The organism is Arthrobacter sp. B2a2-09 (genome assembly GCF_027587375.1).
In the GTDB taxonomy this organism is placed as follows: Bacteria; Actinomycetota; Actinomycetes; order Actinomycetales; family Micrococcaceae; genus Arthrobacter.
In genome coordinates this window covers 56,755-112,632 of record NZ_JAMXIC010000010.1, presented here as the reverse complement: position 1 = coordinate 112,632, position 55,878 = coordinate 56,755, and the positions used below count along the sequence as shown (strand labels likewise).

The following is a 55,878-nucleotide window of genomic DNA, read 5'->3' as shown; positions in this document are numbered from 1 at the left end:
GTTCCATTGAACGAGCGGCACGGCAAGGTCTCACACATCGGACCACTGTGGTTCGTCAGCAATGCCCAGATCGCCACCCTGGCAGTGGGGTTGATCAGCATCACCACCGGCGGCAACTTGATCTGGTCGCTACTCGCGATCGCCATCGGGGTCCTCGTCGGCACACTGTTCATGGCTGCGCACTCCTCCCAAGGTCCCCAACTCGGGCTGCCGCAGATGATCCAGTCCCGGCCCCAATTCGGCTATATCGGTGCCCTGCTGGTTTGGCTCTTTGCCTATCTTCAGTACGCCGGCTTCAACATCTTCAACACCATCCTGGCCGGCCAAGCCATCTCGGAGTCGGTGAACTTCGGGTCCCAAAACTTGTGGTTCTGGGTGGTCACCATTGTCGCCGTCGTCATCGCCCTGTTCGGCTACGACCTCATCCATGCCTTTGAGCGCTACCTGACGTACCTGACCATCGTCATGCTGGCACTGCTCACCATTGCAGCCGTGAAGCTGGCCATACCTGCCGGCGCATACAACCTGGCTGACTTCCATTTGGTGCCGTTCCTGGGCCAGCTGGGGGTCGCGGCCGGCTACCAGATTTCCTGGGCCATTTACGTCTCGGACTACTCGCGCTACCTTCCGCCGTCCAGTGGGCGGGGCACTTTCCGGTGGACGTTCTGGGGCAGCGCCCTCGGCGGTATTTGGGTGATGTTCCTGGGCGCGTACATTGGCGCTGCGGCCGGTGAAAACTTCGAAACCATCGGCTCGATCAAATCCACCGCCGAGCAGCTCTTCGGCGGATTCGGTGGCATCGCGTTGTTCGTCGCTGCCCTGGGCTTGCTGTCCGTGACTGCCCTGAACATGTACGGCGGTTCGCTGACCTTGATATCGTCCATCGACAGCGTGCGGCAGATTCGGCCGACGCTGAGGCTCCGGATCATCACGATCTCCATCACCGCCCTCATTTCCGTGGTCCTGGCGAACCTTGCCTCGGCCGACTTCCTGGCCAACTTCAACGACTTCCTGCTGTTGGTGCTGTACTTCTTCATTCCGTGGACGGCGGTCAACCTCACCGACTACTTCATCGTCCGCAAGGGCCACTACGCCATCGCAGAGATCTTCAAGCCGGATGGGATCTACGGACGCTGGGGCTGGCCCGGTATCATCTCCTACCTCGTCGGCTTTGTCCTGATGATTCCGTTCTTCTCCGCCGGTAAGCTCTTCGTCGGGTTCATAGCCCAGGCCCTTGACGGCGCCGACATCTCGCTGTTTATTGGACTCCCCGTCTCCGCCGGGCTGTACTGGCTGATGACCCGGCGTATCGACGTCGACTCCGAAACCCGCTTGGCCAAGGCAGAGGCCGACGCCCTGGAGGCAGCCGCGCACGAACACATCCTGCCGTAACTGCGCGGGAGGCGGAAATGCGGGGAGTCAGGCAGTGGCGATGACCGTGGACGTCGCCAAAACGTTGCCGGACTTGTCCAAGGCTTCGACGGCGGCCCTCGGCGCGGCGGCCACCGCCGTCGACGTTTCAAAGCCGCGACGCGGAACCGTCACTGCCTCGGACATCGAACCGGGGCCGGTTCCGGTCAGGAACCTCCACTTGGCAACCTCGGTTGCGCCATTCCAGCTGGAGTAGAGCTGCATCGTGGACCCGTTGCCCGGAACCGCGGCCAGGTCGGGGACAGTGTCCGGCCGGCCTGTCCACAGCGAGCGGTAGGTGCGATAAGAGGCATCGCCCAGTCCGGTCGCCTCGAATACCGCCTTCCCATCGGGAGTGAATTCGGTGGCGGCAGGGTCCGCGCCCCAGCCCACCAGGACGTGCCCGTTATCCAGGAACTGCAGGTTCCCTTCGGCGTCGCCCCGGTGGCCGCCCCTGCTGAACTCCTGCTTGACGACGGCGGTGCGCGCCTTTTCGTCAACGGTGAGGAGCAGCCCGCGCGACGTCCCGGTGGTGCCTTGGTTGTAATGGTTGTCGAACATGCTGATGATGCCGTTGGGCCGGCGTCGAACATCATGCTGCCAAGCGAAGACAGATTCCGGAGTCATCGAGAAGTCGCTGCGTTTCCCGCCCAAACGCCAGCGGATCTTCCCATCCGGACGGCCTATCAAATAGGCGGTGTGCGTATGGCGGGACGAAACGAGGAGCGCGTCCCCGCTCTCGTCCACGGAATTGAGGTGGAATGGATCGAACGCTTTTGTGGCGTCGGAGCCGTCGGCCTTGGGGTTATCGGATGGACGCAGGTAGGACTCAGCGAGGTCGATATGGTCCGAGGCTGTCCAATCGAAGAGGACTTTGCCGGAACGGATTCCGATTTCCTGGACATGGCAATCAAACATGTAACCCTGCGCAGGTCCGCCCACCGACGTCAGGTCATGCTGGACGGTTGGGTAGGAGATCATCAACGCCGTCCCGGCGGGGGTGATGGTGAACTCGTGCAGATCCGCTTGCAGCCCGTTGCCTGTGTTGACTTCGGCCACTGTGCGGTAGCGGAGGTCCTTGACGACGCCCTTCCCTGCACCGTGTCCACCGGTTCCGATTCCAGTCCAATAAGTCAACACCGCTTGGCCTTCGAAGGCTTGCACGCGAAGGTCCGTCACGCCTGAACCTGTCGGTTCCATCCATATCGGTTCCCCATGGTTGTCCATGATCAGCCCGCTGGTGCCGTGGCCCATCGGTCCGACGAACAGCAGGCCCGCCCCGGTAGGCCCGGTAGCCCAGCTGGCAACGTGCGCAGCGGTCAAAGCGGTGGAAACGAAGCTACGTATCGCAGGTGCGGAAGCTGTGCTGCTCGCCGACGGCGAAGGTGACGCTGCCGGCGTCGGCGTGGCCGCGCTGACTGGGGCCGTTCCTCCGGGCAACACGCCTGCCCTCGCGATGCCGAGTCCGGCGACCAATCCCGCGCCTGCCATCCCCGCCCCGGAAAGGAACCCGCGCCGGCTCAACCTGAAGCGGGGCTCGCGGTCTTCCCGCGGGGCTGCGCTCCCTGACTCCGTATTCTGTTCCACCCCCTCAGGATAGAACCGGAACACAGTGCGGGAACCGGACAGAAGCTGCAAGTTTGCTGTAAGAGGGCGGGGCGGGAACTCGGCGTCAGCCGATCCTGCGTCCGCCCAGCCAGCTCACCATGGCGGGGTCACGGTGGTCGAAGAAGAGGCTGGCATCGGTGTCCAGGGTGGTGATCTGGTTTATCTGCTCGTCCGTGAGGGCGAAGTCGAAGACGTCGAGGTTCTGGGCCATGCGTTCCGGTCGGACTGACTTGGGGATGACGACGACCTCGCGCTGGATGAGCCAACGGAGTACCACCTGGGCGACGGACTTGGCGTGTGCGTCGGCGATGGAGCTGAGGAGCGGATTGGTGAACAGGTTGTTCTTGCCTTCGGCGAATGGACCCCAGGACTCGATTTGGACCCCGCGTTCGCGCATCATTGCTTGATCGGCGGCGCGCTGGTGGAAGGGGTGGGTCTCGATCTGGTTGACGGCCGGGACGATCTCGTTGTGGTCGATGAGGTCCACCAGCCGGTCGAGGTGGAAGTTCGAGACCCCGATCGCGCGGGCGAGGCCGTCTTTGTTGATGTCCTGCATAGCGCGCCACTCGCTGTAGTAGTCCCCAAGGGGCTGGTGGATCAGGTAAAGGTCGAGGTAGTCCAGTCCGAGGCGGCGGAGTGAGTTGTCGAAGGCGCGCTTGGTGTCGTCTTGAACGCTGCCTTCCGGCGCGTGCTGAATCCAGAGCTTCGTGGTGATGAATAGTTCGTCGCGGGCGATACCGCTCGCCTTGATCGCCGCGCCGACGGCGGCCTCATTGCCGTAGGAGGCTGCCGTGTCCAGGTGGCGGTAACCGGCGTCGAGGGCTGCTTCCACCGCGGCTTGGGTTTCCTCGTCGGGGATCTGGAAGACGCCGAAGCCGAGGATCGGCATTTCGACGCCGTTGTTGAGGGTGACGGTGTTCATGGGGTTTCCTTCGCTTGGATGCGGGTTATCGGCTGGTTCGGGCGTGGGCGGCTTCGTAGTCCTGGTCGCTGACGGGTTCGAGCCACGTGGCGCTCATCCCGTTGTCGTGCTCCACCAAGGCCAGATGGCACATCATGTTGTCCCGTGTTCCGCCGTGCCAGTGTTCCTCGCCGGGCGGGGTGTGGACCGTGTCTCCTGCGCGCATAAGGATCACGCTGCCGTCCCGGGTAGCAACGAACCCGATGCCGTCGGTGCAGTGAAGGGTCTGGCCAAGGGGGTGGGAATGCCAGTTCGTTCGGGCGCCGGGGGTGAAGCGGACCATCGCCGCCACGAGATGCGAGGGCGCCTCACCGTTGTGGAGGGAGTTGAGGTAGACGTCTCCCGTGAACCTCTCCTTCGGGGCTTTGGCCGTGGGGGTAGGGGGTACGAGTTTCATTGTGTGTTCCTTTCGCTAGTGCTGTGATTGTTTCGCGTGCCGAAGCGGTAGGGACACCGCTACAAGGACGAGAAGGAGAAGGGCTGTGATACCGAGGCTGATGCGCAATCCTGCCATGAAGTCCTGACCGGCGAGCGCGGCGCCGAAGATCGCGACGCCGAGGGAGCCTCCGAGCTGCCGGGCGGTGTTGACCGTTCCACTGGCGGTCCCCGCCAGCTCCGCCGGCACATGGTCCAGGATGAGGGCAATGATCGGGGGAACCGTGAAGGAACCACCGACGCCGACGGGCACCATGAGGAATGCGGCCAGCAGGGTGGGCGCGTCGGCCGGCAGGAAGCAGAGGCCCGCCAGCCCCGCGGCCATCAGGAGCTGGCCCGCGACGATCGCGACAATACGCCCAAATCGCTCCGCGAACCTGGCCACGAGGGGATTCAGGAGGGCAACAAGTCCGGTCATGGGCAGGAACAGGAGTCCGGTCTCCAGGGCGGTGGCACCGCGCTCCTGTTGGAAATAGAGGCTCTGGAGGAAGACGACGCCGTAGAACGCTGCCATCGTGACCCCGGCGATGATCAGGGCTGTGGAGACTGTGCGTGAACGGAACAAGTCGAGCGGGATCATAGGGTGGCTGCCCCGTGCTTGCGCGGCCACGAAAACGGCTGCCGATGCGACACATACAGCGAACGTCAACAGGATCTGCGGGCTTCCGTAACCGAGTTCCGCGCCTTCGATGATGCCGTACGCAAGGCTGGCTAGCGTGAGGACCGCCGTCATCTGCCCCAGCCAGTCAAAGGGCATCGGGCGTCGCGGCGACGGAGCCACTCGGGAGAGGACGAGCAGGGCCGCCACTCCCACTGGAAAGTTGACGAAGAAGATCAGCCTCCAGTCCAGTTGGGTGAGGATGCCGCCGAGCACCGGTCCGGCAGCCGCGGCGACCGAGCCGCCCAAGCCCCAGTACACGATTGCCCTGCCTCGACGCGCTGGATCGTGGAAGGCCTCCCGGATGAGCGCGAGGGAAGTGGGGGTAATCATTGCCGCACCGATGCCCTGCAGGACACGGCCGGCGATCAGTGCAGGAAGGCTGGGGCTGAACCCGCATGCCATCGATGCAACGGTGAAGAGAATCATGCCGATGCCGTAGGCGCGGCGTGCTCCAACGCGGTCTGAGAAGGTCCCGGCGAACAGCTGCAGAGCCGAAAACATCAAGGTGTAGCCGGTGACTATCCACTGGAGGCCGGAAAGACCCCCTCCGAAATCATTCCGGATCCCGGGCAGAGCGACGTTGACAATCTGGGCGTCCAAGGCGACCACAAAGAATCCCAGCATGGCAACCGCCAGAGATGCGCGCGGACGCGCGACGGTCTCCGGAAGGAATTTGACGGTAGTCGCGGACATGGTGGCCTTCCAAGCTGGGAAACGGGGACTGATTCAAGAAAACCAGTCCCCGCGTCCGCGTGGGAGTGCCTGTCATACCGCGTACTGCCAGTACCTGTTTCAGTTCCTAGATGGTGATCGCGATTTTCCCCCGCACTTTGCCGGCGTCGAAATAACGCATGGCGTCCGGAACCTGCTCCAGCGGATAGCTGCGGTCGATGGTCGGGATGAGGGTCCCGGCGTCGATGAGCCCGGCAAGGTATTCGAGGTCTGCAACACCTTGCGTCGCCATGACCATGGTCAGCCGCTGACTGATGAACGGGGACAGCGCCAGGGCCCGGAATTGCCTGTCAATGCTGCCCGTCCAGGAGCCGCCTTCTTCGCCGCCTGTGATAACGGCCGTGCCGGAGTGGGTGAGCGCCCGGCGGAGGCGTGCCAAGGTGGGGTTCCCGGCGATATCCAGGATCAAATCGTAGTGTTCAGTGCCGTCGGCGAAGTCCTGCTTGGTGTAGTCGACGACGTGGTCCGCGCCGAGCGAGCGCACCAGGTCCATTTTGGCCGTACTGCAAACGCCCGTAACTTCGGCCCCGGCAGCTTTGGCGAGCTGAACAGCGTAACTGCCCACTCCGCCCGAGGCGCCAAGGATCAGCACCTTCTGTCCCGGCGCTATCTGGCCTGCCGCGCGAAGAGCTTGCAGCGCAGTGCAGGCGGAAACAGGGACCACAGAGGCCTGTTCGAAACTGATGTTCGCCGGTTTGAGCGCGAGCTGGCTTTCGCGGGCCGTCGCATACTCGGCGAAAGAGCCCTTCCCGACCCCGAAGACCAGGTCCCCGACGGCGAACCGGGTCACTGCCGCTCCGACCGCCACGACCGCGCCGGCCAGGTCCAGCCCGGGGACAGGGTTTTTGGGGGCGCGGATACCGAAGGCCAGGCGCAACGCGTACGGCAGGCCCCGGGTTACGTGCCAGGTCCCCCGGTCCAGGCCTGCAGCGTGGACCCGAACCAGCACCTCGTTCCCGGCAATATCCGGCTTGGGGATCAGCGCCATGTGCAGGACCTCGGCGGAGCCGTAAGCCTCCTGCACGATGGCCCGCATCGTGACCTCCGCCGTGGGCGGCTGCGCCGTGGGCGAGCCGCCCGAAGTCGGAGTCTCCGCAGCATGCTGAGCAGAGGTCATGGCCGCTCCTTTCCAGACATTTGGGGAGCACAGCTACCTTTTTCGTACGCTGTACTAAAAAGAATATCGTACAATGTACTAAACCGCTAGAGCCCTGTACTAAACCGCTAGAGTCCAAGGAGTCCCGATGCCGGACACTGCACAGCCCCTCCCCCAGCGGCGCCTTCCGCTGAGCCGCGAAAGGGTGCTCGGCTGCGCTGTGGATCTCGCTGACGAGTCGGGAATCGCCGCACTGACCATCCGCTCGCTCGCCCGGAGCATGGGGACCAAGCCCATGTCGCTCTACTACTACGTGGCCAATAAGGATGAGATTCTGGACGGGATCGTGGACATGGTCTTCGGTGAAATCGATCTACCCTCCCCCGCGGGCGACTGGCGGGAGGAAATGCATCGACGGGCGCATGCAGTGCGCAGCGCGCTCAAGCGCCATCCGTGGGCGGTCGGACTGTTGGAAAGCCGTTCTTCCCCAGGCGAAGCGAACCTGCGCCACCACGAAGCGACGCTGGGGACTTTGAGGGCAGCAGGTTTTTCGGTTCACATGACGGCCCATGCCTACGCCCTCCTCGACAGTTACATCTACGGATTCGCACTCCAGGAAGCCGCACTGCCTTTTGACGGCCGGGACACCGCCTCCGAGATCACAGCGCCAATCGTTGAACGCTTTTCGACCGGGCAATACCCTCACATGATGGAGATCGCCACCGAACATGTCCTCAAACCCGGCTACGACTTCGGGGACGAATTCGACTTCGGGCTGAACCTCATCCTTGACGGCCTCAGCCGGTCGATGGGGTGAGCTAGAGATGTCCAGCGAACCCGAAGCCACACCCGCTCCCGGTCTACGATCTTGGGACACGCGTTGTTGTGTGGTCGGCGGTGGACCGGCCGGCATGATGCTGGGCTACCTGCTGGCCCGCGCCGGAGTCGAGGTGACCGTGTTGGAGAAGCACGCCGACTTTTTCCGCGACTTCCGGGGCGACACCATCCATCCGGCGACCACCGACGTACTGGCCGAGCTGGGATTGCTGGAAGAGTTTCTGCGCCTGCCGCACACCGAGGTACCTGAACTGCGGCTCGGGATTGACGGAGAGACTTTCGGGCTGGTGGACTTCCGGCACCTGCCCACCCGGTGCAAGTTCATGGCGTTCATGCCTCAGTGGGACTTCCTGAACTTCCTGGCCAGCCAGGCCAGGCAATACCCCACCTTCCGGCTGGAAATGAGCACCGAGGCCACCGGCCTGCTCCGCCACGGCGAGCAAGTGACCGGCGTACAGGCGCGCACGGCCGAGGGCGACGTAGAGATCCGGGCGGACCTCACCGTCGCGTGTGACGGCCGGTTCTCCGTTATCCGGGAACACTCGGACCTGCCGGTACGGGAGTTCGCGATGCCGATCGACGTGCTGTGGTTCCGCGTGCCACGCGGCCAGGATGCGCCGCCGACGCTGGGCTACCTCGGCGGCGGGCAGATCGTGCTCGCCATCGACCGCGGCGACTACTGGCAGTGCGGCACGATCATCGAGAAAGGAACACTCACGCAGGTTCAGGACGCGGGCCTGGCCGAGTTCCGCGACCGGGTGGCACATGCCGCACCGTTCCTGGCCGCCGGCCTGGTCGCGCTGACCGACTGGGACCAGGTCAAGCTGCTCTCGGTGCGCTCCAATCGGCTGCGCCGCTGGTATCAGCCCGGCCTGTTGTGCATCGGCGACGCCGCGCACGCCATGTCACCCGCCGGCGCCGCCGGGGTCAATTACGCCATCGCCGACGCCGTCGCCACGGCCAATCACCTCGCGGTACCGCTGCGCACAGGCACCATCACCATCGCCGACCTCCAGCGCCTGCAACGACGACGCGAACCCGCGGTACGCCTCGCACAGGCATTGCAGCGACAGCAGACCCGCCAACTCGCTCGCCTCGCCCAAACAAGCCCACCCATCCAACTCATGCGGCTCATCAGCCACACCCCACCGGTCAAACGCCTCCTGGGCCGCATCGTCGGCCTCGGCTTCCGCCGCGAACACATCCACAGTCCCGATTACGCCAACCCCCAGTAATCCAACGATGAATCTCCGATCCGCGGTGGCTCATGAGACCCCGGGGGTGGATGTGACGTGGGTGACAAGAGTGGTGTTTGGTGCGAAGCTTTTCACGCCGAGTTGACTGTTCTGTCAACTCGGATCTTATTGATCCTCAGGGAGGTTTCGTGAAGAAGATTCTTAGCGTTTCCGGGGCGTTGCTGCTATTGCTGAGTGCAGTCTCAGCCATAGCGCCGGCGGCAGTTGCCCAACCATCTACGCCCGCCAATTGGCATGCGGAGAGGGTCTGCGCCGATGTCCCAAGCGGCATTGCGTCGTGTTTTGCGCTCAAGTACGTCGATGATTCAACGACCCCGGCCAAGGCGCTGTCGCAGGGAGGACAAGTCAAGCCCGCTTCGAGCGCTCCGCCTGCCACCGGCAAGACCCCTGCGGATATACAGAGCGCCTACAACATCACAGGCCTCACCTCTGGCGGCCGGACCGTCGCAGTCGTAGATGCCTATGGGTATCCGAACCTTGAACGCGATCTCGGCGTTTACCGCTCACAGTTCGGCCTTCCGGCATGCACGGTCAGCAACGGCTGCCTCACCATCAAGGACCAAAACGGCGGCAACAAGCTTCCCAGGTTCAATTCCGGCTGGGCCGACGAAACCGCCCTCGACGTCGACGCCGTCTCGGCAGCCTGCCCGGACTGCAAGATCCTCGTTGTGCAAGCGACAACAGCCAGCATCACCAATCTTGGTACAGCCGTGGCAACGGCCGCCAAACAGCCAGGGGTCGTCGCGATTTCCAACAGCTACGGCGGCGGGGATTCATCCGACTCCACCTATGGCGCGTACTACAACCACCCGGGCATCGCCGTGACGGCGTCAACCGGTGACAACGGGTACTCCGGCTCGTCCTACCCCGCTTCCTCTAGTTATGTCACCGCGGTGGGAGGCACATCGTTGGTCAAGAACACCAGTACCCGCGGGTGGGGCGAGTCCGCCTGGTCCGGCTCGGGATCCGGATGCTCAAGTGTCAATGCCCCGTTGCCGGCGGCTGCCACCTTCGGCACGGGGTGCGGCAAGCGCGCCTCAGCAGACGTCGCCGCCGTCGCAGATCCACAGACCGGATTGGCAGTGTACGCACCGAGCAGTAGCACGACCTCGTCATGGGCCCAGTACGGAGGCACTAGCCTCTCCTCACCCCTGGTCGCTGCGATGTACGCGCTTTCCGGCAACTCCGGCAGCTCAACGGCGTTGGCCAACTCTCTCCCATACACAAACTCCGGGCAATTCAATGACGTCGCCTCGGGTTCAACGGGCACTTGCTCCACGAGCCAATGGTGCCTCTCCGGCACCGGATGGGACGGACCCACGGGCGTCGGCACTCCGAACGGTGTCGCCGGACTCTAAAAGTGCAGTTATACCTGAAGGGTGGCCGGCGTCCAGGACGGCCGGCCACCCCGCCGTCGGGGGTGAGCGTCACGCAGAGCAGGTTTTCGACGCCCCACGGACCGCAAGCCCGGGATTCCGGGGTTTGGGAGGAGTCCGGGCGCCAAAAAGCTGCGTAGCGTGACGAGGCGGTGAGGCGGTGAGGCGGTGGCGAGTGTTACTGCAGGATCGCGTCGGCTTCGACTTCGACCAGCAGATCGTCGGCGGCGAGCGCTCCGACTTCAACCACAGCTGTGACGGGACGGATGTCGCCGAAGATTTCACCGTGGACGGCGCCTACGGCGTCGAAGTCTGCAATGTTGGTCAGATAGACCCTGGTGCGCACGACGTCCGCGAACGAGCCGCCGGCCTGGGTGAGGGCGGTCTCGATGCGGTTGAAGATTTCGCGGGCCTGGGCGGCGGCATCGTTTCCGCCGACGGCGCCGTTGCTGGAGCCGGCGGTGGTTCCGGCTACGGCGATCTGGTTTCCGACGCGGACCGCGCGGGAGTACCCGAGGATCGGTTCGCGGGCGGATCCGGATGAGATGTTCTGGCGCTGGTTCATTTGTTTCTCCTGGTTGAAGGGTTTTGTTGTCATTTGGCGAGGCCGATGGTGACGGCGCCGTCGTTCCAGTTGATCTGGCTGAGCAGGCTGGAGGGGACACGGAAAACCCGGCCGGGCGCTGCGGGCCACCAAAGCCGCTTTCGGGCAATGACGGTGCCGTTTTGGCGCAGGACTACTTCGGGGAACGGGACGTACGTATCGCTCCAGAGCAGAAGCCGACGGCGGGGCGGCGCGGGATCGTGCTGGCGCAGCAGGGCAGGCGCTACCCACCTGAACGGGGCATCGGCCGTGAGACTTAGCGGTGCTCCCGCCGGCCGATCGCCCCTGAGGTAGCTCACAACGTGCTCGGCCACGGCAGCGCCGTCGAGTGCCGCTACGTCGGCGGTATCCACGGGGTGCAGCATGTTGCCGATGGCAAAGATGCCGGATTTGTTGGTCCGCAGCGCCGCGTCCACGATGGGTGATTTGCTCACCGGGTCGATGTCGACGTCGGCCGCCCGGGCGAGTTCGTTGTCCGGGATCCAGTCGCCGGTGAGGATGACGGTGTCGCAGTCGACGATCCGTCGTTCGCCGGTGTCGATGTTCTCGATCTCCACACCTTGGACGTTCGGTTTTCCGATGATCCGTGTGACCCTCGTGCGTGTGGCCACTTTGGTGCCGAAGAACAGCTTTCCGGGTCCGCTGAATAGCCGGTAGGCGTCCGCCTTCGGGTATTCGGTGGTCATCAGGACTGTCTTGCACTTGACGTGCTTAAGGCTCATGGCAGCTGACCAGCTGACCAGTTCGGCACCGACGATAACAGCCCGTTTGCCCACCTTGCCGTGCTTGAGGTGGATGATGTTCTGCAGGTGCCCGGTGGTGTAAATGCCTTTGCCACGGTCTCCTGGAATGAGCCGGGCAGGGCGGGGCCGTTCCCTGGCGCCGGTGGCGAGAATGATCACCCTTGCGTCGACGCGCACTCGACCGTCGGGCATCGTGACGTTGACGGAACGCTCTCCTGCCCAGTCGGTGACCGTGGCGTTGGTGAGGATCTTCGCACCGGCAGCGGTTGCCTGCTCCCGCAGAATACGGGCGTATCTGGGCCCGTCGATGAACTTGCCCATGTCACGGATTCCGTAGCCGGGGTGGTCGCTGTGCCGCGGGATGCCGCCAGCGACACTTTCCCGTTCGAGGACGAGGACTTCGCCGCTCACACGCGGAGCCAATTCGGCTGCGGCGCGCAGGCCGGACGGTCCGGCGCCGATGATCAGGACGGTCGGGGTCAGGACCGTGCCGTTCGTGCTCACTTGGTGACCTCCACGCTGGCAACGTTTGCGTTCGGATCAGCTGGGACGTTGACGCTCTTACCGCGGGATTCGAGAAGCTCGTTTACTTCCGCCCCGCAGAAAAAGCCCTGGCACCGGCCGTTCTGGGCGCGGGTCCGGCGGCGCAACCCGTCCAGTGTGCACGGCGGGATCGGGGAACTGAACGTATCGCGGATTTCACCGGCGGTGACACGTTCGCAGAAGCACACGATCTTCCCGTACGCGGGGTCTTCAGCGATCCTCGCTGCATCTTGGTAAGGGCGGAGGAAAGCTTCGCCGATGTTGGGCATGTGCGGTGGTTCGGGCAGGTTGTCGCGCTCGACCAGCTGGATGGCGCCCGATGCCCTAAGGAGTTCGTCGACGTATTCGGCTACGGCGATACCGGAGGTCAAGCCGGTGGAGCGGATGCCGCCGGCGATCACGTACTGCTGTTCCGTGTCGACTTCGATGAGGTAGTCGGGATAGTCGCTGGCTGCGCGCAGTCCAGCGTAGGTGGCCGTTACCTCTTCTTCCAGGAGTTTGGGCATGATCTTCTCGCCCTTGCCCCTCAGGAAGGCGAAACCGCTCTCGGACGTTCCCGTGTCGGTTCGGTCCTTGAGGTCTTCAGCGGTGGGGCCCAGCATCACGTTGCCGTAAATGGTGGGGCTGACCAGCACACCCTTGCCCAGTGCGGTCGGCACCGGCAGAACGATTTTGTCCACGAGGGGCCGTGCTTGCTTGTCGTACACAAGCAGCTCGCCGCGACGGGGGGTCAGGTGGATCCGGTCATAGCCGAACAGCTGGTCGATCGTGTCTCCGCCCAGCCCGGCGGCGTTGATGACCCATCGGGCGCTGATCCGATCGATGCTTGTGTAAAGGTTCGTGACGCCGTCGACCCGGTCGATGCTGGCAACGCGGCGTCGGAGCAGGAGCTCCGTTCCGCGCTGGACAGCCTCGGTGGCCAGGGCAAGGTTGGTGGTCCAGGTGCAGATAATGGACTCGTCCGGGACGGAGAGCCCGGCCAGGGCGCCCTCGCCCAGATGGGGCAGAAGCCGGTAGATTTCCGCCGCGTCGATGATCTCGGTCTTGGCGTATCCATTTTGCTCGGCCTTTTCCTTCAGGCCGGGCAGGGCGTCCCGCTGCTCGTCATCCCACGCCACAAGGATGGCGCCGGTGTGTTCGACCGGAATTCCCGTCTGCTTGGCGTACTCAGAGAGCAAGTGGTAGCCCTCGCGCACCATCTTCGACTCAAGAGTTCCGGGCTTTGCGTCGAATCCTGTGTGCAGGATCGCGGTGTTGGCTTTACTCGTCCCGTCCCCTACGTCCTCGCGCGCATCGAGGAGCGCGACGCTAAGCCGGTACCCGGCCAGTTTCCGCGCGATGGCCGAGCCCACAATGCCAGCGCCGATCACGGCTACATCGTAGGTTTTGTTCTGGGTGTTGCTCATTTGGGTGTTCTCCTTCGTCACCGGGTTGCCTCGACGGCGGTTGCCCACCGCGCGCGGAACTCGGCTGCTTGGTCTGCCGACCACTTCGGTTCATAGACAGTGCTGGGGCTCCAGGGAACGACGGCGTCCTGGAGTGTGCGGGACGGTTCAAGGGCCACTCTGGCCAGGGCCGCCGCGCCCAGGGGCGTAGCGTGCTGGGAGGGATACACGTCGATTTCTATCTGCATGAGATCGGCGACGGCCTGCATCAGAACCCGGCTTTGCGTCAGCCCGCCGTCTGCCCGCAGCCGCTGGAGCGGATGGCCGATGTCTGAAGCGACGAGGGAGCCCAGCTCTGCGACCTGTGCGGCGATACCCTGCAAGACGGCGAGCACGATGTGTTCCGGTCCGGTGGAGAGAGTCATTCCCGTGAGGGATGCTTTGGCCTCCGGGCTCCACCACGGCGCAGCCAGGCCCGCGAAAGCAGGGACGCTGAGCACCCCGCCGGAGTCGGTGGCGGCTACGACGTCGAGCTCGGAAGCTGACTTGATGAAGCCCATTCCTTGGAGCCACCTGACGGCGGAGGCCGCCGTATACACCTGCCCATCAAAGCAGTAGGTGGGCTTGTCTTTGACAGTCCAGGCAACCGATGCGGCGAGTCCGGCCGTTGAGCGAGTTGCCGATGTTCCGGTGTTGGCCAGCAGGAACGCCCCCGTGCCGAAGGTGCACTTCGCTTCGCCGGCTTCGAGGCAGTTCTCGGCCAGGAGGGCCGCTTGTTGGTCCACAATAAGGCCACCGACGGCCATGAGCCCGCCGAAGGCACTCGTTGAGCCCGCGATCGCGTCGGACGGCAGAATCTTGGGGAGCGGTTCGTCGCCGAGTTCGAACAGATCCAGCAGTTCGCGGTCCCATTCCGTGCTGTCCAGGTCGGTGGTCAGGGACCGGCTGGCGGTGCTCACGTCAGTGACGAATTCTCCGGTCAGGTGATGGACGAGCCAACTGTCGGAGGTTGTGACCACACCATCCCGGGTGACATTTTTCCGGATCCAGGCCTGCTTGGGGGCGGAGAAGTACGGGTCGAGGATAAGTCCCGTGCGGCTTGCGAATTCATCCCGATGTTCTGCAAGGCCGGCGCAGATGCTTTCGGCGCGCCGGTCCTGCCACACGATCATGTTGGATAGGGGCTTGCCGGTCGCAGGGTCCCAGGCCAGCACGGTTTCCCCTTGGTTGGCGATGGTGACGATATCGATCAATGCGCCGGATTGCGCGACGGCGGCCCTTCCGGTTTCGAGAACGGAGTCGAGCAGTTCCTGCGGGTCCTGCTCGACGCCGCTGCCGGGCAGGTAGTGTGGCCGGACTGTTTGCTCGGCCAGGCCCAGGATTTTGCCGCTGCCGTCGACGACGACGGCCTTGGTTCCGGACGTGCCCTGGTCGATGGATAGAACGGTGGTCACTTGCCCTGCGCCCTTTCGGAGTGTTTGGCGTCGGCATCCAGCTCGGCATCGATCGAGTGCAGATCGGGCATGGCGAGTCCGGACGGACCTCCGCGGCGGATCAGCAGGAAGACCAGGTAGACAGCGCCGATTGCGACCATGATGGCCACGTACAGCCAGGAGTTGATGAAGGATGCGTCCCTGAAAATAGACAGCATGAAGATCAGCCACACAGCGGCGAGGATGATGACGGGTACCTCGAACTTGCCCAAGGTGAATCCCTTGCTTGGCGGAAGGCTCTTGCGCTTGAGGATATACAGCAGGACCGTGGAAGCGTAGATGACCGCGGGCAGCAGTGTGGCGGCACCAAAGAGGCTGAAGAGTGCATCGGTCTGGAAGGCGAAGAGGCCGAGGATCAGCTCACCAAGGACAAACATGAGCCCGGTTGCCGCCGTGGGGGTTCCGAAGCGCGGCGAGACCTTGCGCCAGACGGCGTGGCCTGGGAATCGGTCGTCGCGGGACATTGCCCAAACGAGCCGGACTCCGGTCATGAGGATCACCATGCCGCAGGCAAAGATTGCGATGACGACCATGACGAGCAGCGCGGTGCCCACGACCGGCCCGAGAACACGGTTGATGACGTCGGCTACGGGAGTTCCGGACCCGGCCAGGGTCGCGGGATCGCCTGCCAGCATGGTGATGGCCAGGAGGAAGAAGAAGCCCAGGACGCCGGATGCGAGGACTGCTTGCCACATGGCACGAGGCACAACCCTGGCAGGGTCTTTGGTTTCTTCGGCGAGGTTAGCTGCGGATTCGAATCCCACGATCGTGAACGCGCCCAGCAAAGTCCCCATCATCCAAGGCCCGACGTGGAGCAACGAGCCGACGCTGAAGTAATCCTGCGCGGGGAGGGAGCCCGTGGAGAACAGATTGCCCACGTTCAGCTCCTTGGCGACTGCGCCGACGACGATGAGCAGCACGACGAGCAGGATCATGCCGATGAGTTCGGCTGAGACGGCGAAGTTGTTCACCCGCTCTGTCCAGCGGGTGGAAAAGGCAACCAACAGGGCCTGCAAAGCCAGCACGATGCTGGTGATCAGCCAGGCGTTCGCAGGGGTTCCCTCGTAGCCGAGAAGAACAGGCAGGACCGTTGATGCAATGGTGTAGTCGACTGCGACCACCACGATTGCGAGGAACGTGAAGGAGATCCAGCCCATGATCCAGCCCAGTACCGGGTTGGCCAAGCGCGACATCCACTGGTAGGAGTAGCCGGTCACCGGGATGCGGGCGGCCAACGAGCCGAAAATGAGAGCGACCATGAGTTGACCGACCGTGACAATCGGCCAGGTCCAGATGCCAGCCGGCCCGGAGCTGTTGAGAACTGCGCCATAGGTAGTGAAGATGCCCGTGGCGATGGAAACGAACGCGAAAGCGACGGCAAAAGAGGCGAATCTGCCCGTTCCGCGCTTCATTTCCTGCTTGTAACCGTACTCTTCAACGTCTGTGTCCGTGCCCGGCACGGTACTGCCTGCCGGTGGAGGGTTGTGTGTCATTGGAGCGAGTGTCCTTCGATGAATGCCCGTCGGAGCGTCGTTGCTGGGGTAGGCCGGGCGCGGGGTGTTGGTTCGTTGGAATTGGTTGTTCCGTGGTGCCTCATGTTCATGGCGACATGACAGCGGCCGGATAAGGCCTACGGGGCGCTAGGAGCCACGTGCGTTGGAATCGCATCGATCCGTTTTGTGGATTTATGAGGATTCATAAGGAAAAGTATGGATCTGTGAGGCTTGGACGTCAAGGGGTAATTGTTGCAAGCGTCACAATTGCTCAGTTTCTCCTTGGTTTGACGGCGATCGGTGGCGGGAATCGGTCAAACACATGTCCACATAATTCCACGATCAGCCTCAGAAGCCCGGCCCGGGAGCGCAATCACAAGGTCCCCGGAGGCTTCCGTCCCTTCCAGGCGGACGGTGCTGGCCGGCTTAAATGCAGATACCCCGCACTTTCGTGCGGGGTATCTGAGTCGTGCGGTGCCGGCGGGAGTCTAGCTGGACGCCTCACTCGGGTTCCCGCCCTGGACGACTTCGATGCCTGCGTCCTTCAGGGAGTTGATTCGGGCACTACTAGCCTTGCTGTCAGTGATTACCCCTCTGATATCGTCCAGATCGCAGACATGGCGGACAGCAATGCGTCCCAGCTTGTCACCAACCGCCAGGATGTAAGTCTTCGCAGACTTCTCAATCATCAGTTGCTTGATTGCCACATCCTCAGATGAATAATCCGTCAGGCCCGCCCGGACATCCACTCCCCCAGCGCCAAGAAAGGCCCAGTTCGCGTTGAAGCTTCGGACCTGGGCAAGGGCATCGGGGCCGTATGTGGTCATTTCGCCGGCTCGGACGCGACCGCCAAGCACGTACAGTTCCACATCCGGACGGTCACTAAGGATGGATCCCACCACCAGGCTATTGGTGATGACTATGCCGTGGAATGTCGGGGGCAGTGCCCTTGCCGTAGCTTCCACAGTGGTACCGACATCGAGAAAGATTGTGTCGGTATCACCGATCAGCGCGGCGGCGGCGGCCCCGATCTCGTCCTTCTCTTGCGGGTTTTCCATGGAGCGGTTGGCCCTGTCGGGTTCGCTATCAGTCACCTTGACAGGGGGCATCGCTCCGCCGTGGATGCGTTTGAGCTCCCCGGACCTCTCCAAGGCCATAAGATCCCTGCGTACGGTTTCTCCGGAGACAGACATCATGGATGCAATGTCGGCGGGCCTCAGGAAATCCCCTTCGCTGACGAGTTCCAGGATTCTTCGGCGCCTGACCTCGGGCGGCTGCTTCATTGGACTACCCATCGCCTTCACTCATGCAGGATGCAATTCTGTGTGTATCATACGAATTTGCAACAATTTCCACAACTTGCCAACATCGTGATCATCACTGGCCGGGCCATGCCCTCACGCGGAACCGGCGGCGGCCGGGAGCCCCGCTCCCGCCAGGTAATTGGTGATGACGCTCGAGAATACTTCTTCCGGTCTCCCGGGTTCGTGCTGCCCGGTGAGCGCACCAGCCAGCAGCGGATAATCCCCCGACAGTACGAGCTCGGAGAGGTACTGCAACCGAGCAGGTACCTCACCGTCGCGAGTCTCGGAATGCGCGGCTGAAGCCAGCTCATTCTGTACGAAGGCGGAAGTGATGGCCGTCATCATGGCTACCGTCTGCAGTTTGGCGGCGCCGGGCAGGTCCACAGTTTCGAGGGCGGACAAGGCCCGCTCCAAATAGCGCAGCGAGTTGGGTCCCATCGAGGGCCTGGTCAGCAGTAGCGGAGCAAGCCATGGGTGCCGGCGCATGATGGCCCGGCCTTGCTGTGCCAAGTTCAGCAGCTGGATCCGCGATGGTTTATCGGAAGGGCCGAGGTCATATTCACCACTGACCGTGTCGACCATGAGTTCGAGGAGCTCGTCGTGGGATCTCAGATACCTGTACAGGGACGCTGCGCCGGCCCCAACACCGGCAGCCACTCGCCGGATGGACACCGCCGCCAGGCCGTCCCGGTCGGCGATATCGATCGCTGCCGCAGCAATCCCCCCGCGCGAGTGCTCCGGTTTCGGCCCCACACCGGAACGCTCCGGCCGCCGCCAGACATCAATGGGGTCATGGGATGGCATGCCTGCTCCGCCTTTCGTCCGCCCGCTTGGATTGGTCCAGCATCCATTTCACTATATATTTAATTGCGAACAGTGATCGCAATCGATGGGACTGAGGAACATTATGCGAGTGCTCATGATTACGCCCGGGACCCGAGGCGATGTGGCCCCGATGGCAGGGCTCGGTGGCAGACTTCAAACGTTGGGCTTTGACGTCGCAATCGCGGCCGATGCCGCCTATGCCCCGCTGGTCATCTCAGCCGGGTGCGAGCACCGCGAATTGCCCGGGGACGTGAGCCACCTGGTTAGCCCTGCCGAGCCAGGGAAGAAGTCCACGGGCGCGGATCTGCGCAGGTACATGCGCGAACTCGGTGACTACATGGACCTCGCCGCGACCGGCACACTGGCGGCAGCCGAGGCCGGCGCCGACGTGATCCTGGCCAATACGATCGCTCCCTATGCCTACGACGTGGCTGAGGCTCTCGGCATCCCCGCCCTCGGCGCCCATCTGCAGCCGACCGAACCCAGCGCCGCCTACCCGCCTGTGGTTCTGGGGACCGCCCGCAGCCTGGGACCGGTCGGCAACAAGCTGCTCGGTTCACTGATCTCCGCGGGAAAGGCACCCTACGACGCACCGAGCGCCCGCATCCGCCAAGTCCTCGGGCTAGACAAGAAATCCCGGGCCACTGCCGAACGGCACCGTAGAAAAGCCAACCTCCCCATACTCCACGGCATCAGCCCGACCATATTTCCGCGCCCGGCGGACTGGCGCTCCGGACTTACCATGACCGGCTACTGGTGGCCGGAAGCCCAGCCGGGCTGGCAGCCACCTGCGGAGCTGCTCGAATTCCTCGCGGACGGACCTGCCCCGGTCTTCATGGGGTTCGGTAGCAGCGCGGCCTTGGACGCCGACTTCATGCTCGACGTCGCGCAGCGCGCCGGGGTGCGCGCGGTGCTGCAAGGCGTACGGGGTGTCTCCGGGGCCGATGCCATCGGCATCGGAGCCGTCCCGCACGAATGGCTGTTCCCGCAGATGGCCGCGGTGGTCCACCATGCCGGAGCGGGGACAGCCGCGGCAGGGCTGCGCGCCGGTGTGCCAACGGTTGGCGTGCCGATATACACGGACCAACCGTTCTGGGCTGCCCGGATCGCGTCCCTCGGAGCGGGCCCGCAACCGGTCCCTTACAAGGAAGTCACCACCGAACGGCTGGCCGCCGCCATCACGCAGGCCAGCACGACTCCGGCCTACGCCGCACGCGCACGCCAACTGGCGGCATCCCTCGCAACGGAAGACGGAACGCCGCCCGTCGTAGCTGCACTGCGGGCCGCTGGTAAGCAGGTGTAGCGGGGCGCCGCCCCACGCGCTAGTGCTTCAGGTTGGTCAGCTCCTGCAGAACCTCGTCCGAGGTGGTGATGATGCGGGCGTTGGCCTGGAAGCCGCGCTGGGCCACGATCAGGTTGGTGAATTCCTGGGAGAGGTCCACGTTGGACATTTCCAGGGCGCCGGCGGTCAAGGTACCGAGTCCGGCGTCGCCCGGTGCGCCCAACTGGGCCGCGCCGGAGTTGGCGGTGGCCACGTATGTCGAGCTACCGTCTTTCTCAAGGCCGCCGGGGTTGGTGAATCTGGCAAGGGCCACGCGTGCCAGGACCTGCTTGGCGCCGTTGCTGAACGAGCCGATGAGTGAGCCGTCACCGCCGAGGGTGAAGGACTCCAGCTTTCCTGCCTCGGATCCGTTCTGGCTGCCGACCGTGAGTGTGCTCATGGCCGCGAAGCCGGTAACAGTGGACATGTCCACTGCTATGCCGCCGACCGTCATGGCGCCGCCCGAGGTCAATGCACCGTTCGCGAACGTAAGCGACGAGTTGCCTGTGGCGCCGTTGGCATCTGCCCCGGCCACATCCCAGCCGCCCGCAGAGCGGCTAAACGTGAGCGTCAGGCTGCGGGAGGCGCCGTCGGCGTCGTACACCTTGACCTGCCGCTCCACGCTGGTTCCCACCGCCGCGTCGGACGGCAGGTTGCCGTCCAGCGAGGTCTTGGTGGTGGCGACGGCTGCCGACGTCGTGTTGGGCGAGAGGGCGATGGGGCCAACGGGACCTCCCTGGTTCACCACACCGTTGGCGGCGGACCAGCCCTGCAGGATCCCGCCGTCGGGACTCACGAGGCGGCCGGCCGCGTCCATGTCGAAGGCGCCGGCGCGGGTGTAGAGCTGCTGCCCGGCCTTGCTGGTGATGAAGAACCCGTCGCCGGAGATCATCATGTCAGTGGCTCGCCCGGTGTTCTGCGAAGAACCCTGGCTGAAGTTGGTGCTGATCCCCGCCACTCGAACACCCAAGCCGATTTGGGCGGGGTTGGTGCCACCGGTTTCAGTCTGCGGGGCGCCCGCGCCCTGGGTCATCTGCGAGAGCGTGTCCTGGAACTGGGTGGAGGAAGCCTTGAAGCCGGCCGTGTTCACGTTGGCGATGTTGTTTCCCGTGACGTCCAGCATGGCCTGGTGGGCACGGAGGCCGGAGATTCCGGAGTACAGCGAACGAAGCATGGTGTTGCCTTTCTTCGGGTGGTTCGGGGGGGTGGTTCGGGGGTGTGGAGCGTCAGGCGGTGGGCGAAGCAGTGGGTGTGGGCGAGGATGCGGCCGTCATCCCGCTGATTGAATCGAGCGGAACGTTTACTCCCCCGACCGCCACAGTGGGGGTTCCGGCAGCGAAGGAAACCGAACTCGCGACGCCGGAGCCCTTTGTCCCGTCGGCGAGCGCGTAGCTGACGTTGTGGCCGATGATTTGTGCCGCAGCGCTCCGCATCTGGAGTGAAAAGCTCTCCTTGGCGTCGGCGGTGAGCTCCGTCATCTTCTCCATCATGGACAGCTGCACGGTCTGGCTCATCATCTGGTTGGTGTCCATGGGGGCGCTCGGGTCCTGGTTCTTCAGTTGCGTCACCAGGAGGGACATGAACATGCTCGAGTCCATGGTCTGCGAGGGCGTGGGCGCCGTGGTTCCAGTCGCGGTGGTTCCCGGCTGGACTCCGCTGCTTGCCGCGATTGCTTGGATGGTCACTTTTGGCTCTCCTTCATCAGACGAGAATGTCCAGGCTGCTGTTACTGCTTCGGGGAAGTACGACGGCGGTCCGCGGCAGGCGAACCGGCTCGCCGTCGCTGCCTCGTGGGAAGCCCGTGCTTTCCGCCGGGCGCCGGTCCCGGGGGTCCGAGCCGCTCGCACCGGCATCGGCTGGGGCGTTGTGTTCGGACAGGTCAAGGCTGGCGCCGAAACCTGATTCCCCGAGTCCGCGCCGCAGTTCCGGCAGGATGCTGCGCACTGCCTCGCGGCCGGCGTCTCCGGGGGCGAACAATTCGATCCGTACTCCTGCGCCGCCGATATGGGCCCGGACAGTCAGCGGACCGAGGTCTTCCGGGGACAGCTTCAAGGTCATCACGTGCGCGCCGGGCGCCGCCGATGCAAGGGAGAACAGCGGTCCAGACACTTGGGGCAGCAGTTTCGCCGGGTCCGCCTGGGGCGTGGGCATTGCCATGCCTGGAAGAGCTGTCGAACGGGCTTGCTGGAGTGGCGACGCCGGCTGCACCACCACCGGAATTCCGGCCTGGATCCCCGCGGGAAGCCCGGGTGCCGCGGCGCCCGGGGAGTCCTGCCCAAGCACCCGTGGTGAGTCCCGTTGCATCGCGGGTTTTCCAGTGGGAAGTACGACGGCGGTGCCGGACTCGCGCGCTTGGGCCGCGGTCGCGTAAACCGCGGGTTCGAGGCTAGCGGGGGGCGGGTCGAGAGGCGACGGGCTACCGGGCTGCAGACTGGTGGGCAGGGTGCCAGCCGGCGGCGGGCTCGTTGTTGAGGCACTTGCCGGGACCGGACCAGACTTGGTTGATCTCTGAACCGGGCTTCCGGTCGTGAGCGCTGCCGGCAGCATGGAAGCAGGGACCGAAGGAACCAGAGCCGAAGCACCCGGGGCCCTCAAAGGCACTGTGTTCGTGGAAGGCACTGTGTTATTCAAAGGCACCGTGTTATTCAAAGGCACTGTGTTCTCCAAAAGCACCGGGTTCCCCTGCGCAGCGCCTACCCCCGCTCCAGCCGGCGTCGCCTGAGTGCTGCCCGCAGGCACCCCAACTACAAGGTTTGCTGTTGCCGAAGTGCCTGCAATCGGGGCGTTACCGTCAACGACACCCTCCTTGACCGGCACAGCAACGCCCGCCGCAATCTCCCGCGGAGCAGCGGTCCCCGCAGCGATTCCGGCCATCGCGAGTCCGCCCGCAACAGAGGCCGCCGCGCTCGCTACATCAGCCGCACCAGGTGCATCAACCGCACCAGCCGTATCAGCCGTGTCCTTGGCGCCCTTCGACGCCTCCGGTTTAGCGGCTCGGGCGGCCGTCCCGGGACCGTCGGCGGCAGGCTTTCCCTGCGCGCCGTCGTCGGGCGCCTGCCGGACGGTCCCATCGGATGTCTGCGCGTCGGATGCCAGCACGCCGTTCATCACGGCATCAAAACCGGCAGCCGCGCCAGAGTGAGAGGCGGCCGGAGAGCCAGGAGCGGCAGGACGCGGAGCGGCCACACCGGCCGGGGGCAACTGCATCACGAGCCTCCCGCGGGGACAATTCGGCGGATCGCGGTCAGATTGGACTGCTGTTCCCACGCATCGCGGATCTGGATGGTCTGGCCGGGGACGGGCGCATCGATCGCTTTGCCGTTGCCGAGGTAGATGGAGATGTGTTCGCCGCCGAAACTGACCAGCAGGTCGCCGGGCTTGGCCTGGGCCAAGGACGCCACGGGGGTGCCTTGACGCATCTGGTCGCTGACGACGCGGGGCAGGTCGACGCCCAGGTCCTTGAAGACGCGCTGCACGAAGCCGGAGCAATCCATGCCCACGGCCGGGTTCGTGCCGCCCCAGACGTAGGGCACGCCCACGTATTTCTTGGCGTCGGCCACTACGGCGTCGCCCGTGACACCGCCGGTCGCCGTGCCGGCCCCGACGCCCGAAAGCGCGCCCGTGCCTGCAGCGCCGGTAAGGCCCGCAGCACCGGTGAGCCCCGCAATACCGGAGAGGGCAGTGCCGTCGAGCCCCAGAGAAGAAGCAAGCTGGCTCACGTCCGGCGTCGTCGAGCCCCCGACGGCGGTACTCAACGCTTGCGCGAAGGACGCCGCGTCCGTGGAAGAGGCCGTGCCCGCGGAAGGGTCCGCTGTCCCGGCGCTCGTGGAAGATGCTTGCGGGCGGACGCCTTGGCTTAGTTGCTGCAACATCGACTGGATGCTCTGGATGCGCCCGATGGCCTCGGTCATGCTCATGAGGTGGCCTTCCGGTGCCAAGCTGAGGACGCGATCTCGTCCAACACGCCTTGTTCAGCGCGCAGTGCGGAAGCCTCGAAGGCGGCTCCGTGGCGGGTTTCGAGCTTCTCTAGTCCTACCGCGCGACGCTTGGCTTCGGTGTATTCCGCGCGGGCCTCCGCGGCTTCAGCCTCTGCGCTGGCGGCCAAGGCGTCAAGCTCGGCCAACATGCTTTGCGCGGACGCGCGGGAGGCCGCGATGGCCAGGAGTGAAGCAGAGCTTCCAGCATCTCCGGCGGAATCGGCCAGTTCCTCGCGGGCCTCAGCCCGGCGGGATCGCAAGGATGTGGACCGGGAGTTGGCCCGGGCCAGTCCACTGGCGGCTGCATCCTGCTGCGTCTGGCGCAGGCGCAACAGCCCGGCCAGGGAGAATTGACGGTTCACGCGGCTCCTTCGAGGCTTGCTGAGAGGCCGAAGAGCTCCGGCCAGGACTCGCTGTACGGGGTGGATTCGTCCATGCTTTGCTGCAGGAACCGGTTGATGGCGGCTTCATGGTCCAGTGCCGCGTCAACCAAGGGATTGCTGCCGCGGTGGTAGGCGCCGACGTCGATCAGGTCCTGGGCGCTGCGCCGCGCGGCGAGGACCCTGCGCAGGGATGCCGCGAGCGCCGTGCGATCGGCGGAGTTGACCTTGGAGGCCACACGGGACACCGAACCAAGCACGTCCACCGAGGGAAAGTGCCCCGTGACGGCGAGCTTCCGGTCCAGGACCACGTGTCCGTCGAGGATCGAGCGGGCGGCGTCGGCGATCGGTTCGTTGTGGTCGTCGCCGTCCACCAGCACCGTGTAGATGCCGGTCACGGATCCGGTTTCGGCGGTGCCAGCGCGTTCCAGGAGCCGGGCCAGCACGGAAAAGGTCGACGGCGGGTAGCCGCGGGTGGCGGGCGGCTCGCCGGCGGAGAGGCCGATTTCGCGTTGGGCCATAGCTACGCGGGTGAGTGAATCCATCATGAGCACCACGTCCTGGCCGGCTTCGCGGAACGATTCGGCAATCCGGGTGGCCGTGACGGCGGCGCGCAGGCGCATCAGGGCGGGCTCGTCGGACGTGGCAACAACCACGACGGAACGGGCCAGGCCTTCGGGGCCGAGGTCGTCTTCCAGGAACTCGCGCACTTCACGTCCGCGCTCCCCCACCAGTGCAATCACGGAGACTTCGGCATCCGTGCCGCGGGCGATCATGGACAGCAGCGAGGACTTGCCGACGCCCGAGCCTGCGAACAACCCCATGCGCTGGCCGCGGCCAAGAGTGGCCATGGTGTCCAGGACGCGGACCCCGGTCTGCAGCGGGGTGTCCACGCGGGCGCGGTGCATGGCCGACGGTGCTTCGTTGTCCAAAGGGACCATGGGACTGGCGGGCAATGGGCCTTTGCCGTCGATCGGACGTCCGAGCCCATCCAATACCCGCCCAAAGAGCCCGCGGCCGGTAGGGACCAGGATCGGGGCGCCCTTGGAACGCGCAGAGTCTCCCGCAGCCACACCGGACAACCGTCCCAGCGGCATGCAGCGGACGGCGCCACTGACCGAGGCGACCACTTCGGCGTCGAGCCCGGGTGCCTCACCAACCGTGACCAGATCTCCCACCGCGCAGTCCAACCCGGAGACCTCCAGGCCAAGCCCGAGCACGGACGTCACGGTGCCCACGCGCTGCGGTGCCGCGGCGGCGAGGGCTGCGCGGAAACGGCCTGCGTGTGGCCGCTCGGTAGTGCTCATAAGTCGTTCCCCAGCAGGGCCGCTTTCGCCCTGTCCAAAGCGGTGCTGAGCCGGGCATCGAGCCAGCCTTGCGGATATTCCGCGATCGCGTCGCCGGGGTTCAGCGCGGGATCGGCTTTGAGTTCGACACCGTCAACGTTCACGACGTCGACGGCGGCCAGCGCGGCAAGGTCCGCCGGGTGGAGACGGACGGCAGTCACGGTTTCCCCTCCGGACACGGCGCCCAGGGCTCGGGCCAAGGCAGCGCGAGCGGTGTTCCCGCCCTTGTTGAGTTCGTAGCCCAGGATGGCTTCGGCAAGCTCCATCGCGCTGGCCGCCAACACATCCTGCGCTTCTTCCAACACAGCGCCTCGGCGCTGCAGGGACGCAGCGGCGGCCGCTTCGAGCGCGCGGACACCTTGCGCCACAGCCAAGCGTCCGGCGTCGAGCATTGCGTGGTGTTCGGCCTGAAGCTGTCCGCGGAGACGCTGCTGTTCCGCGGCCGCGGCCTGGATCCCGGCCGCGTAACCTGCCGCGTGTCCCTGGGTGTAGCCCCGGTCCTCCTTGCGCGACCGCGCGGCCGGCTGGATGTCCGGGAAGACCACCCTCCGGAGCTCAGCCTCAGTAGACATAGTCGTCTTCTTCGCCGCGCCGGACTACGATGGCGCCTTCGGCTTCCAGCTCCCGGATGGACCGCACAATCTCTGCCCGGGCCTCTTCAACCTGGGAAGCGCGGACCGGCCCGGCGGAAGCCATCTCGGCTTCCAGGATTTCGAGGTTGCGGCCGGACACGTTCGTGCGCACTGCCTCGAGCACCACGGCAGGGGCACCCTTCATGGCGACGGCGAGCACTTCGGCACTGACGCCACGCAGGATCTGCTGGATGTCGCGGCGTTCCAACTTCACGATGTCCACGAAGGTCAGCATCCGGGCGCGCACTTCCGTGGCCAGCTCCGGATCGAGGGTTTCCAGGCCATCCAACACGGAGCGTTCGGTGTTGATGTCGGAGCGGTTGATGATGTCGACGAGGGGCTGGATGCCGCCGACAATTTCGCTCGACTTCCTTTGCGACATGACCGCCCCGGCACGAACCTTGAGGGTCTCGGCCACGATGCCCACGGCCTCGGGCGAAGCCATTCCCATCGTGGCGATGCAACGGGCCACCTCACTCCGCTGTACGTCGCCCAACCCGGCCATGACCGCGGAGGCCTTGCCCGGCCGCAAGTGCGCCAGGATCAGGGCAATGGTCTGCGGCATCTCGCTGTCGATGAGGGCCAGGAGTTGCCCGGGGTCCATCATTTCCAGGAATTCGAAGGACTTCCCTGCCATGGTGGACGCGAGGCGGTCCATGAAACCGGCCGCTTTATCCGCGCCAAAGGACGCTTCCAAGAGCCCGACGGCGAATTCCTGGCCGCCGCGGGCCGTTCGGCGTCCGCTGACCGCAAGGTCGTGGAACTCGGTCATGACGTGGTCCGCCACGGATGAGGAGACGCGGCGCAAGCGCACGATCTCGGCGGCGATGTCCTCGGCCTCGGACTCGGAGAACTGGGTCATGACTGAGGCTGCGCTGGCCGGGCTCATCTGCATCAGCACCACGGCCACCTTTTGGGCACCGGTCAAACTGCCTACTTCCAGGCCAAACTCTCCGGTCCTCATACCGGCTGCTTTTCGTCCATGAGTCCACGCAGGTACTCGGCGGTCCGGGCCGGGTTCTCGGCAACCATGGCTTCAATCTGGGCACGCCGCCGCTCGCCGTCGAGCGCTTCGACTCCAGGCATCGGCAACGCCGGGACGGGATGCACCGGCGGCAGTTCGATCGCCGTTGTGGCGGGCGGTCCTTCGAGCGCCGGCGTGGAGACGGCTTGGGGCAGCATCTCGTAGTCAAGCCGTTCGCCAAGGTCAACCGGTTCGCGTCGCTGCCGGCGCCGCAGGAGGATCAGCACAAGCACAATCAGCGCTACCACCGCCAGCAGGATGCTGCCGGCGAGGATGAGCGTGTTCATCAGATCCGACTGTTGCTTGGCATCGGCTTGTGCTTTGGCCGCGCCCAGTGCTTGTGCCGCCGCGTCCGCAGCCGAAGTACTGAAGGGCAGCACTTCAACCGTCACCACGTCGCCGCGGGTGGGATCGACGCCGGCCGCGGAAGTGACCAGAGCCTTGACCGAGTTGACGTTGAGTCCGGCCGCCGCGGACTGGTTGATGGCAACCGAGATGGTCTGGCGTTTCAGGGCGCCTTGCGGAATGGTGCGGTCTTCCGTGACCTTGTTGACGGCGTTGTTCTTGGTGGTGTCGCTGGAATCGAAGGTTCCGTTACCGTTGGTGCCGCCCGGCACGGCAATGTTGTCCGGACCAAGGACACCGGAAGCACCGCCACCGGTTCCCGTGTATTTCTCTGTCTTGGTGGTCTCGCTGAGCGGAGCGGCATCCTTGGCCGTGGAGAACGTCTCGCTGCGCTGCTGCGCGGACTCCGCGGTCACGTCTGCCGCGACGGCGACGGTGGCGTTGCCAGGGCCAACTACCCTGTCCAGCACGGCCTTCACCGAATCGGACGTGCGCTGCTGGTAGTCGGCGGCTTGCTTGGATGAGGAACCAGTGGCTCCCCCTCCCACCGTGGAGAGGACGTTGCCTTGGGAATCCACCACGGTCACATTCGTTGGCTTCAGGTTTTCGATCGCGGCGGACGTCAAGTGCACGATCGCCTGGACCTTATCGGCAGAGAGGGTGATGCCCGGCTGCGTTTCCACGAACACGGATGCCGTAGCGTCCGGAGCTTTGTCCACGAACACCGTTTTGGCCGGAATGGCCAACTGCACGGCGGCTGTCTTCACGCCGTCCATGGCCTGGATGGTGGTGGCAAGTTCGCCCTCAAGCGCGCGCTTGTAGGTTACGGACTGCTGGAACTCGGACGAGGTGACCCCGAGCTTGTCGAGCAGCGAATAGCCTGTGGCCGCAGCCGCCGGGAGGCCCGCTGCGGCTGCTTTCAGCCGTTCATCGTTGACCTTGTCATCGGGAACCAGGATGGTGGAACCGCCGTTGCTGAGCTCGTACGGGACGTTGTCCTTGCGCAGCTGCTCCACGATCCCGTTGGCGTCCGTGTCCTTCAGGCCGGAGAACAGCGGCGAGTAGGACGGCTTGCCCAACCATGCCGACAGGGCCACTCCGCCGAGCACCAAAACGGCGATGCCGATGATGGCGATGGTGCGCTGCCCGGCGGTGAATCCCTTGAATCCATCGCCCATCTTGCGGAAGAAGGCGGCAATCTGTGGAGGCATCAGGCCTGCATCCTCATGATCTCGTTGAACGCGTCAACGCCCTTGTTCCGTACCGTGGAGACAAGCTCCATGGTGATCTGGGCGCGTGTGGCAGCGATCGTCGCCTTGTGGATGTCATCAAGGTTGCCCGTCACCGCAGACACTGCCAGCTGGTTCGACGTCGATTGCAGTGACTGGAGGTTGTCCACGGCACCGGTCAGCGCCGTCGCAAAGCCGTTGCTGTCCGCTGCTCCTGCGGTTCCGCTTACGTTGTCTGTGCTGCCTAGGTAGCCGGTACCGGTGACACCCTGCACGGAAAGCCCCCCGCCACCTTGAATTGCCCCGATCGGGTCCAAAGCCATCAGGATTTTCCTATCTCAAGCGCTGCCTGGTATGTCTCACGGGCGCGGTCTACTACTTGGGCGTTGGCCTGGTAGCCGCGTTGCGCCACAATCAGCGCACCCATCTGTTCGGAGAGATCGATGTCCGGGTAACGCACATAGCCTTGGGCGTCAGCCAGCGGATGGTCGGGCTGGTACACGAGCCTGCCGGTCGCACTGCCCTGGGGGGTGCTCTTGACGTACACTCCGTTTCCGTCGCTGCCCTCGGCGGCTTCGACGTAGCGGGCTTGGAAAGCCTTGCCGCTGGTGCGGGATACGTCGTTGATGTTGGCGATGTTGTCCGAGACGGCATCGAGCCATTTGCGGTGCACCGTCAGGGCTGAGCCGGCAATCCCTATCGCATCGAAAGTCATCAGCTGGACCTCATGGCCGTGCGGATCGCGGTGAATTCGTCTCCGACGGCCCGGGCCGCGAACTGGTAGCGCAAGACGGTGTCCACGTTGGAGAGGGTTTCGGTGTCCAGGTTCACGTTGTTGCCGTTGAGCTGGGTGGGTTCCTGCGACGTTGACACCGTGGGTGCAGCGTAACCATTCCCGGCGTTCACCGAGGCCGCGAGGGCGTCTTCAAACTGGACCCTTTTGGCGTGGTAGTTCGGGGTATTGATGTTCGCGATGTTGTTGGCGATGGTGTTTTGGCGCAGGGTCAGCCCGTCGAGCGCGCTACCAAGGGCAACAGAAGTCACTGAATCGAACACGACGGCCTGCCTTCGCGAATAGGTATGAAGAGGCCGATCCATGGCCGCGCATCGAGCAATCCCTGCTCGTCTTTCACCATCGGCACGCGTCGGGGATCCGTTAGCCGATTGGGAGATTGTTTCGGTACTTTCTCTTCAGCCTTGGACGTCGAGGATCAACGGACGCGGTGAATTCCGGCTTCCAGGGACTGTGCTGAGCGCGTCCAAGTGGGCGACTGCGTCGTTACGGACCTTGCCGAGCATGGCCATGGATTCCAGCTGCGCGTCAAGGATCCGGCGCGCCCGGTCCGCCAGCTCTTCAGGAAGCTGCCCGGCAACGGCGGGCGCATTCCATGGCTCGGGTTCGCCGCCGGAGACGGCCAAGGCGAAGTCGGCTTCCAGCCGGTCCAGGATGTCGGACCATTCCCGAACCGGATCAGCCGACACCGAGCGTGCCGTTCATACTGGCGGTTCCGCCCTGGGCAGGCAGTTGCGAAGACGCGTCGTGCCAGCCTTGCCGAAGCGGTTCCAGCAGCGCGATGCATTCCTTGGTCCGGTTGACGTCGCGATAGATGTTGGCCCCGATCATGGCTTCCATCGCGTACTGATAGATGCTCAGCAGTCCGGAGGCGCCATCCCACGCATCGGTCTTCAGCGTCGAGGACAACTCCGTGACGATCGCCTGCGCATGCAAGAGGTTTTCGCTGGCGACGCCCCAATTGGCGTTCTCCTGGGCGAATTGGGCCCGGCCCAGGTCCAGGAGGAGGCGGTCATACAGCATGGTCAGGAGCCTGGCCGGCGGGGCCGAGAGGATCGCGTCGGTGTTGTACTTGCTGAGCTGGCTGGCACGCATGGCGGTGGCTGTCACGGTTTACTTTCCTGACGAGGATGATGAGGTGGATAGGGCGGAGATCTGGCCGGTCAGCCATGCGGACTGGGACTTTAGGCCACCGAGCAGGACCTCCATGTTGGTGTAGACAGCTTTGAGGGAGGCGCGGCGGTCCGTGAGCCGGATGTCCCAGTCGGCGATCTGGGAGGTCAGATCGGACACTTCGGACTGCTGCCCCTTGATCAGCTGCGGTATGGAGCCGCTCACCGGGTCCGAGGCGTTCGTCGCGGCCGAGGCAACCCTCGTGGCGATCTGCGACAGTGCCGACTGGGTCCCGGCCGGGTCGGCTGCCATCGCCGAGGCGAACTTGCCACTGTCGAAAGTGAAGGTGCCGTCCCTTTCGATGACGATGCCGTATTCGGAGGGCGACTTGCCGTTCACCGGGGCCACCACCGCTTCGGTGACGGCATCGCTGACAGCCAGAACGGAACTGTTCCCGGTGAAGATGCCACCCTTGGCGCTGGCGACGCCCGTAGTGCTCGTCGTCGTGCTCACCGCGCTGCTGCTCGCGATGTAGCCCAAGAGATCGTTAACTGAGGAGACCAGGTCGCTGGCCTTCTTTGTAATCCCAGCAATGTCGCTTGCCACAGTGACGGTGACCGGTGAGGAGCTCACGGCGGTGGCAGTCACCGCGACGCCGGGAAGGACCTCGCTGAACGTGTTGCTGGAGGAGGTGATGGCCTGTTGCGCGGCGGTGCCGGCATACAGGACAGCCTGAGCGTCCGCGGCTGGTTTGACGATTGCGGCTGTCGGTGCGGCAAACAAGTCTGTCGCAGTCCCGGCAGTTACGTCGGCGGCGGTGCCCTGATACGCCTGGAAGTCGCCGGCTGCGCCGCCCGTGGTGGAGGTCAATTGCAGGCGGTAAGTGCCGTTTCCGGCCGGGACCTTCACCGCGGCCGCTCCCCCGCCTGCCGCATTCACGGCCTTGACTACATCGTCAAGGCTCGTGGAAGCCGGGGTAATTTCGGTGGTCTTTCCGGTCTTGTCAACCAGAGTCAGATGTGCGGGGTTGCCGGACGCATCGGTGGGCCAGGTGGTGAGAGCTTCGGTAACACCGATCTTCGTGGACGACAACTGGGTCACGGTGACATCGATCGAGCCTGGGGTCGCCGCGGTGGAGGCCGTGGCCGTGATGGCCGGGTTGTTCGTGGTGGCCGTGAACAGATTGGTCGCGCCGGGCGCCGAGATTGAGGAAGACAGGGAGTTCAACACTGTCAGACGGGTGTTGAGGCTGTTGAGCGCGTTGATCATCGACTGGTCGGCGGTGACCTTGGACTGCAACTGCTGCTGGGGCAGCGCTTCCACTGCCATCTGCGCGTCAATCATCGAGGTGGTGTTCAGGCCGCTGGCGAGGCCGTCAATCGATGTTCCCACTGGGGGTTCCTTCCAAAGTTATGCTGCTGCGCTAAAGGCCAATGGCGGCCAGACGGGTATGGGACCCGAGCTGACCGCCACCGGCGATGATGGATCCGCCAGGCGGTTCCGGGTTTAGCCGAGGAGCTTGAGGACACCCTGGCCGGACTGGTTGGCCTGGGCCAGCATGGCCGTACCGGCCTGCTGCAGGATGTTGGCCTTGGTGAACTTGACCATTTCCTGAGCCATGTCAGTGTCGGTGATGCGGGACTGAGCGGCCTGCAGGTTCTCACCGGAGACGTTCAGGGTGTTGATCGCGTGCTGCAGGCGGTTCTGGGTGGCACCGAGGCCCGCGCGCTGGGTGGAGACGTTCGTGATGGCGGTGTCGATCTTGCTGATCGTGGTCTGCGCGTTGGCGGACGTGTCCACCAGGAAGTCTGCGGCGGTCGTTGAGCTGGAGAGCGCCCCGACAGCCGTTGCCACATCGCCGACCTTGACGGAGATCTTGTCATTTGCGGTGCCGCCGGTGCCGACCTGGATGTCAAGGGAGCCCGGGGTGGAGGTGGCGGAAACACCGGCACCCGCGGCACCCTTGAGCAGGTCGATGCCGTTGAAGTTCGTACCCTTGGTCAGTCGGTCGAGCTCCTGGCCGAGGGAGTCGCCTTCGGTCTTGATAGCGGTACGCGCATTGGCGTTGTTCGTGTCGGACGAGCCCTGGACGGCGAGGTCACGCATGCGCTGCAGGATCGAGGTGACTTCGGTCAGGGCGCCTTCAGTGGTCTGGATGACCGAGATGCCGTCCTGGGCGTTGCGGGCTGCAACGGTAGAACCGGAAACCTGGGACTTCAGGCCCTCGGAGATCGCCAGTCCGGCTGCGTCGTCAGCTGCCCGGTTGATGCGCAGGCCGCTGGAGAGCTTCTCCATCGAACTGGATACTTCGTTCTGCGTGTTGCTGAGGTTGCGGTATGCGTTGTTAGCCATCAGGTTGTTGTTGATTGCCATGCCCATGGTGTTTCCTCCGTGATTGGGTCTTGTATCTCCAGGCCATCCGTGGCCTGTCACTTCTGGTTATCGGAACTGGCAGGCCTTTGGTTAGCAAAAAGCCGCAGGAAAACTTTGCCGTGCCCAGAAAATCCACCGCCCGTCATTTGACTGGACAAAGTGAACAAATCATGCATAAACAACACCTAACGCATGGGCCGCGGCAGCCGATAGTTGTCTTCAACGCGGTGAAGACACAAGGGAAAGTGCCTTCTCGCGGCGACGCACCCGAGAAACCAACCCGGAACTGGAGTTGACCCGACATGGCCATCCATGAACTGTCGGCCCTGCTATGGCGAGAACGTGAGCTACTGGATCTGCTGACATTCAAGCTGGAGGAAGAGCAGCTGCTCCTCACAGCGGGCAAATCCCGATGGTTGCCGCATGGCACGCGGGAAGTGGAACAGGTCTTGGAACACCTGGCCAAGGCCGGGCTTGCAAGGGCTGTGGAAGTGGCGGCGGTGGCAGAGCAATGGGGCCTGCCGGCCGAGTCTTCATTGGGCGAGCTGGCCTCGGCCGCCCCGGAAGAAGCTTGGGCTGACGTTCTGTCCTCGCACCTGAACGCGATGCAGCAGCAGACGGCCACCATCAAGGAGCTGCGTGATTCCAACGAGCAGTTCCTCCGCGCCGCCGTCCGTTCCACCCAGGAAACCATGGCGGATCTGAAGCCGGCGGCCGGAACCTACGACTCCCACGGCCGTACGGGTTCCCAGGGCAGGACCGCAGACTCACCTCCGTCCCGCCTTTTCGACCAGCAATTCTGACCGAAACTCATCAAACGTAGACGGACAACCAAAGGCCGCACCCACCCGGGCCCGGATCACCCAAAGGACATAGCAGTGAGTACATTCGGCGGACTGAATACGGCCTACTTGGGCCTCACCGCAGCGCAGCAGGGCATCAACGTGGCCGGGCAGAACATCGCCAACGCCGGCACGGACGGCTACACAAGGCAACGCATCGAACAATCGGCCCTCAGCGCGCCGGTCCGTACGGGCCTTGTCGCTGCGGGAGTCCAGGCAGGCCAGGGCGTATCCGTAGATGGAATCGCCCGATTGGGCAACAGCTTCCTCGACGCCGGGGTTCGTTCCAGTGCCGCCCAGGCCGGCTACGCCGGATATCGGTCCACCGAGCTCCAGGGCATTGAGGGGACCCTTCAGGAACCTGGCTCCGCCGGTATATCCACGGCGCTGCAGAATTTCTGGTCCTCCTGGCAAGGCATCTCCAACAACCCGGGAGAGGCTGCGCCCGCCGGCGTGCTGCTTCAGGCAGGTACAACCCTCGCCAATACTGTTTCGACAGGCTACAAGGCCTTGGACGCGCAGTGGACACGCGTCCGCGGCGAAGCCCAAAGCACCGTCGCCACCCTGAACGATGCCGCCGCCCGCGTGGCCAACTTCAACGCGACCATCCGCTCCGTGACGGCCTCGGGAGGTTCCGCCAACGAGCTCATCGATGCCCGCAACCAGGTGGTCGAGACCATCTCGTCCTTGGCCGGAGGCGCCGTCCGGGACAACGCCGACGGCACGGTGGATGTTTTCGTCGGAGGCAACGCCATCGTCTCCGGCACCTCGCACCGCGACCTTGCTTTGGCGGGTCAAACAACCATGAGCGCGGCCAGCGCCACAGTGCCGTTGGAGGGGCCAGTCCAGTTGGAGTGGGCCGACCGTCCCGGCGTCGCGGTTCCCCTCGACGGCGGAAAGCTCGCCGGCGCGGTCTCGCTCCTCGCCCCGGCCGCAGCGGAAGGTACCGGCGGGGCTATCGCCGAAGCCGCCGCGTCCTACAACGCGTTCGCAACCAAACTCATGAACGACGTCAACGCCGTGCACCGCACCGGGCAGTCCACCACCGGTGCCACCAACCTCGACTTCTTCACGACCAGCCCCGGCACTCCACCTGCATTGTCCCTCAGCGTCGTCCCGACGAGTGCCGCAGGAATCGCCACCGGAGCTCCGGGTTCCGGCGCCCTCGACGGCAAAATCGCGGACTCCCTCTCCCAAATCGGCGTCGGGCCCGGTTCCCCGGATGCCTTGTGGTCCGGGATCGTCACAGGGATCGGCACGACGTCGCGCTCTGCACAACAGCACCAGCAGCTCGCCGACGCGGCGAACACGGCCGCCGTCGGGCAGCGTTCCTCAGGAGCTTCCGTGAGCCTCGACGAGGAGAACATCAGCCTCCTCACCAACCAACACGCCTACCAGGCGGCCGCACGGGCAATGACTGCGGTGGACGAGACCCTCGATGTCCTGATCAATCACACCGGATTGGTAGGAAGGTAAGCCATGCTGAACAGAGTCACCACCCAGACGATGGCCGCCGCCGCGCAACTGAATCTGCAGGCGGGTCAGGCCAAGCTTGCCGCACTGCAGGACAAGGCCAGCAACCTCACGAACATCACCCGGCCCTCAGACGACCCAACGGGGCTGGCGAATGCCTTGGCTGTGCGTGGACAGATCAGCGCCGCCGGACAGTATTCGAACAACATCAACGACGGCAATGGCTGGTTGACCACCGCTGACGGAGCCCTTAGCCAGGCGACCAACGTCCTCACCCGTATCCGTGACCTCACCGTGCAGGCCTCGAACGGCTCGCTCAACGACTCCGCCAAGGAGGCGATCGCCGTCGAAATCGAGGGACTCAACAAGGATCTCCTGGGCAGCGCGAACACGCAGTACCTCGGCCGCAACGTCTTCGCTGGAAGCTCCGATTCAGCCGGCGCGTTCAGCAATGCCACGCCACCTGTCTTCAATGGAACGCCCGGCAGTACAGTGGAGCGGCGCGTCGATGCGAGACAAACGGTGCGCGTAGACGCCGACGGCGGTGCGATCTTCGGGAGCGGCGCCACCTCGGTCTTCGCCTTGGTGGGCAACGTCGTCGCTGACATCCGCTCCGGCGCGGACGTCAGCAGCCGTTTGACGGCACTCAGCGACAGCATTAAGACAGTCATCAGCGGGCGGGCAGACGTCGGAGCGCGGCAGACCAAGCTTATGAGCGCGCAGAACTCCGTGGACGGGCTGAAGGCTTCGCTTGAGGTCCAGCGCTCCGGAATTGAAGACGCAGACATAGGAAAGGTAGTCATGGACTTGAAGCTGCAGGAGACCAACTACCAGGTTGCCCTCGCGGTCACCGCCAAGACGCTCCAGCCCACGCTCATGGATTTCCTCAAATGAGCACGGCACAGGCTTCCCGGGAGTTGAGCTTCACCGCGCCCATGCCGGGGCTTGAAACTTCTGACGGCTTCGCTTTGCGGGGAATCGACGGCGCCCCCGGGCTCTACGCGATGGAGTCGGCCAGCCCGCGCATCCGGATGTTCCTGGCCGAGGCCGCCGTTTATGTTCCGGACTACGCGCCCACTATCCCCCGCGCAACACTGGAGGATCTTGGCCTGGACCGGGCCGGGCTGGATCCGGCTGGGCTGGCAACCATCCTGGTCGTGGTTAACCCTACTCCGGAAAAGACCACGGTCAACCTCGCGGCCCCCATCGTGTTGAACCCGGAAACCGGCCGCTGCACGCAGCTTCTCCTGGACAGCAAGGAATACCCCCTCCGGGCCGAGCTGAGCGCCTAAGCAGCACCCGCTCCCCTAGTTGAGACCCCGACGCTCGCTCACTTTTGGGCCATTCCGGGCAGACGCTCGCTCAAATGATCTGCCCCGAACCAAAATTGTTTGGCAATACCACTTGCGCCAAGGCTTCTCCGCGTCCATACTAAATGAACGTCATTCATTTAGTGACTCCCGTCTCAAAGGAGAGCACCGCGGATGACCGGATGCCGCGGCATCACCCAGCAGCACCTCTCGGCCATCTAGAAAGAGCCAATAACATGACTCAAATAACCCGCCCAAGCGCAAGGAAAACCGTGGAGGCCCACGATCCCGCCGGCACCGAACACGGCATCAGCGGCAAAGGACTCAAGACGGGGCAGCTGGGGCTCCTCGCCGTCGTCGTCCTTGGTATTTCCTCAGTGGCGCCCGCCTACAGCCTGACCAGCTCACTGGGCCCGGCGGTCAACGCGGTGGGCCTGCAGTTGCCCGCGATCTTCATCGTCGCGTTCATCCCGATGATCCTCGTGGCGTTCGCCTACCGCGAGCTCAACGCAGACTCCCCGGACAGCGGCACCACCTTCACCTGGGCGACCAAGGCCTTCGGCCCGTTCATCGGCTGGATGGGCGGCTGGGGGCTGCTGGCCGCGAACATCATTGTTTTGTCCAACCTGGCGGGCGTCGCGGTGGACTTCTTCTACCTCTTCCTCGCCCAGGTTTTCGGCAATCCCGACCTTGCGAACCTCACCTCCAACAAGGCCTTGAACATCGCCACGTGCCTGGCTTTCGTGGCGCTGGCTGTCTGGGTCAGCTACCGGGGCCTGCACGCCACCAAACTGGTGCAGTACGCCATGGTTGGGTTCCAGGTAGTGGTCTTGGGCGTCTTCGTCGTCATGGCCCTCACCCACGCCTCATCGGGTGACACCCCCACCGCGCTTGCCTTCAGCTGGGACTGGTTCGACCCCACGAAGATCAGCAGCTTCGAGCAGTTCGCTGCCGGCATGTCCCTGGCAGTCTTCGTCTACTGGGGCTGGGACGTCTGCCTGACGGTCAATGAAGAGACCAAGGGCGGCAAGGGCACTGCCGGCAAAGCCGGAACCACGACGGCGATCGCCGTCCTGGGACTCTACGTCGCAGTGATCGTCGCAACGATGATGGTCGCAGGCGTTGGTGGCGACGGCATCGGGCTGAACAACCCGGACAACCAGTCCAACATCTTCGCCGCACTGGCCTCCCCCGTGATGGGTCCCCTGGCCATCCTGATGTCCCTGGCCGTACTCGCAGGCACAGCGTCGTCCCTGCAGTCCACCATGGCCTCCCCCGCCCGAAGCCTGCTCGCCATGGGGCACTACGGCGCCCTCCCCCAGAAGTTCTCCACCGTGAGCAAGCGCTTCGGTTCCCCCGGTTTCGCAACCATCATGGCCGGGGCTATCTCCGGCGGGTTCTACGCCATCATGAAGGTAGTCAGCGAGAACGTCCTTAACGACACCATCCTGGCCCTGGGCTTGATGATCTGCTTCTACTACGGAATGACCGCCTTTGCATGCGCTTGGTACTTCCGGCACAGCGTGTTCAGCAGCGTCCGCAACTTCTTCATGCGCCTGCTCTTCCCGGTGATCGGTGGCGTAGTTCTGACCCTCGTCTTCATCCAGACGGCAGTGGACAGCTGGTCCCCGTCCTTCGGGAGCGGTTCCGAGATCTTCGGCGTCGGTCTCGTGTTCATCATAGGCGTGGGCATTCTGGCCTTCGGAGCGGTGGTCATGGTGATCATGGCCCGCGTCCGGCCCGGCTTCTTCCGCGGCGAAACCCTCCGCCAGGACACTCCGGCCCTCGTAGTACCCGAGTAACCCGAGTAACCCGAGTAACCCTCAACGCGTCAGAAGCCCTGTTCCGGAATCAACCGGAACAGGGCTTCTGTTGTGTGTCGGGACCTCGCCCTGCGTTCAGGCCGGCCGGCGGCCGGCGGCCGGGCCGCTAGCGGCTCACCACATATGCGCGACGTCGACCACCAGGCGCGATCCCGTTCCGGGACCGGCCAACGTGAAGACCCTGAAGGGGAGCCGGGAGCGGAGACCCAGGCCAAGGCTGGTGTATCCCTCAAAGCTGCCCGCGTAGGCCACCTGCCGGAAGGTCTTGTAGTCCGAGACGTTCGTGAGCCCATTCTTGTCGGCCGGGTTGTACGTGGCACTGCCACTGGAGTTGTACGCGGGAGCGTTGACTGTGACTTGCAGGAACGCATTGCCCCTCAGATCTACGGGAAGTCCCGAGCCGTCCTGCAGTACTTGTGGAACATAGCGGATTGAATAGCCGGCAACGGCGCCGTTCAGGTCGATCACCAGGCGGTCAAAACAGAGCTGCTGGCCCGTCCTGACATTGACCACTTGTGCCTGGGTTAGCGCTGGGTTGGACTTCGCCAACGATCCCCAGACGATCCCGCAATACGGGGCTGCGAACGCTGCCCCTGGAGCCACGAGACCAAGCCCGGCGGCCACTAGCAAAGCTGCCAACCACGCGTGAAACTTTCTCATCTGGGCCCACTCCCCTTGAGTGCTTGAGCGATCCGATACCTCAAGAGTAGGAGCGTCGGGGCCCTTTCAGGAGCTTCGTATCCGCTTCGGCGCCCAACCGTTAATGGACCTCGCGAAGGGTCACGGGGACGTGATTCGGCGGCCTGGCTTCCGCGATTTTCCGGGGTTTCAGCACCGTTTCGCGCCTCTGTTCGTTATCCCGGATAACGACGCCGGAGCGCTCCCGGCATCGATTGCTCCGTAACCGTCGCTTTGAATGCTCAGAACGACAGTTGCTCAGCAATCGATGGGGCTAGGCATGCAAAAGCCCCGCCGTTGCTGGTTTCCAGTCAGGCGGGGCTGCTTTGCGTGCGGGGTTTAGCCTTCGCAGTCGCGGCAGTACTTGAGGCCGTTCTTTTCCAGTGCGATCTGCGACCGGTGACGGACCAGGAAGCACGATGAACACGTAAATTCATCGGACTGCTCCGGGACAACGATGACGGTCAGTTCTTCGCCGGACAGATCGGCGCCCGGAAGGTCAATGCCCTCGGCTGTGTCGTTCTCGTCGACGTCGATGACAGCAGTCTGGGCACCGGAGCCGCGCGACGCCTGAAGGGCCTCGAGCGATTCGGCGGGAGACTCTTCTTCGGTCTTGCGTGGGGCGTCGTAATCGGTAGCCATTGTTGTAGTTCACTTTCGTTGCTGCATAGTGCCATTTCAGGCACCTCAGTGAAGCAGTTTAGGGCATAGTACACGCCATCAACGAATAGTGTGTTCAACAAGACATTTGGCTACGTGAAAACCCCGGAATCTCGGGGTTTGCGCTACTCCGCGGCCCGGATTTTCCGGGCCTGCGCGTCGGCAATGGCCACACCGCTGAGGGCAGGGAGCCAGCCGTACCGGGTGGCTTCAGTGGCTCCGGAAGCCCCCAGCTCGGCGGCGTCGTAGAAGTAGGCAGCTTCGATCCAGGCACTCACCTTGGACATGATGGATACGATCATGCGGCCACGCTATCGAGGTCCCGTTCAGGACCCGTTTCCGCTCTGTCACGGCTGTGTTAAATGATCCTGTAGCTCAGTATCCGCGTCCCGCCGTCGTCGTCACCGTCATCCGGCGCTGCGTGAATCAGTAGTCCGGATTCATCCGAGGTGACGGTGACAGGATTGCGTGTGATTACGTGACCGGCACCGCTGAACACGCTGATGGGCACGTCCCGCCTTATTCTCTGCCGTAGCGGTTCCACGAGGGCCAGTCCCCCGAGCTCAAGGGAAGTGCCATCGGCCTGCGGCAGCAACGAGATCCCGCTGCACAGCAAGAGGCCCGGACCCAGTAGCTGGGCATCCTGATAGTCAACGAAGTGGCCAGGGTTCTCCCACTGGTCCACGAGGCGGCCTTCCGTATCCCAGGTGTAGAACTGCCGGGAACCCCAGCTTCCGCCGAACACCAGGTCCAGTCCGGGATCGCGGAGGATCCAGCCGATGTGGTCGTCCACACGGAACCGCTCGCGGACTTCGAAGGTGTCCGGATCGATCGTATAGACGATGCTTCTGCTCCCGGCACGGTATTCAGCGACAGAAACCCACACCTGTTCGCCGTCGAAATCGATACCACCGGGGTGGTAGATGGTGCCCTCGCCCAGATGGATGTCGCGTAAGAGCCCGCCGTCCGGCCCGAGGACGAACACGTGCCCGCTCCCCCGTCCGGGAGTGCGGAGCGCTGGATCCGCCGCAGGGCGCGGCGCCTCGAGGATCTCAACGGACGACAAGAACGTCAGCCCTTTGGCGAACGCCATGCCCTGCGGGTGGTACGTCGGAAAGTCGAGGCGGACCTCCTCAACCAGTTCGAAGCGGCTCCGCCGGTCAAGGATGGAAACAGCGTCGGAGAGGAGCTCACTTGCTGGCATCGGCATGTGCCTGGCTCCACAGTTCGTAAAGCTCGGCCGAGTATTCCGGACGGGCCGCAAGCACCCCGCCCTGTTTCGGGAACGTGTCCATCTCGCCCTCGGAATTGAGGACGATGCCTCCGGCCTCTTGAACAACAAGCGTGGCCGCCAGATGGTCGATCGGGCTGAAACTCCCGATGATTGCCCCCGCACCACGCCCGGCAGCTACGCCCACCACCGTCATGGTCGCCGAACCCATGATCCGCATGATGCTGTGCCGCTCGCCGAGCTCGGCGAGCAGTTCCAGCATTCCGGGCCACGGCAAGTGCCCCGCGAGTTCGGTCGCCACCACGGTTCCAGCCAATGCCGCCGTCGAAACTCCCGCAGGAGCCAGCGATAGCGGCTTTCCGTTCAGCCAGGCACCATGACCGGCCCACCCCTCGAAAATCTCGCCACGCCAAGGATCCGCGACGACGGCCACCGCGGGCTTGCGGTCCACGGCTAAGGCAAGCGAGAACGCCGTCCAGGGAATGTGGTTCACGTAGTTGGTGGTTCCGTCGACGGGATCGAGGTACCAACACGGTGCACCGGGCACGGCGACTCCGCCCATTTCCTCGCCCACTACCGTGTGGCCGGGAAGGCGTGCAGCAATCACTTCGCGGACATAGCGCTCGACGGCGACATCGACTTCCGTGACCAGATCAGCAGGGTGCGCCTTGGTAGAGACCTGGCCGCGATCGGCGTCGCGCATGTACCCGACGGCCCATTCGGCCAGTTCCAACGCGACTTTCCGGGACTCAAGAACCTCGTCTCCGGCCAGTCCCTTGGGAGCCCGGGCCGAAGCCCATACCTGCGGGTCTTCAGCGATGGCGCTTTGCAATAGATCCAGTTGGTTGCTCGTGATCGAATCCACGCCAAGTCCCAATGCCCAGCGTATGGATTCCAAGTCGTCCACGGTCCAGCACGCAACCTTGGCTCCCGCGGCGTGGATCTGTTCGACCATGTGCTTGCTGAGAACCACGTGCTCGGAATTGACGAACTCGGGATTCAGCTCGGCCAGCAGGTCCTCCGGCGGGGCGGTCCGCTTGCTCCAGGGCAGCCAGATCCGGGCATCCTGGTCGAGGGCGCGGATGGTCCGCATGCCGTCCAGGTTCCCGCACCAGGCCACTTCGATGCCGCTTTCGCGTACGACGGCGGCGGCCGCCTCGGCGGGGCCGGGCTCGTCCATGTCAATGAGCAGAGTTGATTGGCTTCCGCGGAAAAGTTCGAGGGCTTCGGAAAGCAGGGGAATTCGTTCCTCCCCGGCGCCCAGTAGCCTGATGCGGTCATAGTCGACGTCTGCCGCTTCGGCGTCGAGGCTCCAGATCCTGAGCAGCGAGGCGTCGTGGAGCAGGATCACCTGTCCGTCCTTCGTTACCCGGACGTCCACTTCCACGAGGTCCGCACCCGCGTCGATGGCTGAGGCGATGGCGGGCAGCGTGTTCTCCAGGTATTTGCTGGAGTCGCCCCGATGGGCCGTGGCACGGGTCCGTTTGGTGTCAATGATGTTGCTCAAAGTGCGGCACCTTTCTCTTCTACCAGGCGTCCGTCCCGGAAGGTCATGGCCTTGCGGATCCCCGCATATGTCTGCTGGCCGGGCTGCATAAGCTCACCGCTGACAAAGCTGCGGAGCTGGGCGTCGGCCCTGCGCACGTACACTTCCTGGAAATGTCCTCGTGGGACAACCCTCTCGACGGTCGCCGGGACCGCACCCGCGAAGGGCGCGTCTGCCAGGATGACGTCCTCGGGTCGGATGCCCAGGATGTCTTCACCGCGGGCGATGAGTCCGTTGTTGAGTGAGCCTTCCACGCGGTTCATGCTGCCGATGAAGGTAGCTACGAACTCGGTTTCCGGGCGGGCATAGAGCGCTTCCGGAGTGCTGTATTGCTCGATCTTGCCCGCATTCATGACCGCGATGCGGTCGGACATGGACATCGCCTCTTCCTGGTCATGCGTGACGATGACTGTGGTGATGCCCAGTTCCTGCTGGATCTTGCGGATGTCTTCGCGCACTTTGACACGCAGTTTCGCGTCCAGGTTGCTCAGGGGTTCGTCCAGGAGCAGGAGCTTCGGCTCCTGGACAAGTGCCCTGGCCAAGGCCACGCGTTGCTGCTCGCCACCGGAAATGCGGGCGGGCTTGGAATCCTTGTGGTGCAAAAGGCTGACCAACTCCAGGACGGCTTCCACCCTGTCCTTGATCTCGGTCTTGGACATCTTGCGGAGCTTCAGCGGGAAGCCGACGTTCTTGGCCACGGTCATGTGGGGCCACAGCGCGTAATTCTGGAAGACCATCGCGCTGGGGCGATTCTCCGCGCCAAGGTGTGAGACCTCCTGGCCCTCCACCTCAATGGAGCCGGAGTCCGGTTCCAGGAAGCCGGCGATCATCCGCAGCGTCGTTGTCTTGCCGCAGCCGGAGGGGCCAAGCAAGGACACCAGCTCGCCCTCTTTCACCGACAGATCGAGGTTGTCGATGATGGTGCGGCCGCCGAGGATCTTGTGGAGGCCACGGATGGTCAGGCCACCGCCAGACGCCGCAGTTCCCGGCTTTGTTGTGCCGGCAAGTGGTTCAGTCAATGGTTCATGAATTGTCATGGGTTCTCTGTCTGACGTTGAGCGCAGGGCGCTATTTAATCTGGAAGCCTTCGGCGAGCTGGCCGCCGAGGATGTGCTTGTGCGCCACGAGCATGAGGGCTACGGAGGGGATGGCCAGCAGGATGGAGAAGACGGCAGCCACCTGGGTGGGGTAGTTCAGCACCAGGCTGTACATCTGGGTTGGCATGGTCATGAAGGCCGGCGCACCCACCAAGTACGTTCCTTGTGCTTCGTCGAAGGACGCCAGGAAGGACATCACGGCCGCGACGATAATCCCAGGCAGGGCCATGGGGAGAGTCACTGAAGCGAACACGCGCAATTTGGAGGCTCCGGCGTCGCGGGCTGCTTCCTCAAGGTTTCGCGGGACGGCAGCGAACGCTGCCGCCGGGATCCACGTCATGAAGACCACCGTGCCGAGCACGTGTACCACCAGGATTCCCAACACGCTGTTCATGAGGTTCAACGCGTAGAAGAGCGCCGCAAGGGTGACGAACAAGCCCATCTTCGGAAAGGCGTTGGTCGCGAACAGGCTGATCAGGAAGAAGCGGCGTCCGGGGAAATCGAAGCGGGCGAAGGCGTAGGCCGCGGGCAAGCAGATGATCGCAGAAACGAGCACCGTCAGCGGGGCGAAGAACAAGGAGTTCTGCACTGCGACGCCGAGCGCGCCGTCGTTGACGACCACCTGCCACCAGCGCAGCGTCCAGTCATCGGGAAGGAGATTGGGGAAGGTCCAGTTACCGGCGAAGGCACGGACGCCCAGCCAGAGCAGGGGCCCCAGGATGAAGACGACCATGAGCACCACGAACAAGCCCACCAAGGCACCGCGGACAATCGAGTCGAGCGTGAGCGGCCGACGGGTGCGGGACGCAGCGCGGGAACCGGTAGTGATAGCCATCAGACTTTCCCCTGTTCCTTGGCGGAACGGAAGTTTGCCCACACATAGAGTGCGGCGATTCCGGAGGCAATCAGGAAGACGGTGAAGGCCATGACCGCGGACTGCTGGGGCTGGTTGAAGGCAGAGAAGTAGTTGGACATGTCCACTCCGAGCATGTTCGGTGAATTGGGCCCGGTGAAGTACGGGACCGTGAACGATCCGATGATTCCGATGGCCGTGAACGTCGTCGCGATGATGATCGGCACTGCCGCCATGGGAACGATTACTGAGACGATCGTGCGCAAGGAGCCGGCACCGGCGTCGCGGGCTGCTTCGATCATGGCGTTCGGCACGGACTGCAGTCCGGAGGAGATCATGAGCACGGAGAAAGGCAGGGACGTCCAGACCGAGCCGATGATGACCGTGACCATGGTGAACGCCCATACGGGGAAGTCAAGCCCGAAGAGGGCAAAGACGCTCCGCAGGAAGCCCGTCCCGGAGTAGAAAGTCAGGATCGCCCACGAGGCGATGACCACCGGGATGAACAGCGGCACGATCGCCAAGCCCGAGAGTAGTCGGGCCATCCGGCCGCCCTTGAGCTTGAGGTAGAGCCCAATGCCCAGGGCCAGGAAGATGACGGTCGCCGTGCTCACCAGGGTCACGATGACGGTGACCAGGAGGTCCCCGAGGAAACGCTTGTTGGTGAACATCTCCTGGTACGCGGCCAGGGTTCCCCACCAGGCGTCTGCCTCGTGCACGTTCTGGCCGATGGTGGCGATGGTGTGGTTCAATCCGCCGGTCAGGCCGATGCTGAAGCCGAAGGCGAGAACGATCGGGAAGCCGACGAAAAGTGCGATCAACAGGATCGGCGGGAGGGCCATGAAGAACCCGACGGCGCGCTGGCCCAGGCGCTTAGGGCGCGTGGCACCAGCCGGCGGAACTGTTTGTTGCAGCTCCGCCGGCTTTTGAAGCGTGGTTGTCACTGGCCGGGAACCTTCTGGTCCCAGAGGTTGTTCAGGTCTTTGCCCATCTGGGAAAAGTAGCTCTGACGCAGGTTGCTGGGGTCCGCGTCCTTGAACTTGTCCTGCACGTCAGCCGGCAGTTTGTCCAGGCTGATGGCCGGGAAACCGGACATCACCTTGATGATCATGGTCTGCGCGTCCGGCGAGAGGACGAAGTTGGCAAGCTTCAGCGCGGCTTCCTGGCGGGGCGAGGCCTTGGGAATGCCGAGGTAGGCAGCACCGCCGGTGAAGGACGGGTTGCTGATCTGGGTGGCCTTCACCGTGGCCGGGATCTGGCCGTTGGCCAAGCCGGTGATGAACTGGTCAGACCACACCGGAGCCATGGAGATCTGTCCCTTGGAGAGCAGGTCAAGGGTCTGCTGGTTGCCGTTGGGGTAGACGCCGCTCTGGAAGACGGACGAGTTGAGGTCCTTCAACGTCGCGAAGCCCTGGTCCCAGTACTTCTCAAGGTCCTTCTCGTAGCCCACTGCCATCTTGGCGCGGGCGTCAGCAGGGACGAACTTGTCCAAGACGGTGGCAACGAATGCCCCGCCGGAGCCTCCCGACTTGGGCGAGTTGTAGGTGAACTTGCCTGGGTTTGCCTTGATCCAGGCCAGCAAATCGTCAAGGGTCTTCGGCGGAGCGGGAACTGTCTTGGTGTCATACGCCAGGAGCACCGCGGAGCCGCGGTAGGGGATGCCGCCCGTGCCGCCGGCCTTGATGACGTTCTGCGGGACACCGTTCAGGGCCGAAATCGTCTGCGAACTCACCGGCGTCAACAGATTGGCCGCGGAAGCGCTGGGAACGAAGCCACCATCCACCAAGTCGAAATCAGGTTCTTTGTTCTGCTCCGTGGCGCTGGTCAGCTTTGCCAGGGTCTGGGCATCGTGCTCGCCGTGCAGATCCAGCGTGACCTTCACGCTGTAGCCGGGGTTGGCCTTCTCGAACGCGGGAACAAGGCTCTTTTCCCACAGGGCCTGGACATTCGTGTCCCCGCTGATGAACACGGTGACCGTCTTGTCCGGGGATGCGCTGGCGCCGTTGTTCTGGGCCGAAGCGGTGCTGCTTTGAGCGCAGCCGGTCACAGCGGTGGCTGCAACAACGGCGACGGCGGCCGCTGCTAGAAAGCGGTTGGTCATGGTGTTCCTTCATCTTGTCTGGAAAAGTCCCCCCAAGTGCAGGAACTACATTCCAAGGGCAAGGTGAAGGTGCGGGTCACGGGTTATGAATCCGGGGTTAACCGGAAACAGAATTCACGCGAATATGTCAGGACATACGAACATCAGTACGAAAACTCGAGCGGCAACGGATCGCCCTATTTGAGGGCTCGTTTCCAATTGATCGTCAGGAACGTGACCAGGACGGCTATCGCCGCGGCCAGGGCCAGGCTGACGGGGCCGGTGCCCCAGTCGAGTCCCCCTCGCCCAGGGGAAACCGCGGTCCAGTCAGAGAAGGATGCCCCCAATGGCCGGGTCAGGATGTACGCGAACCAGAAGGCCGGTATTGCCGCCAGCAGGCGACGCCAGTGGGCCAGTGCAGGGATAACTATGACAACCGCGAACATGATGCCTGAGGCGAGGTAGCCCAAGCCCAGAGTGTAGGCGGTCAGGTCTCCGGTAGCCGTGCCGAGTGCGAAGGTTGTCAGCACCGCAGCCCAGTAGAAGGACTCCCGACGCCGGGTGGTGATGCTGTGGATGGAGAGGGTCTTCTCGCTTCGGTGCCAGAGCAGGAAAACGACGGCGAGCGCCACGGTAAAGAACAGGGTCGACGCCAGGTAGGGGACGCCAAGTCCGACGTGAACGGCGTCCGCAGCCATGGTCCCAAACACACTGACCATCGCAACGGCAGTCCAGTACACCCAGGGGATGTAGCGGCGGACACGGAACTGCAGGACCAACGAAATCACCAATGCGGCGAACCCGAGGCCTAAAGCGATCTCGGGTTCGAATCGGTGGACAAGGAAATCGGACGTCGTTTCTCCCATCCCGGTAGTGAGGATCTTCACTACCCAGAACAGGACGGTGACCTCGGGTACTTTCGAGGCGGAGGCTCGGGAGACGGCGTTTTGCAGTTGATCGCCAACAGCTACGGTGTCCTTGACCCGCGGGCTAGCGGTGAGTTCTTCGGGCATCATGGCCCCCATTGTTCACGGCTTTCCCGAGCGTTTCCCGAATATGACGCGTGGCCCGAATCCTCGTCCGAGTCCCAGCCCCTCGCAAAACTCCCCGATCGATGCTCTGATGAATAGCAAAGTACAGGGATTTCCCGCCGGGGAGCGACCGTGAACAGCGATCTCAAACCGCTGATTCCAAGCCGTCCAGTTACACGGACGACCTTGGTGGTCCTCTGTGGCTTCACCGCGGCATTGTGCTGGTGGATCGCAATAGTCGGAATGATGAACAGCGCAGCCGGTACCGTTGTCCTGACTGTCCCCGTCCTGGCAACCATCGGAACGCTCCTAGCCGCACGGCACAAAGGCCATGCTCGAAAAACCTAGCCGCGCAAACCTCAAGACTGAAAGGCTTTTCTAGTAAAGCGGGGTCCCGTCTTCCTCTATTTTGAAGCTGTGGATGACCTTGTTCGTGCTGGTGTCGATAATGACGATTGAATGCTTGGGCCAAGCCGGGTCCGGGACCACTGTGTAGTTGATGGGCGTGCTTTTGGTGGTGCGGTTGTACCCGTCGATGACCGCATTAGTATCGGTGTTGATTTGAACGGTTTCCACAGGCAGCCCTGCCACATTGCCGTCGGCGGGGGTGCCATTCCACCAGCCTTCGTAACCACTGATTTTTGTCGGAGTGGTGGGTTTGTTGTTAGGGGCGCCGTGCGCGTCGACGGCGAAGCTGTCTTCTATGGAGTTCGTGGAAGGATCCATGACGAGGACGACGCTTTTCGCCCATTTCGGGCTTTGAAGGAACTCCAGGTTCTTCGCACTCAGCGCGGCGGGAGATCCGACGGTTTGGACCACCTGGTTCGTGCTGGTGCTGTAGAGGACGAGGTTCGTGGGCTGGCCGGGCAGGGGCGCTTGATCCCACCAGCCGACATAGCCACCGGCAGTGTAGGAGATGCGCCCGGCTGTCTTCGTCCGATCCATTCCGGAAACGTCCAGGGGTGTCAGGGTTTCACTGGCGCACCCGGTCAGGACCAGGGCCAGGAGAGTCATCATCGCGGCGCCGGTAAGAAGAGAGTTCACTTGCCGGTCCAATACAGGCCCTTCAGGTAGGGGGTTGAGCAGTGGTCCGGCGCCCCGAGCTCGGGAGAATACGGGCGGTAGAGAAGGACGATGTTGTCTTCCCTATAGACCTCGGTGAATCCATGGTCCTGCTTGAATCGAAGGCCCGTGAAGGGCGTGAAGTTGCCGTCCCCGCCGCCTCCGGTGTTGTTTTGATCGAAGTCGATGACCGCCCAACTGGCGTAATCCACTTGCCTGCCAACCAAGCCCACAACGGTGCGGTTGGTCAAATGGGGAACCAACCGGTCGTCGGCTTCAACGCAGACACCCGAAGGGATCATGTTCACGATCCTCTGCTGGGCAACCATGTGTGCCGTGTAGTGGAAAGCATCACCCGTCACGAGCTTGTTCAACGGGAAGACGGCCGGTACAAAGGCAATCCCTGCGGCGACGGTGACCGCAAAAAATCCCGGCACCCAGATCCGAACGGATCTCAGCTTGGGGAAACGGTTCATGAGCTTGAACAACATATCCACGGCGGCCATGACCAGCACGGGAGCCAGTATCGCGTTGTACTGGAATCCTGTTGTCCAGGTCCCGGGCCTGTCGCTGAGCAGCCGGCTCAAAAGGATGGGGGCTGCCAGAAGGACATAGACGGACCCGAGCGGCAGAAGTCCCAGGGGCAGGAACAGGGAGGCCCACAGGAGCTGTTTGGTGTCGTGGTCGAAGAGGATGGCCAGGGTCTTCAAAGGGTGGGAGACGATGAAGATGATGGCAGCGCCCATGGTGGGGCCAAGCCCTGAATACACCCAGTAGCCGAAGTTGCCCGAGAGGTTGAAGTGCGGGATGACCTTGCCTGTAACCACCAGATAGGCGGCCATCCCGACCAAGAACAGGGTGATGGCGAGTTTCCATCGGCGTCGCAACAGGAGGACAAAGGCGATCGCCATGACGACGAACCCCATGTCCTCGCGCACCCCCAGCAGTGCCACCGACAGCACAGTGACGGCAATGTAGCTGCGCCGGTCCAACGCATAGATGATCCAAGCGACAAGGGGCACGCCGAAGGCGATCTCATGAAAGTCAAAGTCCACCAGGCCCTGTATTGGCCACCAGAAAATGTACCCCGCAGAAACAAGGAACGCCGGCCAATGTCCCAGCCGCGCCTGGCTGAATAGATAGACCGGGTACACGGACGCGGTCATCAGCAGGGCCAGCGCAATGCCCAGCATCCGGGGATCGTTCCAGATCCAGTACAAAGGCGCCAAGGAAGCGATGATCGGGTGGAAGTGGTCCCCGAAGATGTTGTAACCCAGACCCTTGATCTCGCTGAAGGGAGTCATGAACGCCGAATATTGGCGCACCACCTGGTCGAAAATTCCCAGGTCATAGCCGGCGGACTGGAACCGACTGAACCGCAGCAGCGAGACAGTTGAGTACACGACCGCAGCGACGGCAGCCAGCGCCGTGACCCACCGCAGTTCGCGTCCAAATGGTGTCCGGAACAAGTCGCCCACGCGTGGCCACAGCGAAGGTTGGTCTGCAAGTGCGGCTCTGCCGGCCGTTCGTCTTTGTGCAACATCCAGTGCCAAGTGAATCCCCCTAATTCAACCTCCAAAGACTACCCGGGTGCCGCGGCCCAACACGGCAACGAATACCCAGGCAGCCCCGCTCGATTCGCGGGATAATGGAACTATGGCCGATCAGGATCAGGATCCTTGGGATGAGTTCGACAGGCTCAAGCCCGCGGGACACGATCGCGTCCAGGGCTACCCCGGAGGAGAACCTTTGGGCTTTGGCTTCCAGACGGGCGTGCGGAGCGCAAGAGTGGCCTTCGGTTTCGCCGTCTACGCGCTGGTCCTCGGAACCGTGCTCGTCCTCGTCGGGATCATCGACTTTATCGGCACGGGCGACTTGCTGTGGCTGGGATTGATGGTGCTCATCGAGGCAGCCTTCATCTATGGCTTCATCCAACTGGCGCACCAAGCGCGCAACCGGCGCTCGACTTAGACCATCCTGTTGCCGAAGGGCTACAGCCCCTCCGCGATCCGCTTGATCGCGGTCAGGCGGCGGTCCCACTCTGCGCCGATGCGATCGAGGCTGCGTGCCGTTTCGCTCAGCTGCGAGCCGAGCACCCTGTAGCGCAACTCGCGGCCCACGCGCACCGATTCAACGAGTCCGGCCTCCTGCAGCACGGCGAGGTGCTTGGCGATCGCTTGTCGGGTGACCGGGAGCCGCCCGGCGAGGGCCGACGCCGATGCGTCGCCCTCGCCGAGGGCAGCCAGGATGCTCCACCTCGTCTCGTCGCCGAGCGCGGCGAACACTGGAACCAGGGTGCTCGTGGTCACGACCCACCCTCGACATAAGCGGCCAGTTCGTCCAACTCCGAGTCCCAGCCCTGGCGGTGGCTCTCCATGTTGGACGCCGGATCGCTGGTCGTGTCGAAGCCGGTCTCGACGACGGTGAGCTGGGTTCCGCCGTCGAGCGCTTCAAGGGTGAAGCGGAACACGGTCGAGTGGTCATGGTCGACCTCCGCCGGCTGGGTGCCGCGCGCGTCGTCGTTGCTCCAGCGGTAGGTGATCATTCGGGGTGGGTCGAGCTCCTCGATCAGCACCGGGAAGGCGCCGTACCCTTCGAAAGAAAAGACACCGCTGGCGCCGACGGCGACCTCGTCAAGGACGGCAGTCTGTCCAAACCAGTGCGCGATGTGCTCGGCCTCGGTGATCGCGGCCCAAACCTTCTCGATTGGTGCGGCGATGGTGATAGTGCGCCTCACAGTGAATTCGCCGGCATCGACGACTGAGGCCTGGTTTGCAGTCATAGTCATGATTCTGTTCCTTTCAGTCAGTTACTGCAACTACATGGTTGCACCAACTTTTCGAAAGAGCAACCCCTAGGTTGCAGATCGGACTTCTCAACCCTTGCGGGGCAAGTACGTATTCACCGGGCGCCCTGTCGAACCGTAGGCCAAATGCAGGTCAACGAGTCCCTTGCGTTCGAGTTCGCTGAGGTAGCGCTGGGCCGTGGGGCGGCTGATGCCGACGCTGCCCGCAATCTCCGAGGCACCCAAGGGCTCCGTGGAGTGAACCACCATGTCGAGGACTTTTTGCATGGTGGGTGGCAGGCGCCGGGGTCCTTTGGCAGGGGGAGCCGTCCGGCGCAGGCTGAAGAGCTGGTCCACGGTTGCCTGGTCGGCCATGGTCCGGGACTCCGCCTCTTGCCGCCAGCGCCGATAGGCCTCCAGCTGGGTTTGCAGCTGCTCGAAGCCAAATGGCTTGACGAGGTAGTACACCGCTCCCCCGCGCATGGCGGCCCGTACGGTCTCAAGGTCCCGGGCGGCCGTGATCATGACGGCGTCGAGCTTTTCGCCGGCTCCCTGAAGGGACCGCAGCAAGCTGATGCCGTCTTCATCGGGAAGGTAGACATCGAGGAGAAGCAGGTCTGGTTTGAGCCGTTGCACGGCTTCCCTGGCTTCCGCCGCGGTGTGGGCCTCGCCGACGCATTCGTACCCCTCGATTTTGGCCACGCGGCTGGCGTGGATGCGCGCTACGCGGAAGTCGTCGTCGACTACCAAGGTGCGGATCATTCGATTGATTTTCCTGTCATGACCGGGGTTTCGGATTCCATGTGTGGTTCCGGCAACCAGATTTCAAAGCGTCCCCCTGGACCCGGGAAAACATCCATGGTGCCTCCTGCACGGTGAACGATCCGGCTCACCAGCGCAAGGCCTATCCCACGACGCATTCCTGGCCGTGGTTCCTTGGTGGTGAATCCATCGGCGGTGATCGTGCCCACCAATTCTGCCGGAACACCGGGCCCATTGTCGGTCACGCAGATGAAAATGCCCGAGGAATCGTCCAGCTGGATAGTCACCTCACGGGGCGCGGGTTGCTCGGAGAGGATCTCGACGGCGTTGTCCAGGAGGTTCCCGACGATCGTCAGCAGCGCTTGCGTTTCGAGGAACGGTTGGCGCAGTTGCGAGTCGTCAGTCACCGATATCCCGACGTCCTGCTCAGCAGCCACGGTGATTTTCGCGAGCAACAATGCCGCGAGCTCCGGCGGCTCGATCCGCGAGCGCAGTCCTTCGCCAAGCGAGCGCGAGGTGTCCGAAATCCGCGATACGAAATTCCGCGCCTGGTCCACATCTCCGAGTTCCAGGAGTCCGTCCACCACGTGGAGACGGTTCGCGTACTCATGCTCCTGGGCGCGCAAGGCCTCCATCAGGCCCTCGACGGAGCGAAGGTCGCGCACCAGGCCCTCAACCTCGGTGCGGTCGCGCAGCGTGACCACCGAGCCTATGCTCCTTCCGGCCAAGGCAACGGACATGCGGTTCACCACCAGCAGGGCGTCCTCGGTGATCACAATCTGGTCGGTTCCGCTGATCTGGCCGGTCAGCAGGGAACGAAGCCTCCCGACGGGCAGAAGATCCTCGATCTTCTCTCCCAGCACGTTTTCTTCCAGGTGCAGCAGGGAGCGCGCCTCGGAGTTGATGACGGTGACCCGGCCGTCGTCGTCGAAGCCGATCATCGCTTCGCGGATGCCGTGCAGCAGGGCCTCGCGCTCTTGCAAAAGGGACGCAATCTCGACCGGTTCGAGATCGAAGGTGACCCGCTTGATCCTCCGCGCCAGCAGGGCCGAACCCATGGCGCTGATCACGAGCACTACGGCTGAATAGCCGGCAATCAGCAACACCTGTTTGGCGAGCTCGCTGCTTTCCGTGGTCTCCAGGATTCCCACCGAGACCTGCCCGACGACGGTCCCGTCCGCCGCGCGCACCGGAGCCTTGGCGTTGACTGAGTCGCCGAGGCTGCCTTTGTCGATTCCAACATGGGTCTGCCCGTCAAGGACAGCCACGGGTTCTTCCAGGGTCTGTCCAATGAGTTCTGGATTCGGGTGGGAGAACCGGACACCTTTCCGGTCGGTGACGACGACGTAGTCCGGCTGCGCCTGGGACTGGACCTTTGTCGCAATCGCCTGAATCGAGTGCGTGGGATCTCCGTTCCCCAGCGACGTCACGATTTCCGGCATTTGCGCCACCGTCGTGGCGATCCCCAACGCCCGGAGCCGGTACTGGTCTTCGAGGGTCTGGTTGCTGATCTGGGTGTAGAGAAGCGCGCCCAAAGTGACTGTCACAAAGAGGATGCAGAGCAACCACACCAGGATCTGGGAGGCAAGGGGCCGCGCCTTCCAGCGCGCACTTAAAAATCGCAAGCCACGCAACTCCGGATGCACTGCCAACCTCTTCCTACTCTCCCAGTAGCTTATGTGACAAAGTTCACGACCACTACGGCTCAGCCCCGCACCGGCACCTTGGCGTGCCACGAGGTGTGTTTCTCGTAGACATGCGCGATGCGCAAAAGATCTGCCTCCGCGTATTCCCGTCCCAGGAAATGCATCCCCACCGGTTGTCCCCCGGCAAATCCGCAAGGGATACTCAGCCCGGGCATTCCGGTGAGGTTGGCCGGCGAAAGCATCATGAGCGCACTGGAGAGGGAGTCCTTCCCCGTTGAACCGGTGAGCGAATGGGACATGTCCGCTTCGATCGGCGCGATGGATGGCAGGGTCGGGGACACCAAGGCCTGGACCCCTGCGTTGTCCATCGCGGTCCGCAGGGAAGTGCGAAGATACGAGCGCACTCGACGTGCCAGCCGGACATCCTCGCGCGGCACCAAGGCACCGGTTTCGATCATCACGCGGGTGCCTGAAAGATACTTGTCCGCGCTTTTGGCCAGCAGCTCGCGATGGTGTTCGACCGATTCGGACAGCGAAATCGCCAAGCTCGCCGGCAGGGCCATCTTCAGTTCAGGGAGGGACAGTTCGACAACCTCCACGCCCAGCTCCTGCAACGCAAGCACAGCCCGCTCGAGGACAGCAACCACTTCCGGTGTGACCTCCCACTCGGCCCAGGCGCCACGATCCACCGCGACGCGGGTCAGGGCGGGCATCGCCTCGGGGAGCACCATCTCCCGTAGCCGAGCCGCCGCCTCCGGGGCGACCATACCTTGGAGCATCGCCGCGCAATCCGCCACGCTTCGAGTGATCGGACCGATGTGGTCGAGGGTATGGCTGACATTGAGCACGCCTGATCCGTCCACCAGTCCGGACGTCGCTTTGAGGCCCACCAGCCCGTTCACCGATGCCGGGTTCCGCACTGATCCACCGGTATCCGTGCCCAGCGCGCCCGGCGCGCTCCCGACCGCCACGGCCACTCCCGAACCGATGCTGGAACCGCCCGCGTATCGCTCGGCTCCCCAGGGATTTTTCGACGGCGGGGTCCCCTGCCCGAAGGCGAACTCATGGGTCACCGTCTTGCCCAGGATCACTGCCCCGTTCCGCCGCAGGTGCCGGACCACGCCGGCGTCGTCGGAAGCAACGCGGCCCCTGAGCGCCAAGGACCCGCCTTCAGCAGGCATTCCCTGCACGTCGATGACGTCCTTCACGCCGAGCGGAATACCGTGGAGCGGTCCGAGGAACTCGCCGCGCGCCGCCCTATTGTCCGCGGCGCGCGCCTCGTTTCGAGCGCCGCGCCGGTCGACGTACGCCCACGCATGCACTGAATCTTCTGTGGCTTCGAGCCGCCCGATGACGGATTCCACGAGTTCGGCTGCGGAGAGTTCGCCGCGGCGCAAGAGCCCGGACACTTCGGCAATTCCGAATTCCCATGCTTCAGTCATTCACGCCACCTCCCGGGGCTTCCTGCAAAGGTTGGGGGTCGAAATCGGCCCTCAACGCGGCCATGCCGCGCTGAAAGTCATTGAATGAGCGTTCGACGGCGGCAGCGTCCTCCTGCTGGATGGTCTCGCCAACCAGCTCGATGAGTCGCGCGCGCTGCCCCGGAGTCAGCTGCCCGCTCACCGGCGCGCCGCCGGAGTCAGCCGACCATCCCGCACCACGCAGACGCCACCGACGAACACGAAGCGCACGTCCCTGAAGTCT

The 55,878-nt window shown here is 63.8% G+C and carries 59 protein-coding genes (2 of these 59 cut by a window edge); 12 read left to right on the top strand and 47 right to left on the bottom strand.

Annotated features, from left to right (window positions below; genetic code table 11):
- On the top strand, positions 1 to 1,392 hold the 3' portion of the coding sequence (locus tag NFJ07_RS12885) for a purine-cytosine permease family protein (RefSeq protein ID WP_269994877.1). The gene continues 60 nt to the left of window position 1, outside the view; the window shows 1,392 of its 1,452 coding nt (coding positions 61-1,452); the start codon falls outside the window, past its left edge; its stop codon occupies positions 1,390 to 1,392.
- A 27-nt stretch (positions 1,393 to 1,419) separates the two neighbouring features.
- Here NFJ07_RS12885 and NFJ07_RS12880 read toward each other — a convergent pair whose 3' ends face one another.
- The 5 genes from NFJ07_RS12880 to NFJ07_RS12860 all read right to left on the bottom strand — a co-directional run bounded on the left by NFJ07_RS12880 (position 1,420) and on the right by NFJ07_RS12860 (position 6,924).
- On the bottom strand, positions 1,420 to 2,997 hold the full coding sequence (locus tag NFJ07_RS12880; protein ID WP_269994876.1) for an arylsulfotransferase family protein: 1,578 nt from the start codon (positions 2,995 to 2,997) through the stop codon (positions 1,420 to 1,422).
- Between the two features lie 85 nt (positions 2,998 to 3,082).
- Positions 3,083 to 3,940 (bottom strand): aldo/keto reductase, encoded by an 858-nt coding sequence (locus NFJ07_RS12875; protein ID WP_269994874.1) that lies wholly within the window; start codon positions 3,938 to 3,940, stop codon positions 3,083 to 3,085.
- A gap of 25 nt (positions 3,941 to 3,965) precedes the next feature.
- Entirely contained in the window at positions 3,966 to 4,376 is a 411-nt protein-coding gene (locus NFJ07_RS12870) for a (R)-mandelonitrile lyase (protein WP_269994873.1), read from the bottom strand.
- Between the two features lie 15 nt (positions 4,377 to 4,391).
- Positions 4,392 to 5,768 carry an MFS transporter gene (locus NFJ07_RS12865; RefSeq protein ID WP_269994872.1) on the bottom strand — a complete coding sequence of 459 codons (1,377 nt, stop codon included), beginning with the start codon at positions 5,766 to 5,768 and terminating at the stop codon, positions 4,392 to 4,394.
- A 106-nt stretch (positions 5,769 to 5,874) separates the two neighbouring features.
- Entirely contained in the window at positions 5,875 to 6,924 is a 1,050-nt protein-coding gene (locus tag NFJ07_RS12860; protein WP_269994870.1) for an NAD(P)-dependent alcohol dehydrogenase, read from the bottom strand.
- 127 nt (positions 6,925 to 7,051) lie between these two features.
- Between NFJ07_RS12860 and NFJ07_RS12855 the strand changes: the two genes are divergently transcribed.
- The 3 genes from NFJ07_RS12855 (at position 7,052) to NFJ07_RS12845 (ending at position 10,354) form a co-directional block, all read left to right on the top strand.
- Positions 7,052 to 7,720, top strand: a complete 669-nt coding sequence (locus tag NFJ07_RS12855; RefSeq protein WP_269994869.1) for a TetR/AcrR family transcriptional regulator — start codon at positions 7,052 to 7,054, stop codon at positions 7,718 to 7,720.
- A gap of 7 nt (positions 7,721 to 7,727) precedes the next feature.
- Positions 7,728 to 8,975: an FAD-dependent oxidoreductase gene (locus NFJ07_RS12850; protein WP_269994868.1), complete on the top strand. Its 1,248-nt coding sequence runs from the start codon at positions 7,728 to 7,730 to the stop codon at positions 8,973 to 8,975.
- 149 nt (positions 8,976 to 9,124) lie between these two features.
- Positions 9,125 to 10,354, top strand: coding sequence for a S53 family peptidase (locus NFJ07_RS12845; protein ID WP_269994866.1), 1,230 nt, complete (start codon positions 9,125 to 9,127; stop codon positions 10,352 to 10,354).
- 196 nt (positions 10,355 to 10,550) lie between these two features.
- Here NFJ07_RS12845 and NFJ07_RS12840 read toward each other — a convergent pair whose 3' ends face one another.
- The 7 genes from NFJ07_RS12840 to NFJ07_RS12810 form a co-directional block, all read right to left on the bottom strand.
- Positions 10,551 to 10,937: a RidA family protein gene (locus NFJ07_RS12840; protein ID WP_269994864.1), complete on the bottom strand. Its 387-nt coding sequence runs from the start codon at positions 10,935 to 10,937 to the stop codon at positions 10,551 to 10,553.
- A gap of 29 nt (positions 10,938 to 10,966) precedes the next feature.
- On the bottom strand, positions 10,967 to 12,223 hold the full coding sequence (locus NFJ07_RS12835; RefSeq protein WP_269994863.1) for an NAD(P)/FAD-dependent oxidoreductase: 1,257 nt from the start codon (positions 12,221 to 12,223) through the stop codon (positions 10,967 to 10,969).
- Complete coding sequence (locus tag NFJ07_RS12830) at positions 12,220 to 13,668, bottom strand: NAD(P)/FAD-dependent oxidoreductase (protein WP_269994861.1); 1,449 nt, start codon at positions 13,666 to 13,668, stop codon at positions 12,220 to 12,222. The genes NFJ07_RS12835 and NFJ07_RS12830 overlap by 4 nt, the downstream gene beginning before the upstream one ends.
- A gap of 17 nt (positions 13,669 to 13,685) precedes the next feature.
- Positions 13,686 to 15,101: an FGGY family carbohydrate kinase gene (locus tag NFJ07_RS12825; RefSeq protein ID WP_269994860.1), complete on the bottom strand. Its 1,416-nt coding sequence runs from the start codon at positions 15,099 to 15,101 to the stop codon at positions 13,686 to 13,688.
- On the bottom strand, positions 15,098 to 16,633 hold the full coding sequence (locus NFJ07_RS12820) for an amino acid permease (RefSeq protein ID WP_269994858.1): 1,536 nt from the start codon (positions 16,631 to 16,633) through the stop codon (positions 15,098 to 15,100). Before NFJ07_RS12820 ends, NFJ07_RS12825 begins: the two co-directional genes overlap by 4 nt.
- 488 nt (positions 16,634 to 17,121) lie before the next feature.
- Positions 17,122 to 17,916, bottom strand: coding sequence for a DeoR/GlpR family DNA-binding transcription regulator (locus tag NFJ07_RS12815; protein WP_269994855.1), 795 nt, complete (start codon positions 17,914 to 17,916; stop codon positions 17,122 to 17,124).
- A gap of 114 nt (positions 17,917 to 18,030) precedes the next feature.
- The gene (locus NFJ07_RS12810) at positions 18,031 to 18,741 is read right to left on the bottom strand and encodes a TetR/AcrR family transcriptional regulator C-terminal domain-containing protein (protein WP_269994854.1); all 711 of its coding nucleotides are present in this window, start codon (positions 18,739 to 18,741) and stop codon (positions 18,031 to 18,033) included.
- Between the two features lie 103 nt (positions 18,742 to 18,844).
- On the opposite strand from NFJ07_RS12810, the gene NFJ07_RS12805 reads away from it, so the two are divergent.
- The gene (locus tag NFJ07_RS12805) at positions 18,845 to 20,065 is read left to right on the top strand and encodes a glycosyltransferase (RefSeq protein WP_269994853.1); all 1,221 of its coding nucleotides are present in this window, start codon (positions 18,845 to 18,847) and stop codon (positions 20,063 to 20,065) included.
- A 19-nt stretch (positions 20,066 to 20,084) separates the two neighbouring features.
- On the opposite strand, the gene NFJ07_RS12800 is transcribed toward NFJ07_RS12805, so the two are convergent.
- The 16 genes from NFJ07_RS12800 to NFJ07_RS12725 all read right to left on the bottom strand — a co-directional run bounded on the left by NFJ07_RS12800 (position 20,085) and on the right by NFJ07_RS12725 (position 33,301).
- Entirely contained in the window at positions 20,085 to 21,257 is a 1,173-nt protein-coding gene (locus NFJ07_RS12800) for a flagellar hook protein FlgE (protein WP_269994850.1), read from the bottom strand.
- Positions 21,258 to 21,309: 52 nt separating this feature from the next.
- The gene (locus NFJ07_RS12795) at positions 21,310 to 21,768 is read right to left on the bottom strand and encodes a flagellar hook assembly protein FlgD (protein ID WP_269994848.1); all 459 of its coding nucleotides are present in this window, start codon (positions 21,766 to 21,768) and stop codon (positions 21,310 to 21,312) included.
- A gap of 16 nt (positions 21,769 to 21,784) precedes the next feature.
- Complete coding sequence (locus tag NFJ07_RS12790) at positions 21,785 to 23,290, bottom strand: flagellar hook-length control protein FliK (protein ID WP_269994847.1); 1,506 nt, start codon at positions 23,288 to 23,290, stop codon at positions 21,785 to 21,787.
- Positions 23,290 to 24,000, bottom strand: a complete 711-nt coding sequence (locus NFJ07_RS12785; RefSeq protein WP_269994846.1) for a C40 family peptidase — start codon at positions 23,998 to 24,000, stop codon at positions 23,290 to 23,292. The genes NFJ07_RS12790 and NFJ07_RS12785 overlap by 1 nt, the downstream gene beginning before the upstream one ends.
- Positions 23,997 to 24,422, bottom strand: a complete 426-nt coding sequence (gene fliJ / locus NFJ07_RS12780) for a flagellar export protein FliJ (protein WP_269994844.1) — start codon at positions 24,420 to 24,422, stop codon at positions 23,997 to 23,999. The genes NFJ07_RS12785 and fliJ overlap by 4 nt, the downstream gene beginning before the upstream one ends.
- A complete protein-coding gene (locus NFJ07_RS12775) occupies positions 24,419 to 25,747 on the bottom strand; it encodes a FliI/YscN family ATPase (RefSeq protein WP_269994842.1) in 1,329 nt (442 codons plus the stop codon). Before NFJ07_RS12775 ends, fliJ begins: the two co-directional genes overlap by 4 nt.
- Positions 25,744 to 26,358 carry a FliH/SctL family protein gene (locus NFJ07_RS12770; protein ID WP_269994840.1) on the bottom strand — a complete coding sequence of 205 codons (615 nt, stop codon included), beginning with the start codon at positions 26,356 to 26,358 and terminating at the stop codon, positions 25,744 to 25,746. The genes NFJ07_RS12775 and NFJ07_RS12770 overlap by 4 nt, the downstream gene beginning before the upstream one ends.
- The gene (fliG, locus tag NFJ07_RS12765; protein WP_269994838.1) at positions 26,348 to 27,382 is read right to left on the bottom strand and encodes a flagellar motor switch protein FliG; all 1,035 of its coding nucleotides are present in this window, start codon (positions 27,380 to 27,382) and stop codon (positions 26,348 to 26,350) included. The genes NFJ07_RS12770 and fliG overlap by 11 nt, the downstream gene beginning before the upstream one ends.
- Positions 27,379 to 28,998 (bottom strand): flagellar basal-body MS-ring/collar protein FliF, encoded by a 1,620-nt coding sequence (fliF, locus tag NFJ07_RS12760; protein WP_269994836.1) that lies wholly within the window; start codon positions 28,996 to 28,998, stop codon positions 27,379 to 27,381. Before fliF ends, fliG begins: the two co-directional genes overlap by 4 nt.
- A complete protein-coding gene (gene fliE, locus NFJ07_RS12755; protein WP_269994835.1) occupies positions 28,998 to 29,339 on the bottom strand; it encodes a flagellar hook-basal body complex protein FliE in 342 nt (113 codons plus the stop codon). The genes fliF and fliE overlap by 1 nt, the downstream gene beginning before the upstream one ends.
- The gene (locus NFJ07_RS12750; RefSeq protein ID WP_269994833.1) at positions 29,339 to 29,731 is read right to left on the bottom strand and encodes a flagellar basal body rod protein FlgC; all 393 of its coding nucleotides are present in this window, start codon (positions 29,729 to 29,731) and stop codon (positions 29,339 to 29,341) included. Before NFJ07_RS12750 ends, fliE begins: the two co-directional genes overlap by 1 nt.
- Positions 29,731 to 30,072 carry a flagellar basal body rod protein FlgB gene (locus NFJ07_RS12745; RefSeq protein WP_269994831.1) on the bottom strand — a complete coding sequence of 114 codons (342 nt, stop codon included), beginning with the start codon at positions 30,070 to 30,072 and terminating at the stop codon, positions 29,731 to 29,733. The genes NFJ07_RS12750 and NFJ07_RS12745 overlap by 1 nt, the downstream gene beginning before the upstream one ends.
- A gap of 135 nt (positions 30,073 to 30,207) precedes the next feature.
- Complete coding sequence (locus tag NFJ07_RS12740) at positions 30,208 to 30,498, bottom strand: hypothetical protein (RefSeq protein ID WP_269994830.1); 291 nt, start codon at positions 30,496 to 30,498, stop codon at positions 30,208 to 30,210.
- Positions 30,488 to 30,919, bottom strand: coding sequence for a flagellar export chaperone FliS (fliS, locus tag NFJ07_RS12735; RefSeq protein WP_269994829.1), 432 nt, complete (start codon positions 30,917 to 30,919; stop codon positions 30,488 to 30,490). Before fliS ends, NFJ07_RS12740 begins: the two co-directional genes overlap by 11 nt.
- A 3-nt stretch (positions 30,920 to 30,922) precedes the next feature.
- The gene (gene fliD, locus NFJ07_RS12730) at positions 30,923 to 32,314 is read right to left on the bottom strand and encodes a flagellar filament capping protein FliD (protein ID WP_269994826.1); all 1,392 of its coding nucleotides are present in this window, start codon (positions 32,312 to 32,314) and stop codon (positions 30,923 to 30,925) included.
- Between the two features lie 114 nt (positions 32,315 to 32,428).
- Positions 32,429 to 33,301, bottom strand: coding sequence for a flagellin N-terminal helical domain-containing protein (locus NFJ07_RS12725; RefSeq protein WP_269994824.1), 873 nt, complete (start codon positions 33,299 to 33,301; stop codon positions 32,429 to 32,431).
- A 296-nt stretch (positions 33,302 to 33,597) separates the two neighbouring features.
- On the opposite strand from NFJ07_RS12725, the gene NFJ07_RS12720 reads away from it, so the two are divergent.
- The 5 genes from NFJ07_RS12720 to NFJ07_RS12700 all read left to right on the top strand — a co-directional run bounded on the left by NFJ07_RS12720 (position 33,598) and on the right by NFJ07_RS12700 (position 38,722).
- The gene (locus NFJ07_RS12720) at positions 33,598 to 34,098 is read left to right on the top strand and encodes a flagellar protein FlgN (protein ID WP_269994822.1); all 501 of its coding nucleotides are present in this window, start codon (positions 33,598 to 33,600) and stop codon (positions 34,096 to 34,098) included.
- 75 nt (positions 34,099 to 34,173) lie between these two features.
- Positions 34,174 to 35,613 (top strand): flagellar hook-associated protein FlgK, encoded by a 1,440-nt coding sequence (gene flgK / locus NFJ07_RS12715; protein WP_269994820.1) that lies wholly within the window; start codon positions 34,174 to 34,176, stop codon positions 35,611 to 35,613.
- 3 nt (positions 35,614 to 35,616) lie between these two features.
- Positions 35,617 to 36,504, top strand: coding sequence for a flagellar hook-associated protein FlgL (flgL, locus tag NFJ07_RS12710; protein ID WP_269994818.1), 888 nt, complete (start codon positions 35,617 to 35,619; stop codon positions 36,502 to 36,504).
- Complete coding sequence (locus tag NFJ07_RS12705) at positions 36,501 to 36,902, top strand: flagellar assembly protein FliW (protein ID WP_269994816.1); 402 nt, start codon at positions 36,501 to 36,503, stop codon at positions 36,900 to 36,902. Before flgL ends, NFJ07_RS12705 begins: the two co-directional genes overlap by 4 nt.
- Positions 36,903 to 37,156: 254 nt before the next feature.
- Positions 37,157 to 38,722, top strand: a complete 1,566-nt coding sequence (locus NFJ07_RS12700) for an APC family permease (protein WP_269994814.1) — start codon at positions 37,157 to 37,159, stop codon at positions 38,720 to 38,722.
- Between the two features lie 135 nt (positions 38,723 to 38,857).
- Here NFJ07_RS12700 and NFJ07_RS12695 read toward each other — a convergent pair whose 3' ends face one another.
- The 10 genes from NFJ07_RS12695 to NFJ07_RS12650 all read right to left on the bottom strand — a co-directional run bounded on the left by NFJ07_RS12695 (position 38,858) and on the right by NFJ07_RS12650 (position 47,904).
- Positions 38,858 to 39,403: an AMIN-like domain-containing (lipo)protein gene (locus NFJ07_RS12695; RefSeq protein WP_269994812.1), complete on the bottom strand. Its 546-nt coding sequence runs from the start codon at positions 39,401 to 39,403 to the stop codon at positions 38,858 to 38,860.
- Between the two features lie 357 nt (positions 39,404 to 39,760).
- Complete coding sequence (locus NFJ07_RS12690; RefSeq protein WP_028266109.1) at positions 39,761 to 40,063, bottom strand: DUF4193 domain-containing protein; 303 nt, start codon at positions 40,061 to 40,063, stop codon at positions 39,761 to 39,763.
- Positions 40,064 to 40,206: 143 nt separating this feature from the next.
- Entirely contained in the window at positions 40,207 to 40,383 is a 177-nt protein-coding gene (locus NFJ07_RS12685) for a hypothetical protein (protein ID WP_269994809.1), read from the bottom strand.
- A 56-nt stretch (positions 40,384 to 40,439) separates the two neighbouring features.
- Complete coding sequence (locus NFJ07_RS12680) at positions 40,440 to 41,291, bottom strand: DUF6454 family protein (RefSeq protein ID WP_269994807.1); 852 nt, start codon at positions 41,289 to 41,291, stop codon at positions 40,440 to 40,442.
- Complete coding sequence (locus NFJ07_RS12675; protein ID WP_269994806.1) at positions 41,272 to 42,819, bottom strand: inositol monophosphatase family protein; 1,548 nt, start codon at positions 42,817 to 42,819, stop codon at positions 41,272 to 41,274. Before NFJ07_RS12675 ends, NFJ07_RS12680 begins: the two co-directional genes overlap by 20 nt.
- Complete coding sequence (locus NFJ07_RS12670; RefSeq protein WP_269994805.1) at positions 42,816 to 43,877, bottom strand: ABC transporter ATP-binding protein; 1,062 nt, start codon at positions 43,875 to 43,877, stop codon at positions 42,816 to 42,818. Before NFJ07_RS12670 ends, NFJ07_RS12675 begins: the two co-directional genes overlap by 4 nt.
- Positions 43,878 to 43,926: 49 nt before the next feature.
- On the bottom strand, positions 43,927 to 44,790 hold the full coding sequence (locus NFJ07_RS12665) for an ABC transporter permease (protein ID WP_269994804.1): 864 nt from the start codon (positions 44,788 to 44,790) through the stop codon (positions 43,927 to 43,929).
- The gene (locus tag NFJ07_RS12660; RefSeq protein ID WP_269994802.1) at positions 44,790 to 45,752 is read right to left on the bottom strand and encodes an ABC transporter permease; all 963 of its coding nucleotides are present in this window, start codon (positions 45,750 to 45,752) and stop codon (positions 44,790 to 44,792) included. Before NFJ07_RS12660 ends, NFJ07_RS12665 begins: the two co-directional genes overlap by 1 nt.
- Positions 45,749 to 46,909 carry an extracellular solute-binding protein gene (locus NFJ07_RS12655; protein WP_269994799.1) on the bottom strand — a complete coding sequence of 387 codons (1,161 nt, stop codon included), beginning with the start codon at positions 46,907 to 46,909 and terminating at the stop codon, positions 45,749 to 45,751. Before NFJ07_RS12655 ends, NFJ07_RS12660 begins: the two co-directional genes overlap by 4 nt.
- Before the next feature lie 176 nt (positions 46,910 to 47,085).
- Complete coding sequence (locus tag NFJ07_RS12650) at positions 47,086 to 47,904, bottom strand: COG4705 family protein (protein ID WP_269994798.1); 819 nt, start codon at positions 47,902 to 47,904, stop codon at positions 47,086 to 47,088.
- Between the two features lie 147 nt (positions 47,905 to 48,051).
- Between NFJ07_RS12650 and NFJ07_RS12645 the strand changes: the two genes are divergently transcribed.
- Entirely contained in the window at positions 48,052 to 48,267 is a 216-nt protein-coding gene (locus NFJ07_RS12645) for a hypothetical protein (protein ID WP_269994797.1), read from the top strand.
- Between the two features lie 30 nt (positions 48,268 to 48,297).
- Here NFJ07_RS12645 and NFJ07_RS12640 read toward each other — a convergent pair whose 3' ends face one another.
- Positions 48,298 to 48,963 carry a hypothetical protein gene (locus tag NFJ07_RS12640; RefSeq protein WP_269994796.1) on the bottom strand — a complete coding sequence of 222 codons (666 nt, stop codon included), beginning with the start codon at positions 48,961 to 48,963 and terminating at the stop codon, positions 48,298 to 48,300.
- The gene (locus NFJ07_RS12635; protein ID WP_269994795.1) at positions 48,960 to 50,459 is read right to left on the bottom strand and encodes a DUF2079 domain-containing protein; all 1,500 of its coding nucleotides are present in this window, start codon (positions 50,457 to 50,459) and stop codon (positions 48,960 to 48,962) included. Before NFJ07_RS12635 ends, NFJ07_RS12640 begins: the two co-directional genes overlap by 4 nt.
- Before the next feature lie 178 nt (positions 50,460 to 50,637).
- Here NFJ07_RS12635 and NFJ07_RS12630 point away from each other — a divergent pair, with 178 nt between their 5' ends.
- The gene (locus NFJ07_RS12630; protein WP_269994794.1) at positions 50,638 to 50,952 is read left to right on the top strand and encodes a hypothetical protein; all 315 of its coding nucleotides are present in this window, start codon (positions 50,638 to 50,640) and stop codon (positions 50,950 to 50,952) included.
- Positions 50,953 to 50,972: 20 nt separating this feature from the next.
- Here NFJ07_RS12630 and NFJ07_RS12625 read toward each other — a convergent pair whose 3' ends face one another.
- From NFJ07_RS12625 to NFJ07_RS12595, 7 genes are all read right to left on the bottom strand, one after another.
- Entirely contained in the window at positions 50,973 to 51,290 is a 318-nt protein-coding gene (locus NFJ07_RS12625) for an ArsR/SmtB family transcription factor (RefSeq protein WP_269994793.1), read from the bottom strand.
- Entirely contained in the window at positions 51,287 to 51,769 is a 483-nt protein-coding gene (locus NFJ07_RS12620) for an SRPBCC family protein (protein ID WP_269994791.1), read from the bottom strand. Before NFJ07_RS12620 ends, NFJ07_RS12625 begins: the two co-directional genes overlap by 4 nt.
- A gap of 87 nt (positions 51,770 to 51,856) precedes the next feature.
- Positions 51,857 to 52,528 (bottom strand): response regulator, encoded by a 672-nt coding sequence (locus NFJ07_RS12615; protein WP_269994790.1) that lies wholly within the window; start codon positions 52,526 to 52,528, stop codon positions 51,857 to 51,859.
- Positions 52,525 to 54,075 carry an ATP-binding protein gene (locus NFJ07_RS12610; protein WP_269994789.1) on the bottom strand — a complete coding sequence of 517 codons (1,551 nt, stop codon included), beginning with the start codon at positions 54,073 to 54,075 and terminating at the stop codon, positions 52,525 to 52,527. Before NFJ07_RS12610 ends, NFJ07_RS12615 begins: the two co-directional genes overlap by 4 nt.
- A 158-nt stretch (positions 54,076 to 54,233) precedes the next feature.
- Positions 54,234 to 55,616, bottom strand: a complete 1,383-nt coding sequence (locus NFJ07_RS12605) for an amidase (protein ID WP_269994788.1) — start codon at positions 55,614 to 55,616, stop codon at positions 54,234 to 54,236.
- The gene (locus tag NFJ07_RS12600) at positions 55,609 to 55,797 is read right to left on the bottom strand and encodes a hypothetical protein (protein WP_269994787.1); all 189 of its coding nucleotides are present in this window, start codon (positions 55,795 to 55,797) and stop codon (positions 55,609 to 55,611) included. Before NFJ07_RS12600 ends, NFJ07_RS12605 begins: the two co-directional genes overlap by 8 nt.
- A protein-coding gene (locus NFJ07_RS12595) for an amidohydrolase family protein (protein ID WP_269994785.1) crosses the window boundary here: on the bottom strand, positions 55,794 to 55,878 show its 3' portion. Its footprint extends 1,304 nt past the window's final position; 85 of the gene's 1,389 nt are visible here — the last part of the coding sequence; the start codon falls outside the window, past its right edge — the gene reads right to left on this strand; the stop codon is at positions 55,794 to 55,796. The genes NFJ07_RS12600 and NFJ07_RS12595 overlap by 4 nt, the downstream gene beginning before the upstream one ends.

Coding starts and splice junctions, on each gene's coding strand:
- NFJ07_RS12875 (WP_269994874.1), bottom strand. CDS start 3,940: ATGAACACCGTCACCCTCAACAACGGCGTCGAAATGCCGATCCTCGGC.
- NFJ07_RS12870 (WP_269994873.1), bottom strand. CDS start 4,376: ATGAAACTCGTACCCCCTACCCCCACGGCCAAAGCCCCGAAGGAGAGG.
- NFJ07_RS12865 (WP_269994872.1), bottom strand. CDS start 5,768: ATGTCCGCGACTACCGTCAAATTCCTTCCGGAGACCGTCGCGCGTCCG.
- NFJ07_RS12860 (WP_269994870.1), bottom strand. CDS start 6,924: ATGACCTCTGCTCAGCATGCTGCGGAGACTCCGACTTCGGGCGGCTCG.
- NFJ07_RS12855 (WP_269994869.1), top strand. CDS start 7,052: ATGCCGGACACTGCACAGCCCCTCCCCCAGCGGCGCCTTCCGCTGAGC.
- NFJ07_RS12850 (WP_269994868.1), top strand. CDS start 7,728: ATGTCCAGCGAACCCGAAGCCACACCCGCTCCCGGTCTACGATCTTGG.
- NFJ07_RS12840 (WP_269994864.1), bottom strand. CDS start 10,937: ATGAACCAGCGCCAGAACATCTCATCCGGATCCGCCCGCGAACCGATC.
- NFJ07_RS12830 (WP_269994861.1), bottom strand. CDS start 13,668: ATGAGCAACACCCAGAACAAAACCTACGATGTAGCCGTGATCGGCGCT.
- NFJ07_RS12820 (WP_269994858.1), bottom strand. CDS start 16,633: ATGACACACAACCCTCCACCGGCAGGCAGTACCGTGCCGGGCACGGAC.
- NFJ07_RS12815 (WP_269994855.1), bottom strand. CDS start 17,916: ATGAAGCAGCCGCCCGAGGTCAGGCGCCGAAGAATCCTGGAACTCGTC.
- NFJ07_RS12810 (WP_269994854.1), bottom strand. CDS start 18,741: ATGCCATCCCATGACCCCATTGATGTCTGGCGGCGGCCGGAGCGTTCC.
- NFJ07_RS12805 (WP_269994853.1), top strand. CDS start 18,845: ATGCGAGTGCTCATGATTACGCCCGGGACCCGAGGCGATGTGGCCCCG.
- NFJ07_RS12800 (WP_269994850.1), bottom strand. CDS start 21,257: ATGCTTCGTTCGCTGTACTCCGGAATCTCCGGCCTCCGTGCCCACCAG.
- NFJ07_RS12790 (WP_269994847.1), bottom strand. CDS start 23,290: ATGCAGTTGCCCCCGGCCGGTGTGGCCGCTCCGCGTCCTGCCGCTCCT.
- NFJ07_RS12785 (WP_269994846.1), bottom strand. CDS start 24,000: ATGAGCATGACCGAGGCCATCGGGCGCATCCAGAGCATCCAGTCGATG.
- NFJ07_RS12775 (WP_269994842.1), bottom strand. CDS start 25,747: ATGAGCACTACCGAGCGGCCACACGCAGGCCGTTTCCGCGCAGCCCTC.
- NFJ07_RS12770 (WP_269994840.1), bottom strand. CDS start 26,358: ATGTCTACTGAGGCTGAGCTCCGGAGGGTGGTCTTCCCGGACATCCAG.
- fliG (WP_269994838.1), bottom strand. CDS start 27,382: ATGAGGACCGGAGAGTTTGGCCTGGAAGTAGGCAGTTTGACCGGTGCC.
- fliF (WP_269994836.1), bottom strand. CDS start 28,998: ATGCCTCCACAGATTGCCGCCTTCTTCCGCAAGATGGGCGATGGATTC.
- fliE (WP_269994835.1), bottom strand. CDS start 29,339: ATGGCTTTGGACCCGATCGGGGCAATTCAAGGTGGCGGGGGGCTTTCC.
- NFJ07_RS12750 (WP_269994833.1), bottom strand. CDS start 29,731: ATGACTTTCGATGCGATAGGGATTGCCGGCTCAGCCCTGACGGTGCAC.
- NFJ07_RS12725 (WP_269994824.1), bottom strand. CDS start 33,301: ATGGGCATGGCAATCAACAACAACCTGATGGCTAACAACGCATACCGC.
- NFJ07_RS12720 (WP_269994822.1), top strand. CDS start 33,598: ATGGCCATCCATGAACTGTCGGCCCTGCTATGGCGAGAACGTGAGCTA.
- flgL (WP_269994818.1), top strand. CDS start 35,617: ATGCTGAACAGAGTCACCACCCAGACGATGGCCGCCGCCGCGCAACTG.
- NFJ07_RS12705 (WP_269994816.1), top strand. CDS start 36,501: ATGAGCACGGCACAGGCTTCCCGGGAGTTGAGCTTCACCGCGCCCATG.
- NFJ07_RS12700 (WP_269994814.1), top strand. CDS start 37,157: ATGACTCAAATAACCCGCCCAAGCGCAAGGAAAACCGTGGAGGCCCAC.
- NFJ07_RS12695 (WP_269994812.1), bottom strand. CDS start 39,403: ATGAGAAAGTTTCACGCGTGGTTGGCAGCTTTGCTAGTGGCCGCCGGG.
- NFJ07_RS12690 (WP_028266109.1), bottom strand. CDS start 40,063: ATGGCTACCGATTACGACGCCCCACGCAAGACCGAAGAAGAGTCTCCC.
- NFJ07_RS12685 (WP_269994809.1), bottom strand. CDS start 40,383: ATGATCGTATCCATCATGTCCAAGGTGAGTGCCTGGATCGAAGCTGCC.
- NFJ07_RS12680 (WP_269994807.1), bottom strand. CDS start 41,291: ATGCCGATGCCAGCAAGTGAGCTCCTCTCCGACGCTGTTTCCATCCTT.
- NFJ07_RS12665 (WP_269994804.1), bottom strand. CDS start 44,790: ATGGCTATCACTACCGGTTCCCGCGCTGCGTCCCGCACCCGTCGGCCG.
- NFJ07_RS12655 (WP_269994799.1), bottom strand. CDS start 46,909: ATGACCAACCGCTTTCTAGCAGCGGCCGCCGTCGCCGTTGTTGCAGCC.
- NFJ07_RS12650 (WP_269994798.1), bottom strand. CDS start 47,904: ATGATGCCCGAAGAACTCACCGCTAGCCCGCGGGTCAAGGACACCGTA.
- NFJ07_RS12630 (WP_269994794.1), top strand. CDS start 50,638: ATGGCCGATCAGGATCAGGATCCTTGGGATGAGTTCGACAGGCTCAAG.
- NFJ07_RS12620 (WP_269994791.1), bottom strand. CDS start 51,769: ATGACTATGACTGCAAACCAGGCCTCAGTCGTCGATGCCGGCGAATTC.
- NFJ07_RS12615 (WP_269994790.1), bottom strand. CDS start 52,528: ATGATCCGCACCTTGGTAGTCGACGACGACTTCCGCGTAGCGCGCATC.
- NFJ07_RS12605 (WP_269994788.1), bottom strand. CDS start 55,616: ATGACTGAAGCATGGGAATTCGGAATTGCCGAAGTGTCCGGGCTCTTG.